Below are 57,671 nucleotides of genomic sequence, written 5' to 3'. Positions count from 1 at the left end.
AGTTTTTTGGTAGGATGATGCGTCGATTCGTAGGAACTGATTTTTTGTTATTTGATCCACATACTCAAGACGTCCGTGCACTCGAACGTCCGATGTTCCGACGTCTCATCGAACATCAAGACGCGCTCCAGCATACGCTCGCCCATTCCTATGAAGAAGGAATGCCGTCAGTAGAATTAAATAAAGAGGCGGCACATCTGTTTTATCATGACGGCACGCGTGAGTTGCTCACAAAAATTGATGGGGTGTATACGACCAAACGTGGACATCGATTCACGGAGACAGAGTTGCTCAGTGAAATAGAAGCGCACCCGGAACGTTTTTCAAACAATGTGGTCTCACGCCCGCTCATGCAAGAATATTTGTTTCCGACACTTGGGTACGTCGGTGGTCCCGGCGAAATCGCTTACTGGTTGCAACTACGTCCGTTATTCCATGAACTCGGATGGAAGATGCCGCTTCTCCTCCCACGTCTTGGTGGCGTGATCGTGTCGAGAAATGATGAAAAAAAATTACGACAAGAAAGCGTGACCTTAGAGGAATATATGAAACAGCCACTACCGGACTATCCATTTGATGATGAATCGTTCGAAGCGAAGTTGTATGCATTTCGGACGCTCACGGAAGCGGTCAGTCAGGAAGCAAGTAAGCACGGAAGACGATTCGAATCGAAGTCGAAACATGTTCTCGAGCAGTTGGCAGATGAGATGCGTGCTGAAGCGAAACGGAATCAATATCGATTGAACGCCCGGCGGATTCATCTTTCGACCCGACTGTTCCCGATGGATACTCCTCAAGAGCGTATTTTATCGATGGTTCCGATTTTAAACCGTCACGGTCTAGACGTTTTTCATCGGTTGAAACCAGTTTATGAAGACTCAGAAGCGGAGCGTTGTTTATTCCTTGTATAACATTTTCATAAGGGCTCTTGACATTTGTCAGGAGTTTTTTTTTGTTGTTACCTTTTTGTTTCCTCTTTTCGCTAAAAACCTGTACGGACCTTGACATTTTTATGATAAAGTAAGTGTAATAATACAGTTGAAATATGTAGGTTGAGAGGGTTTTTTGAATGTTTGAGCATGAAACGGTTTTAAAAATGGAGTCCATCGAGGGATTGAACATCAAACCTGATGGGGTATATGTGGATTGTACGTTAGGTGGAGCGGGTCATAGTGAAGAAATCGCAAAGCGTCTAACGACGGGTCAACTATATGCATTCGACCAAGATGACGTCGCACTCGCACATGCGAAAGAGCGATTGGCTCCTTATGAAGGCCGTGTGACGTTTATAAAGAGCAACTTCGTTCACTTGAAAGAAGAACTTCAGCAACATGGTGTCATGAATGTGGACGGTGTACTATTCGACCTAGGCGTTTCCTCGCCACAGCTAGATGAGGCAGAACGTGGATTTAGTTACAATTATGACGCACCACTCGATATGAGAATGGACCGGTCACGGGAGTTTTCAGCCTATCATATTGTGAATGAATGGTCGTTTGGGGAACTTGCTCGTATTTTCTTTACATACGGGGAGGAAAAGTTTTCAAAACAAATCGCACGAAAAATTGAGCAAGCTCGTGCTGATAAACCGATTGAGACGACGTTCGAGCTTGTCGACTTGATTAAAGAAGCGATTCCTGCACCAGCACGACGCAAGGGCGGTCATCCGGCGAAGCGGACGTTCCAAGCCATTCGAATTGCCGTCAATGACGAATTGAACGTATTCGACCGTGCCGTTCAAGATGCAATCGATTTACTCGCAGTGAACGGACGGATCTGTGTCATTACGTTCCACTCATTAGAAGACCGAATTTGTAAGCAAGTGTTTAAAGAACGGAGCCAATATCCACCGTTACCACCAGGATTGCCGGTCATTCCAGAAGAATTCGAACCCGAGCTCAAACTCATCACGCGTAAACCGATCGTGGCGAGTGAAGGAGAACTCGAAGATAATCGTCGTTCACGCTCAGCTAAACTGAGAGTGGCCGAAAAACAAAAATAATTTAGCTAGTAGGAGGGATACCTGATGCCAGAAGCTGCCCGTAAGGCGTTGCAGCCTCAAGTTACACCGAATCGAAATCCGATTCCGCAAGAACGACCAATACCTGTTCCAAAACGACGCACGTTGACCTTGTTTGAATCGATCCTGTATCCAGTAATGATTGGTTCAGTGGTCATGTTCGGTGGCATCACGGTGTCGAAACACAACGAAGCATATAACATTATGCGTGATACAGCAGCCGTTAATCAGCAGGTCGACGGGGTTGCAAAAGAAAATGAAGAACTAAAGTATGAAATCGCCCAATTAAGCTCGCCAGAAAGAATTTACGCGATTGCCGAGAAACTCGGAATGAAATTCAATGAGAAGAATGTCAAGGTGATTGATTGATGAATTCTCTACAACAGAGTAAAAAAAGAGTGGCGTGGGTAGCGATTGTCTGCTTCACCCCGCTCTTTTTATTTTTTGTCGGATGGTTTCTTTACTTATCGCTCACGCATACGTATAAAGGTGAGAACATGCTGGCGTTCGCAGAAGAACAACGGTGGAAAGCAGTCAGTACGTTGGAGGCAGAGCGGGGCGAGGTGTATGACCGATTCGGCCAACCGATCGCAATCAATATCCCTTCCTATCGACTTGTCGCGGTAATGAAGCTTGGTGGCGAGCGAGTCGAAGGGAAAACGCTCATGCCAGATAAGATTGACGAGGCCGCAAAAAAACTTTCGACGGTCCTGCCGATGACAGAGGCAGATTTATTGAAACGGCTCGAGCAAAATATCGACCGTGGGCAAATCGAGTTCGGTGTTCCCGGCCGTGATTTGACCGTTGAGCAAAAAGAAGAAATCGAAGCGTTTGAGCTTCCAGGGATTACCTTCGTCGAAGAACCGAAGCGCTATTACCCGAATAAAGTATTCGCTTCATCTGTCATCGGATACGCGCAAAAGATTGACCAAAATGGTCGGATCGAACTCGTTGGTGAACTTGGGATTGAAAAATCACTTAACGATATTTTAAGTGAGTCATACGGATTATATCGATTCGAGAAAGATTTAGCCGGACGTGAACTCGTGTCGAGTGATGAACAGCTGAAGATTGAACCGGAAGACGGAGCCGATGTCCAATTGACGATCGACCACCGTATTCAACAGTTGCTTGAGACGAAGATGAACGAATTGTATGAGGAATACGAACCAAAACACGCAACGGCCATCATCATGGACCCAAAAACAGGCGAGATTGTCGCCCTGTCTGACCGTCCGTCTTTTGATCCGAACACGCGTGAGATTTCTTCGTACAGCAACTTTTCGGTCTCGTCTCGATTTGAACCAGGATCGACGATGAAAATCTTTACGCTAGCGGCTGCAATCAATGAAGGAGTATACAACCCAAACGAACTGTATGAATCAGGGTCGTACAAATACGGGAAGACGGTCTTCAATGATTACAACATTACCGGATGGGGTACCATTCCTATGGAAGAAGGTGTGTGGCACTCATCAAACGTCGCGTTCTCGATTTTAGCGAACGAACGACTCGGTCTTGGCCGTTATGAGGATTACTTCAAAGCATTCAAGTTTGATCAACGAACTGGAATCGATTTGCCTGGAGAGGTCAATAGTCAATTCGACTTTGAAAGTCCGATGAACGTTTTAATTACGGCCTGGGGTCAATCCACCGCGGTGACACCGATGCAAATTTTGCAGGCGACATCAGCGATTGCGACTGATGGAACGATGAAACAACCGCACGTCATTAAAAAAATCGTCAATAGTGAGACCGGAGAGACGATTCGGACGACGAACCCGAAAGAGGTTGGTCAGCCAATCACTGCAGAGACTGCAAAAAAAACGCGTGAAGCACTGGACGGTGTCGTGAACAGCGATGTAGGTACTGGACAATTGTATGCGTTAGACAATTATCGCGTCGTCGGGAAGACAGGGACCGCCCAAATTGCAGAGAACGGGAAGTATTTGAGTGGACAGTATATTCACTCGTTTGTCGGGATGGCGCCAGAAGACGATCCGGAACTCGTCATGTACATCGCTGTCGATAGACCAAACAGTGATTCGTCGACGACTGGACCGCGCATCATGGCCCCGCTCTTCAAAGACGTGATGGATGTCGCGTTACGTTATCGGAGTGTCGAACCTGAAAAGCAAGAAAAAGCGGTCGAAGCGTCGACGAAGACGACTTCTTCTTATATCGGTAATAACCGCGAAGATGCGGTGAAAGAGTCGACAGATCACTCATTTAATCCAATCGTGTTAGGTGACGGGGACGAAGTGACAGCACAAAGTCCTGTTAAAGGGCAGTCATATGTTGTCGGAGAAAGATTGTTGCTAAAAACGAGTAATTCGTTTAGGATGCCAACATTAAAAGGTTGGTCGCTACGTGATGTGAAACGCTTAGCGACCCTCTATCAACTAAATTTAGAAATCGATGGGACCGGTTTTGTCACATCACAATCGATTAGCAAAGGAAAGCCGGTTAAAACTGGTGCCTCCTTGAAAGTGAAATTGGAGACACCGTCGAATTAACGCACGAGATCAAGAGGGCTGCGGCTCTCTTTTCCTATGTATGAGGAGGAAGTATGAATGGAACAATTGACAGTTCAGAAGTTAGCGTCTTGGTTTGGGATTGAGGTAGACGACGAGCGTCTTGTCAAACGCGTCGCTACGGATTCGAGAGATGAAAATGAATCGGGGCTATTCGTCCCAATCGTCGGCGCGCGTGTCGATGGACATGATTACATCGATGCAGCAATCGAAAAAGGAGCAATCGTTACGTTTTGGGAAGAAGGACGTCCGCAACCTGACAACCTTTTCGTCATCCCTGTCAAATCGACGGTCGAGGCACTTCAAACGGCAGCATCCCGTTATTTAGAAGAAATCAATCCGCTCGTGGTCGCGATTACGGGATCGAACGGAAAAACCTCCACGAAAGATATGATTGCCGTCGTCTTAGAAGAAAAGTATAAAACACATAAGACGGCTGGGAACTTCAACTCGGACGTCGGCTTACCGCTCACCGTGCTCAGAATGCCGTGGGACACGGAAGTCGCTGTATTAGAGATGGGCATGAACGGATTCGGTCAAATCGAACAATTGTCGAAACTCGCTAAACCGAACGTGGCCTTTGTTACGAATATCGGGGAGTCTCACGGTGAGCAAGTCGGAGGTCGTTCGGGTATCGCAAAAGCGAAGCTTGAAATCAAGGCGGGTCTCAAACCGGACGGTCGACTGATTGTCGATGCGGATGAACCACTTCTCGCAAATCAAGGGTATAGGGTCGGATATGCTGAAACGGCCGATGGGAAAATCGACGTGGTCGAGACGACGTTCGATGCATCCATCTTTAAATACAACGGTGATTTATATGAACTGAAGGTGTTAGGTGCTCATCAGATTCGAAATGCAGCCTATGCGATTGCATGTGGATTGGAATTCGGTCTTAGTCATGTAATGATTCAACGCGGGCTAGACCGAATCAAGTTGACATCGATGCGGATGGAAAAACAGATGTTCGGGGAAACACATCTTATTAACGACGCTTACAATGCGAGTCCGACGTCGATAATCGCAGCGATTGAAACGGTCAAGTCACTCGAAGGATTCTCAAAACGTGTGCTCGTCCTTGGTGACATGTACGAGCTAGGTGCCGATGAGCGAGAACAACACAAACAAGTGGGCATCGTCGTAACGTCTCCAGTGACAGATTGCATTCTCGTTGGCGAAAAAGCAAAATGGATTGCGGATGGGATTCAAGATTCACGTGTGAACGTCCACGTGGTCCCGACTGTTGAAGAGGCAAAGACACTTCTTCATCATTATCAGCGACCAGATACTGTGGTATTGTTAAAGGCATCTCGAGGACTGGCGCTTGAGCGTCTCGTTCAATAAATAGAGTAGTGAGGTAGCAACATGTTAATTAGTTTAATCGTATTAATCAGTTCATTATTAAGTGTCTTAATCGTTATGCCACGAGCGATTCCGGCATTGCGTCAGTTAAAGTTTGGACAGGAAATTCGTGACGAAGGTCCAGGTTGGCACCAAAAGAAGTCAGGCACACCAACGATGGGTGGAATTGTCATCTTGCTCGCCATTCTCGTCGGGTTCATCGTGTCCGTCATCTTTGGAGAAGCGGTCGCCGGATTCGGAACACTTTTATTCGTGACGATGGCGTTCGGGGTAATCGGGTTTTTAGATGATTACATCAAGGTCGTCAATAAGCGCAACCTCGGATTGACGTCCCTTCAGAAGTTGATTGGTCAAATCGGAGTATCGGTCTTGTTCGCATGGTTCTTATCACTCGGAGGAGAACTTGATACGTCGATTTCAATCCCGTTCACTTCGATCTCGTTTGATACAGGGTGGTTTTATATCGCCATCGTAATCTTTTGGCTCGTCGGATTCTCAAATGCCGTCAATTTGACGGATGGGCTAGACGGACTGGTTTCGTTCTCAGCTATCCCGACATTTACGTTCTTTGGAATCTATGCCCTTACACAAGATGAGCTTGGCATTGCCTGGTTCGCTTTTGCGGTCGTTGGCGCATTGATTGGATTCCTCGTCTTCAATAAGTATCCGGCGAAGATTTTCATGGGTGACACAGGGTCGCTCGCTTTAGGTGGGGCTGTGGCCGGACTCGCGCTTATGTTAAAACTTGAGTTGCTTCTTGTCTTTGTCGGCATCATCTTCGTTATCGAAACGTTGAGTGTGATTCTGCAAGTCATCTCGTTTAAAACGACAGGCAAACGACTCTTTAAAATGAGTCCAATTCACCATCATTTCGAAATGGTCGGTTGGTCAGAATGGCGCATCGTGCTAACGTTCAGTGGAATCAGTTTAATTACGGCAGGTTTATCATTATTACTCATGTAAAAGGGTGAGACAGATGGAAAAGCAATGGCACAGTAAAAAAGTTCTCGTCCTCGGCGCCGCTAAGAGCGGAATTGCAGCGGCAACATATCTGCATCATGCGGGAGCAGATGTGACGATCAACACGGGGAACGTCCCACCCGAAGACGAACAAGATAAAATTCAAGCTCTTGGAATCCGCTCGGTGTTCAATGAACATCCCGTCGGTTTATTGAATGAGACAGAAGTGATTGTTAAAAATCCAGGTATTCCTTATCAGATTCCACTGCTCCAAGAAGCAATTTCTCGTGAAATCCCGATTTATACCGAAGTGGAGCTCGCTTATTTGGCAACTGAAGCAGACTTCGTCGCCATCACCGGCTCAAATGGGAAAACAACAACGACGACACTCGTCTATGAGCTACTCAAAGGAGGGAAACGTCCGGTACATCTTGCAGGTAATATCGGATTCCCCGCGATTGAAGTTGCGGCTGATGCAAAGACGGACGATTTGATTGTCATTGAATTGTCGAGCTTTCAGTTGATGGGGGTCGAGTCCTTCCATCCGCGTTCGGCAGCATTGCTGAATCTATCAGAAGCCCATCTCGATTATCACGGCGACTTCGACTCGTATGCAGATGCAAAAGGAAACTTGTTCCTTCAGATGACACGTGACGACCAAATCGTCGTCAAGTTGACAGACTCCGAAGTGATGAAACGTGTCCCTGCTCATCTTGCACCAAACACATTTAGTTTTGAGCGAGGAGATGCTTCCGTCGTGGACGGTTGGGTCACGGTACGCGGGGAGCGAGTCATTCGCGTGAACGAATTGGCATTAGGCGGTGCCCATAATGTCGAGAACGTACTAGCGGCTCTCCTGTTGGTCGAACCGTTTGATATTCCAAAAGCACACATTGAGCGTGTATTACGAAACTTTGGTGGTGTCGCGCATCGGACTGAAAGTTTAGGTGACGTTCTCGGACGTGCCGTCTACAATGATTCGAAGGCGACGAACAACGTCGCGGCGGAAGCGGCGCTACGAGGATTTGATGCTCCGATCGTATGGCTCTGTGGAGGACTTGAGCGGGGTGCAGATTTATCTTCGCTCGTCGCTGCCCTTTCCAACGTCAAAGCTGTCGTCGCGTACGGTGAGACGAAAGAGCGTTTCAAAGAACTTGGGGAGTCCCAAGAAATCCCATCTTTCACGGTCGAAACGTTAGCAGACGCCGTCACACTCGCGTTTGAGCAATCTGAAACAGGAGATATCATCTTGTTATCTCCTGCTTGTGCGAGTTGGGATCAATTTAAAACGTTTGAAGAACGAGGTGAACACTTCATTCATCTCGTTCGCGCATATGAGGAGGCGAACCGATGAAAATCATGATTTCTGGTGGAGGTACCGGTGGTCATATTTACCCGGCCCTCGCATTGATTGAGACGTTACAAAAACGTCACCCTAATTTACAGGTACAATACGTCGGAACGGAGAATGGGTTAGAAGCCGATCTTGTTCCTAGAGCTGGTGTCCCGTTCAAATCAATTCAAATCGCTGGATTGAAGCGCTCCCTCTCCCTCGAGAACTTGAAGACGGCGTACTGGTTCTTGAAGGCTGTACGCTCTCTAAAAAAAGATATGGCAGCATTCAAACCAGACGTCGTCATCGGAACAGGCGGATTCGTGTCAGGACCGGTCGTCTATACGGCGCAACAACTAGGTATCCCGACCATCCTGCATGAACAAAACAGCATCCCAGGGTTGACGAATAAGTTTTTATCCAAAAAAGCTGATCGGGTCGCTCTTTCGTTTAAAGGATCGGATGTCCATTTCCCAGGTGCGAACGTCCGCTTAATCGGAAATCCGCGTGGTAGCGAAGTATTGCAGACGGAAGTCGATGCGGCTGCCGTACGAGAACATTACCAGTTAGATGCACGTCCAATCGTCTTGATATACGGTGGAAGCCGAGGTGCGGAAGCAATCAACCGTGCAGTTATAGAGGCTGTTCCGGCGCTCTCAGACTTGCCAATCAATGTACTCTACGTAACGGGTAAAGTACATTACGAAGCCGTGTTAAAACAAGCGCCAAAGTCTGAAAATGTTCATATTCATCCATATGTGTATGATATGCCATCACTGCTCGCTTGTACGTCACTCGTCATCTCTCGAGCAGGGGCATCGACGATTTCAGAATTGACCGCACTCGGATTACCGAGCGTGTTGATTCCGAGCCCTTACGTGACGGCAGACCATCAGACAAAAAATGCTTCTGCCCTTGTCGAGAACGGGGCGGCGCTCCTCGTAAAAGAAGAAGTTTTGACGGGAGAAACGCTCATTCAAGCGATTCGAAAAGTCCTTGAATGTCAGAAAGAGATGGCGAAAGCCTCCCGTGCACTCGGATTCCCGGATGCATCAAATGCCTTGGCCAATTTAGTAGAAGAAGTCATTCGATAAAGGAGAAGAATCCGATGGAACCAAGTCAACAAACGGTACGCAGTTTAGAAGACCGTATTCCGTACATGAAGAAACAACGACGAAAAAAAGCGAATCGTCGGATGTTCTCTGTGCTCTCACTGTTTGGGATCCTTATCTTACTTGTGGTCTATATGCAAACCTCGATGTCGAACGTGAAAGAAGTGACTGTATCCGGACTCTATTGGTTAGAAGAGTCTTATGTGTTTCAAGATATGGAACTCGACACATCGACAAAGTTCATCGGTTTGTCCCCAAAAAAGATGAGTGCGCAAATGGAAAAGTTGCCTGGTGTAAAACGGGTAGAAATTGATCGTTCTTGGTATAATTTGGTATACGTCAACGTAACGGAAGAGAAGATGATCGCATATGCGAGAGCGGACAAAGGCGACGTCGTCGTCTTAGCCGATGGTTCACTCCATCCGACAGGTACCATCACCGACCCGAGGAAATTAAAAGATGGTCCATTGCTTAGGGAATTTAATTCGGAGCAAGAGCTTGAAAAAATTGCGAGTGAACTTGAACAAGTGGATGATGCGACGCGTGCCCGTATGTCGGAAATCATCTTGTCAAAACAAAAAGGAGAACCGACGCGCTACGAGATCTTTATGAATGACGGAAATACGTTGCTCACACCGCCTTTGAAGTTAAGCGAAACCGTATCAAAGTATGGAGAAATATATGAAAACATCCCTAAAGGCGAGCGTGGAACAATCGTCATGGATGGTGGTTTTTATTTTGTTCCATACAAGAAAACGAATGAATAATCAGTTATATTACAGTCCTTAGACAGATAAGGACTGTTTTTTTGTCGTTTGTAAACGAATTGATAACGCGAAACCGCTTAAATTGTAGGATTCTACCTTTTCTCACTATCTTATTTGTTGTAAACTTAGATGTGAGATATCTTGTCGAAACCAACAACTTTATTGGATATCTGTCATATTTGTCATGTAATTTGTATAGGAAAATTATAGAGCGGAGGTGTTTCCCTTTTGGAAGCGAATGGTTATGTGGCCGCATTAGATATTGGAACGTCAGAGATTAAGCTCGTCGTCGGTGAATTGCTCGGCGGAACGCTTAATATTTTGGCGGAAGGGTGTGCACCGTCTGCGGGTGTAAAACGTGGCGCTGTCGTAGACATCGATAAAACAGTCCAAGCGATTAAACAAGCCGTTGAACATGCTGAAACATCGTTAGGCGATCAAATTCAATCTGTATACGTTGCCATTGAAGGAGAACATATCCAAATTGCCCCATGTCATGGGATCGCATCCGTGAAGCGAGAAGATCAGGAAATTACAGATGAAGACGTGATGGAAGTCATTAATTCAGCTCAAGTGATGCGACTACCAGATGAAATGAGTGTCATTGATGTGATTCCATCTTCATTCACGGTCGATCAACAAACGGGTGTCGTGGACCCTCGTGGCATGCTTGGTTATCGACTAGAGATGCATGGGAAAATGGTTACCGGATCGAAGACAATTTTACATAGTATTCGTCGTTCGATTGAACGCGCCGGACTACGTCTCGAAGGATTTATTTTGGGGAACCTCGCGCTCGGCATGAGTGCGGCCTCTGTTGACGAAATCGATTTAGGGATTGGACTTGTCGATGTCGGACATGAAAAGACAACGGTCTCAGTATTTTATCGTGGAGACCTCGTCTATTCGTATATCCTTCCAGTCGGTGGCGATCATATGACGAGAGATTTAGTCTATAAATTAAATTGTAAGTATCAAGATGCCAAAGTGGCGAAAGAAGAGTACGGTCTCGCACTCGAAGAAATGGCTGATGAGACAGAAGGTTTCTCCTACACGAATATCAATGGGGAAGTAGCATTTGAACCACAATCAGAAATTAGCTATGTTTTAGAAGCAAGAATAGAGGAAATGTTTACCCTTATGTTGAATATGGTTCAAAAAGTAGGTGTTCCGACGCTGAATGGTGGATATTTACTTTGTGGTGGAGCAGCTGCTCTACCTGGTATTCAAGAATTGGCAACGCGTATTATGGGCCAAAAGACGAGATTATATCAACCTTCGTCGATTGGGGTGAGACACCCAAAATATGCGACGGCAGTCGGCGTATTGAAATATGTCTTAATGAGTGATCATCACGTTTCAAAATCTCAACTTGAAAAACCGGAAGTTCGCTATGAATCGCTTAATAATAAGCAGGAAGCGACCGATACTCATGTTGGAGAGAACGAATACGAGACCGATCAAGAGTCGAAAAAAGGTTTTAGTCGTTTTATGGAAAAATTATTTGGCGTTTAAGCTGACGTTGTAATACAACTTGGAAAATATGTAGGGGGATACCTGAAATGATGTACTTTGATGAGGCGATTGACGCCGTAGCAAAAATTAAAGTAATTGGAGTCGGTGGTGGCGGGTCGAACGCTGTTAACCGGATGATTGAGCATGGGGTGCAAGGAGTCGAATTCATCGCTGTCAATACGGATGCACAAGCCTTGAACATGTCGAAAGCTGATGTGAAACTTCAACTTGGTGCTAAATTGACACGTGGTCTCGGTGCAGGTGCGAACCCTGACATCGGAAAAAAAGCGGCAGAAGAAAGTCGTGAACAGTTACTCGAAGCGCTTGACGGAGCGGATATGGTCTTCGTCACGGCGGGTATGGGGGGCGGAACCGGAACGGGTGCTGCTCCAGTTATCGCTGAGATTTCGAAAGAAATTGGCGCGCTAACAGTTGGTGTTGTTACAAAGCCGTTCATGTTCGAAGGACGGAAACGGATGCAACACGCCCAGCACGGGATACAGGCATTTAAAGAAAAAGTAGATACACTCATCGTGATTCCAAACGATAAGCTTCTTGAAATCGTTGAACGTAACACGCCGATGATTGAAGCGTTCCGTGAAGCGGATAACGTACTTCGTCAAGGTGTGCAAGGGATTACAGATTTGATTGCGATTCCAGGTCTCATCAACCTCGACTTCGCTGACGTGAAAACGATTATGACGGAAAAAGGATCTGCTCTTATGGGTGTCGGTGTCGCTACAGGTGAAAACCGAGCTATTGAAGCAGCAAAGAAAGCAATTTCGTCTCCACTTCTTGAATCTTCGATTGAAGGGGCAAAAGGTGTCTTGATGAACATTACGGGTGGACTTAGCCTCAGCTTGTATGAAGTGACAGAAGCGGCTCAAATCGTTCAAAGTGCAGCCGATGAAGAAGTGAACTTGATTTTCGGTTCGGTTATCAACGAAAACTTGAACGATGAAATCATCGTCACGGTGATTGCAACTGAATTCGCTGAGGAAGCGCAAGGGACGAATCCGTTCCCTCAGCAACCGAAAAAGCAGCCTGAAGTTGAGAACAAGGAACCTCAACCAAAAGCAAATGAAACGGCTCAACAAGATGAAGGGAACTTCCATCGCCCAGTGTATGGAGGAGACGTCCCAGATGAGACGATTAACATCCCTGCGTTCGTGAGACAACGTCGTAACTAAACAAGATAGGGATGCCGGTTCTCGGCATCCCTTTTTCTAAAAGGAGAGACTGATGCAACTGTTACATACATGGGAAACAAAGACGAATCGCTATCACGCCTATGTGACAACGCGAATGGATGGACACAATGCAGGGAATGTCGGACTTCACGTCGACGATGACATTGACCAGGTCGTTCTAAATCGTCAGTTTTTCTTTCAACAAGCTAACCTTTCTTTAGAAGGCTCGGTATGGGCCGATCAAGTACATGAAACGAGCGTTCGATATGTGAATGCCTCGGATCGTGGGAAGGGTGCATTTCGATACGATGAAGCGATTCCGCAAACAGATGGTCTCTTAACTACGGAAGAATCGTTGCCGTTAGCACTTGTCTTTGCAGATTGTGTGCCGCTCTTCTTCTGTGCAAAAGACTATGGAGTCATTGGGATCGCCCATGCCGGGTGGAAGGGAACTGTCGGTAATATTGTCGAGTCTATGATTCGCGCATTCGAAGACAATGGGATTGATGCTAAAGAAGTGGAAATGCTTGTCGGTCCGTCGATTTCAGGATACGACTATGAGGTCGACCGTCGTGTACTAGATGCGGTTCAATCCGTTTCGCCGATTGCCTATAACCAAGCGGTACGAGATGAGTCAGGCAATCATGCCCATTTATCACTTCAGACTGTTAATGAAGTATTGGCAAAAGAGCATGACACAACCGTCATCCAATCGAATTTAACGACTGGTGCAGACGCCCCGTTTTTCTCGTATCGTGATGGAGAGGTTAAACGTCGATTTGCAGCAGTCATCGTCAAGGAGCGTAAATTGTGAGTATTTCAGATAATGTAAAACAAGTTCAATCGATTATGTCAGCGCATGTTCAAGGAGTGGAACCAACGTTAATCGCCGTCACAAAGTCGGTTGGCGTGGATGTGACGAATGTCCTCTATGAAGAAGGGATTCGTGATTTTGGAGAAAATCGTCCGGAGTCATTGCTCGAAAAAGTCGAAAATTTGCCGAAAGATGCGAGATTTCATTTTATCGGTACGTTACAGACGCGCAAGGTGAGACAAATCATCGATCACGTCGCAGCCATTCATTCTCTAGATCGGTTGTCACTCGCATCAGAGATTGATAAACGAGCAAACAGAACAATTGATTGTTTCGTTCAAGTGAACACGTCAGGAGAAGATTCAAAACATGGGCTTGAAATAGAGGAAGTCATGCCATTCATCGAGAATTGTAAACAGTATCCTCATATTCGAATCATTGGGTTGATGACAATGGCGCCGTTCACGGAAGAAGAGACAATCCTTCGTGAGACGTTCCGTCGTTTACGCCATGTACGTGATGAAGTGACGGCAAAAGGATACGATCACGCTCCTTGCACGGAACTGTCGATGGGGATGTCAAACGATTATCCAATCGCAATTGAAGAAGGCGCATCGTTTGTTCGTATTGGTACCGTACTTATGCAATAATATATCTTAAGGAGGAATCCGTTATGTCAATCAAAAACAAAATGAAAGATTTCTTTGGACTCGAGGAAGATCCGAACAGCACATATGAGGAAGAAGAGTATGCCGTCGCAAATACAGCAACGCCTTCAACGACTGAAACATCGGTCATGAAACAAGAGGATCGTCCAAAATCAGCGAATAACCTCGTCGCGTTAAATACGAAAAAGAAAGAACGTTCAAAAGTCGTATTGGCTGAACCGCGTGTGTTCGCTGAGGCACAGGACATTAGTGATCAACTAAAAGAAAACCGTGCTGTCATCGTCAATCTTCAACGCATGTCAAAAGAACAATCGCGTCAAGTCGTCAACTTCCTTTCAGGTGTTGTCTATGCATTGGAAGGGTCGATGACTTCGATTGGACATAACACGATTCTGTGTACTCCGAACAACGTCGAATTGACTGGCTCAATCTCAAACTTGATCTCGGAGGATGAACTTCACAGTAAAGGGTGGTAACTGAATGGAAAATGTAATTCCTGCCTTAGGCAACACGTTGAGTGATCTACTTGGCATCTATAGTTGGATTCTCATCGGCTATATCTTATTATCATGGTTCCCGAACGCACGTGAATCAAAGTTTGGTCAAATTTTATCGGCTTTGTGTGAACCGTTCTTGGCACCGTTTCGTCGAATCATCCCACCAATTGGTGGCATGCTTGATATCTCTCCAATCGTCGCTTTATTCGTGCTTCGTATGGCACAAGTCGGAATTGCTGCGATTTTCGGGTGATGTATGAGCGTCTATGACCACTACAGACCAAGCGAACGGGCGTTCGTCGAACAAGTGCTCGACTGGGTGCAACAAGTCGAGAGTAGTTATGTGTTGAAATTGACGGACTTTTTGGACCCGCGTGAACAACAAATCGTCAAACAGATTGTCGGTAATCAACTTGTTATGCATAGCGATGGCGGATTCGAAGGCGCAGAAAGGTGTCGACTTATTTTGGCTCCGGATTACTATGAACTGAATCCTCATGATTTTGAAATTGAAATCCGACGTATCGAATACCCAACAAAGTTTGTGGATTTGACGCATCGACAAGTGACGGGAACCTTACTCAATGCAGGGCTGAAACGTCAAAAGTTTGGAGATGTCGTCCTTCAAGATGAGATTGTACAATTTGCGACGACGCGTGAATCAGTTGGATTCATCGAAATGAATTTGGATCGTGTCGGAAAAGCGAAAGTTCGCATTTCCTCCGTTGAGCAAGACGAGATTCTTGTCGTTCCGACAATTGAATGGATCGAAGGATTTGGTATCGTTTCTTCTTTACGATTTGATACGGTTGTGAGCGAGGTTTTAAACATGTCCCGTCAAAAAGCACAAGCACTCGTCAAACATGGCGACTGCAAAGTAAATCATAAAGTCATTGAAGATGCGAGCTTCATTCTCGAACCAGACGACCTTCTATCCGTTCGTGGACACGGTCGCATCAAATTGATGGAAATTCTAGGTTCGACCAAACGTGAAAAAATTAAAATACAGTATGGCACCATACGTTGAATTTTAGGAGGAAAGTCGAATGGCGTTGACACCGATTGATATTCATAATAAAGAATTCTCTTCCCGTTTTCGTGGGTACGATATCGATGAGGTCAATGAATTTTTAGATCAAATCATTAAAGAGTTTGAACTATTGATACGTGAGAATCGACGGTATGAAGAACTTGTCAACGATATGCAAGCTCGCATTGACTACTTTTCCTCGATGGAAGATACATTGAACAAGTCGATTATCGTTGCACAGGAAGCTGCGGAAGAAGTGAAGAACAACGCTCAAAAAGAAGCGAGCCTCATTTTGAAACAAGCAGAGCGTGAGGCGTACGCCCGTGAAGAAGAAGCAGCCCGAAAAGAGAAGCTTGCTGAACGAGAAGTCGTTCAAATGCTCAAAAAGGTTGAGTTATACCGTACACGTTTCCGTGTCCTCGTAGATGCCCAAATGGAGCTCCTCAATAGTACGGAGTGGGAAACGATTGTCGGCGAGCCGCCTGTACAGACGGTTCTTGACGATAGAACTGAACTTGCGTATAATGACGACGAAGTCACACAGAATGAAGAACAACATGGATAAATGATCAACACGTTGAGTAGGACGCGTCGATCGAGTCATACCTACGAAGCGACTTAGGGGCGGTGAGAGCCTAAGAGAAAGACTCGAATCGGTATCCCCTATGAGTTGTCACGCTGAACTTGAGTAAGCGTGTCCGCCTGACCTCGTTATCGGTTACCGAGAGCGGTCTCATTTGAGGTGAGACTAGTAGGGTGGTACCGCGAGTCAACCAACTCGTCCCTATCAGGGATGGGTTGGTTTTTTTTGTTTTCTAAAAAATGTTGATGGAGGAGTTTCGATGAACTACAAAGATACGCTATTAATGCCAAACACTGAATTCGCGATGCGTGGGAATTTACCAAAACGCGAACCAGCGATGCAAACGGAATGGGAAGACATGGACCTTTATAACAAGGTGCAAGAAAAAAATGCTAGGAAACCACAATACATCTTGCATGATGGACCTCCATACGCGAATGGCGACATCCACATGGGACACGCGATGAATAAAGTATTAAAAGATATCATCGTTCGTTTCAAAGGGATGAACGGATATCAGTCTCCAATGATTCCAGGTTGGGATACACACGGACTTCCAATCGAGAATGCCCTTCAAAAAGCAGGCGTCAACCGTAAAGAGATGACGGTCGCTGAATTCCGAGAGAAGTGTGCGGAGTATGCAATGGAGCAAGTGAATTCGCAACGTGAACAATTCAAACGTCTCGGTCTTCTCGCAGACTTTGAAAATCCATACATCACCCTCCTTCCTGAGTATGAGGCTGCACAGATTCGCTTGTTCGGAACGATGGCTGAAAAAGGTTATATCTATAAAGGGAAAAAACCTGTCTATTGGTCACCATCTTCTGAATCGGCACTCGCTGAGGCAGAGATTGAATACTATGATAAAAAGTCACCAGCAATCTACGTGGCATTCCGTGTCGTAGATGGGAAAGATACGTTGACGTCAAACGATCACTTTGTCATCTGGACGACGACACCTTGGACAATCCCGGCGAACCTTGGTATCGCGGTGAGTGATGAGTTGACGTATACGCGCATCGAACATGAAGGAAAAGGTTATATTGTCGCTGAGACGCTTGTCGGCGAAGTGACGACAGCGCTCGGATGGTCAGATTACACAGTGAGCGGTTCTTGGAATGGACGTGACTTCGAGTACATGACGGCACAACACCCGTTGTATGAACGCACGTCACTCGTCGTCCTTGGCGATCACGTCACAGCGGATGCGACAGGACTCGTTCACACAGCTCCTGGGCACGGGGAAGACGACTACCGCGTCGGACAAGCGTACGGATTAGATGTCCTTTGTCCGGTAGATGACCGTGGATATATGACGGATGAAGCACCTGGATACGAAGGGCTATTCTACGAGGATGCAAATAAGCAAATCGGGATGAAACTTGAGGAGAATGGATATTTGCTCAACTTAAAGTTCATCAAACACTCGTATCCACATGACTGGCGTACAAAGAAACCGGTCATCTTCCGTGCGACACCGCAATGGTTCGCTTCAATTAAAGATTTCCGAGAGGATATGCTCCGTGAAGTCGAAGAAGTGAACTGGGTCCCGGAATGGGGAATGACTCGTCTTTACAACATGGTTCGTGACCGTGGAGACTGGGTCATCAGCCGTCAGCGTGCGTGGGGTGTTCCGATCCCAATCTTCTATGCGGAAGATGGAACGGAAATCATCACGAACGAGACGATTGATCACATCGCAAACTTGTTCCGTGAACACGGTTCAAACGTTTGGTATGAGCGAGAAGCAAAAGATCTTCTTCCGGAAGGATTCACACATCCGAACAGCCCGAACGGAGAATTCCGTAAAGAACTCGACATCATGGACGTCTGGTTTGATTCAGGGTCATCCCATGCCGGTGTGTTAGAAGAACGTGAAAATCTTCGTCGTCCGGCAGATCTTTACCTTGAAGGATCTGACCAATACCGCGGATGGTTCAACTCATCACTCTCAACGGCTGTTGCGACGACAGGCAAAGCACCGTACCGTAACGTCTTAAGCCATGGTTTCGTTCTTGATGGGGACGGACGCAAAATGTCGAAATCTCTTGGTAACACCATTGCACCGAACGATCTCGTGAAGCAGTACGGTGCTGAAATCGTACGTCTTTGGGTCGCATCTGTCGACTATCAGTCTGATGTACGTGCGTCACATGACAACTTTAAACAAGTATCAGAAGTTTACCGGAAGATGCGTAACACAATCCGTTTCCTTCTTGGAAACTTGAACGGCTTTGAACCATCGATGCGTGTCGCGTTTGAAGATATGCCGGAAGCGGACCGTTTCATGGCAACGAAGCTCAAGCAATTGCAGGCGAAAGTTGTTAAAGCCTATGATGAATTTGACTTCATGGCCGTGTACCATCTCGTTCATAACTTCTGCGTCAACGAGTTGTCATCGTTCTACCTTGACTTCACAAAAGATATTTTGTATATCGAGCGTGAAGACGATCTCCGTCGTTGTGCTGTTCAGACGGTCATGTACGATGCCGTCGTCCTCTTGACGAAACTATTGACTCCAATTCTTCCACACACTGCCGACGAGGCGTGGAAAGAGGTTCCTGGGAAGTCAGAAGCAAGCATCTTCTTGACTGATCTTGAAGAAGTCGATGCGTTGACTACTGACGAGAAAACGTTGTTAGAGAAATGGTCGAAATTCCTCGTCTTCCGTGACGATGTCCTCAAAGCGATCGAAATCGCACGTGGCGAGAAACTGATCGGGAAACCGCTTGAGGCGAAGTTGATTCTTGCACCGAAAGCCGAGACTGCCGGCTTGTTGAATACAATCGACAACGTAAGCCAACTGCTTCAAGTATCACAAGTGGAGTGGGCTGAGACGGCAGACGTTGATTATGCGACGACGAAAATCACAGTCATGAAAGCAGATGGTGCCGCTTGTGCACGTTGTTGGACTTACTCGACAGAGGTTGGACAAAACGAAGAGTATCCTGAGCTTTGCCCACGCTGTGCATCAGTAATCGGTTAAGACGAACCGGAGTGGCGTCCCCACTCCGGTTTCTTAACGGCTTGAAAGGAGACGTATATGAAACGATATTATGGATTGGCCTTCATCTTAATTTTGCTCGACCAACTAACGAAATGGGTCGTTGTACAGACGATGACGATTGGTCAATCAATTGAGGTCATCCCGAATTTGTTGTATTGGACTTCTTATCGCAATAAGGGAGCGGCTTGGGGGATGTTAGAAGGACAGATGGTGTTTTTCTTCATCATCACGATTCTCGTCGTCGCCGGTTTGGTATACTTCTTACACAAAGAGGTGAACGGGTATCAACTTCTTGGATATAGCGTCGGATTATTGTTGGCCGGTGCCATCGGTAACTTTATCGATCGCTTGTTTCGTGGCGAAGTCGTCGATTTTGTCGACACGTATCCGTTCGGCTACAACTTCCCGATTTTTAACGTGGCTGATATGGCGCTCACGTTCGGTGTCATTTTGATGGTTATTGGTATTTTATTTGAAGAAAAATTACACAAAGAAAGGGGACAATCGTAATGGAATCCTATACTTTTGTCGCCGATGGAAAGGCAAGGATTGATAAGTGGGTAAGTGACCGTGGAGAATGGTCACGCTCGCAAGTACAAGAATGGATAAAGACAGGGGTATTACTCGTTAATGGTACTGCCGTCAAACCGAACTATAAGCTCCAATTGGGCGATGAGATTGAAGTGAACATACCGGAAGCGGTAGAACTAGAAGTGTTGCCTGAACAAATTTCACTTGATATCGTATATGAAGACGAAGACGTCATCGTCGTCAATAAGCCACGAGGGATGGTCGTTCACCCTGCAGCCGGTCACACGTCCGGAACGCTCGTCAACGCCCTTCTTGGACATTGTGATGACCTATCAGGTATCAATGGTGTGAAGCGTCCGGGAATCGTACACCGAATTGATAAGGATACGACAGGACTCCTCATGGTCGCCAAAAATGACTTGGCTCACGAGTCACTTGCGAGTCAATTGAAAGACAAGACGATCAAACGTGAATATATCGCGCTCGTCCATGGTGAACTCGTCCATGAACTTGGGACAATTGAAGCGCCGATTGGACGCGATACGAATGATCGTCAGCGTATGACGGTGACGGACCGGAACGCAAAAGAAGCCGTTACACATTTCCGTTTGCTCGAACGCTATAAAGACTTTACCCTCGTCGAATGTAAGCTTGAGACAGGTCGTACGCACCAAATTCGTGTGCATATGCGCTATATCGGTCATTCGCTCGCGGGAGACCCGAAGTATGGACCGCGTCGTACAATCGATTTAGGGGGTCAAGCATTGCATGCGGCGACACTCGGTTTTTACCATCCTCGAACAAAACAATGGATGGAATTTGAGGCGCCACTCCCTGAAGACTTTAAAGCGGAACTCGCAAAGTTAGATAAAATCGAGAAAACTCGTTGACTTCTATCCCGTTCCGATTTATAGTCTAGGAAGCATAACACCTTTAAACCCAGTCCAGAGAGGCTGTGAAAGGATTGTGACCGAGGTCATATTTACGTCAATTCAAGCCTGGCATCAGACTGCCGTTTTTGATGAAGACTCCCTTTCCAGCCGGACAAGGGAGTCTTCTTTTTTGAATGAAGCATGAAAGGAGGAATCACGTGAAACAATCAGTTATTTTAGATGAGTCAGCCATCCGTCGCGCCTTGACGCGAATCGCCCATGAAATCATCGAGCGTAACAAAGGAATCGATGATATCGTTCTCGTTGGGATTAAGACGAGAGGGGAGACACTCGCCGATCGGCTTGCCCGTCGCATCGAGGAGATTGAAGGTAAACCGGTCGCACTAGGGAATCTCGACATCACTCTTTATCGCGATGACTTATCGAAAAAGTCGTTAGATCCGGAAGTGAAAGCAACAGAACTGCCACATGACATCAATGGAAAGACTGTCGTCCTCGTCGACGATGTGCTTTATACCGGTCGTACGGTTCGTGCCGCAATGGACGCGCTCGTCGACCACGGTCGCCCGGATTATATCCAGCTCGCGGTTTTGATTGACCGGGGACATCGGGAACTTCCGATTCGACCTGATTTTATTGGGAAGAACGTTCCTACATCCAAATCCGAGCAAGTCGTCGTCCGGCTCAGTGAAGTCGACACGGCAGATGAAGTCACAATCAACCAGCAATAAATCATACCTTTAAGGTGGTCCAGAGAGGCCAGGAAGGAGAAATTCAATATGAAACAACCCGTTCTACACATCCACGAGCGTCCAGCTCACTTTCCGCAATGGCTGTTATTCAGCCTTCAACACGTCTTCGCCATGTTCGGAGCGACGATTTTAGTCCCAATCCTCACGGGATTAAATACATCGGTCGCCCTCGTCGCTTCCGGAGTGGCCACGCTCTCATTCTTAGCGATTACTCGCTTCAAAGTCCCGACATATCTCGGTTCGAGTTTTGCCTACATCGCGCCAATCATTGCGGTCAGTCAGCAATGGGGTGTCGAAGCCGCACTGTTCGGCGGCATCGTTGCCGGTTCCGTATACGGTGTTGTTTCGTTGATCATCTATAAAACAGGTGTCAATTGGTTGCTTCGATTGCTTCCACCGGTCGTTGTCGGACCGGTCATCATGGTCATCGGGCTCTCGCTCGCACCAGTCGCCATCGACATGTCGATGAATCAAAATGATGCATACAATGGCACATTCATGATGATTGCACTACTTACACTTGGGATCACGATGCTCGCCATGACGAAATTGAAAGGTGTTTGGGGAGCGGTTCCGATTCTATTCGGAATCGTTGGAGGGTATGCCATCGCCGCTGCGTTCGGAATCATCGACTACTCACCAATCCAACAAGCTAGCTTGTTCCAACTTCCTGACTTCACAATGGTGTTCGTCGACTATATGCCGATGTGGCAAGTCGGTGCACTCCTCGCCATTGTACCCGTCGCACTCGTCACGATGACGGAGCATATCGGAGATCAAATGGTCACCTCAAAAATCATTGGACGAGAGACGATGAAAGATCCGGGTCTCCACCGGACATTACTAGGTGATGGGGTAGGGAAGGCAGTCGCTTCTGCGCTTGGTGGTCCACCGTGTACGACGTATGGGGAAAACAACGGTGTCATGGCGATCACACGGGTGTACAGTGTGTATGTCATCGCAGGAGCGGCGCTCATGGCCATCAGCTTCGGATTCCTCGGTCACGTTGAAGCGTTCATCTCGACCATCCCGAATCCGGTAAAAGGGGGCATCTCGATCCTCTTGTTCGGAGTTATCGCCTCAAACGGACTGCGCACGATGGTGGAAAGTAAAGTTGACTTGGCGGAGAAACGCAACTTGATTATCTCATCGGTCATCCTCGTCATCGGTCTAGGCGGGGCAATGGTACAACTTGGCAGCTTCCCTGTACAAGGAATGGCGCTCGCGACAGTCGTCGGGATTCTCTTAAACGTCATTTTACCGAAAGAAGGAGACGATTCGATTGTCGAAGTCAACACAACTGAAGAAACGAAACAAGCAAGTAACTTTTAAATCGATCCCGTGAGGTCGGCAAAGTGAAGGCTCGTTTATTTGGGCGTACTCTGCTCAAGTAAAGGCGTCCCTTCACTCGGTGAAGAGACGCCTTTTCTCTTTGCCTCTACAAAAGGAGGAGACGAACATGAATACGATGCAAACCAATGTCAAACCAGTCAAACATTTCGTTAGCTTAGACACACTTTCTCTCGATGAAATCATGGGCATGATTGAAGAGTCGTTGCGCTACAAGCAAGGTGATCTTCCGCCACTATTTGACGGAAAGACGGTCGCAAACTTGTTCTTTGAAAACTCGACCCGGACGAAAAACTCGTTTCAAATGGCCGAGCGACATTTGAACATGCAAGAGATTCCGTTCGATGTGACGACGTCATCTGTCACAAAAGGTGAAACATTGTATGACACATGCAAGACGCTTGAAGCAATCGGAGTAGACGCGCTCGTCATCAGACACCCGGAAGCGGGGTACTATCATGAACTCGTTGAGAAATTGAACATCCCGGTACTGAATGGGGGTGATGGCAGTGGCGAACACCCATCCCAATCGTTACTCGATCTCGTCACCATCTTTGAAGAGTTCAGAACGTTTCAAGGATTGAACGTCGCCATCTGTGGAGACCTCGTTCACAGTCGTGTCGCTCGCTCGAATGCAAGTGTTCTGAATCGCCTCGGGGCAAATGTGGTCGGATGTAGTCCGGCTTCCTGGTGGGACGATTCGATGGGTTTGGAGCGAAAAGAGCTTGATGATGTCTTAGGTGAAAGTGATGTCATCATGCTGCTCCGTGTCCAGCACGAGCGCCACATTATGGGTGACATCTTTTCAAAAGAAGAGTACCACACGCGTTACGGCTTGACAGTCGAACGAATCGAACGAATGAAAGAAGGTGCCATCATCATGCATCCGGCACCGTTCAATCGGGATGTCGAGATTGCGGGCAGTCTGATCGAACATGAACGGTCACGCATCTTCCCGCAAATGAAGAATGGGGTATACGCCCGTATGAGCATCTTAAATCGAGCATTAGGAGGACAACAATGATACTTCAACACGCGACATGGTATGACAAGGGAACGAAGCGTACGACAGCCATTCAAGTGAAAGACGGAAAGATTAAATCACTTGACTATAAAGGGGAGACGACGGGACAAGAAATCGTCGATGCATCGGGCTATTTGCTCGCTCCAGGACTTGTCGATGTGCATGTTCATTTAAGAGAACCAGGAGGCGAAGCGAAAGAGACGATCAAGACAGGGACGCTGGCTGCTGCGGCAGGTGGTTTCACGACCATCTGCTCGATGCCGAATACGCGACCGGTTCCAGACAATCGCGAGACGATGGATGTTCTCCTTCAAAAGATTGAACAGGATGCGGTCGTCCGTGTCCTTCCATACGCCGCCATCACGAAACGACAGCTCGGTGAAGAACAAGTCGACATGGAATCGCTCGCAGATGCGTTTGCTTTCACAGATGACGGGGTCGGCGTCCAATCAGCAGCGATGATGCGTGAAGCGATGCGTGAAGCGAAACGATTGAACAAAGCAATTGTCGCTCACTGTGAGGACAATACGCTTAAAGCGGGCGCGGTCCACGAAGGAAAATTCAGTGAGGTGCATGGCATTCAAGGGATTCCGAGCCTCGCCGAAAGCATTCATATCGCTCGCGACGTTTTGATTGCTGAAGAGACAGGGTGTCACTATCACGTCTGTCACGTCTCATCGCGGCAATCGGTCCGTGTCATCCGGGATGCGAAACGGGCAGGCATCAAAGTGACCGCCGAAGTGACGCCCCATCATCTCGTCTTGAGCGAAGACGATATCCCAGGTCTCGATGCAAACTTCAAGATGAATCCACCGCTCCGAAGCGAGGATGATCGACAAGCCCTCATCGAAGGATTATTCGACGGGACGATTGACATGATCGCAACGGACCATGCTCCCCATACAGCTGAAGAAAAAACACAAGGGATGGAGCGGGCTCCGTTTGGCATTACCGGTTTCGAAACAGCACTTCCACTTCTTTACACGACGTTTGTAAAAACCGGGGTCATGGAAGAGCATCAGTTGCTCGACTGGATGACGAAACGTCCGAGTGACGTATTCGGCTTATCGAGTGGGGAACTTCAGGTGGGGGCGGACGCGGACATGGTTCTCATCGACACGGAAACGACGCGTGTGGTCGATCCCACTACTTTTTATTCAAAAGGAAAGAATACACCGTTCGCGGGGAGAGAGCTTGTCGGGTGGCCAGTCATGACGATGGTCGGCGGCGAAATTGTATATAAGGGGCGATTTGATGAAACGAACATTATGGCTTGAGGATGGCATGGCATTTGTCGGTAAAGGATTCGGGGCACCGGCGGATACGATGGGGGAAGTCGTCTTCCAGACAGGGATGACAGGTTACCAAGAAATCTTATCGGACCCATCGTACTGCGACCAAATGATTGTTCTTACGAACCCACTGATCGGGAACTATGGCGTCAATCGTGAGGATTTTGAAACGACGGTACCGATGGCAAAAGCACTAATCGTGAAAGAGGCGTGCGATACGCCATCGAACTTTCGTTCAACGGCGACACTCGAAGCGACACTTACCCGCTTCGGCATTCCAGGACTATCGGATATCGATACACGGATGTTGACACGTCATTTACGTGCAAAAGGGGTCATGCGCGGCGTCCTCATCGATGGAGAGTTGACTTGGGACGAGGTACGGGCTCGATTTGATGAAGTTTCTCCAACAGATCAGGTGGCACGCGTATCGACGAAACGGACGTATGTGAGTACGGGAACTGGTCCTCGCATCGCCTTGATCGACTTCGGGGCGAAACTCGGTATCATGCGTGAACTGATGAAGCGAGAGTGTGAGGTCATCGTCTTCCCGCACGACGTGACGGCAGAAGACGTATTGCGGTATGAGCCGGACGGTATCATGTTGTCGAACGGACCTGGAAATCCAAAAGATGTTCCGACGGCACTACCACTCATCGAACAACTCATGCCGACGACTCCGATGTTCGGGATTTGTCTCGGTCACCAGCTGATCGCTCTCGCAAACGGGGCGGACACGTTCAAGCTTCCGTTCGGACACCGTGGCGCGAACCATCCGGTACTTGAGCTCGAGACAGGTGCCGTGACCATCACGTCACAAAATCATGGATATGCGGTAGAGGAAACGTCACTACTCGATACACCGCTCATCGTGACACATCGTGCGGTCAACGATGGAACGATTGAAGGGGTGAGACACCTCCACCATCCGACGTTCTCGGTACAGTACCATCCCGAGGCAGCACCGGGACCGTACGACGCCAACGACTTGTTTGACCGTTTCATGCAACTCGTACAAGAAAACAAACAGAAAGTGGGAATTTGACATGCCAAAACGACCAGATATTCAGAAAATCCTCGTAATCGGATCAGGACCGATTGTAATCGGACAAGCAGCGGAGTTTGATTATGCTGGTACACAGGCATGTCTTGCCTTGAAAGAAGAAGGCTATGAAGTCATTCTCGTCAACTCGAATCCTGCAACAATCATGACGGATCCGACGACAGCGGACCGTGTCTACATCGAACCGCTCGAACCAGAATTCGTCGAGCGGATTATCCGGCAAGAACGTCCCGATGCACTTCTGGCGACGCTAGGAGGACAAACAGGTTTGAACTTGGCATTTGAACTCGACAAACGGGGTGTCTTACGTGATTGTGGCGTGGAACTTCTCGGGACGAAACTGTCTGCGATCGTTCAGGCGGAGGACCGGGAACAGTTCCGTAACTTGATGTTTGAACTCGGTCACGGTGTACCTGAAAGTGAGATCGTCCATACGCTCGAGTCTGCTTGGGGATTTGCGGAACGGATTGGGTATCCGATCATCATCCGACCTGCGTACACGCTCGGGGGAACCGGTGGAGGGATTGCCCATGACCGGGAATCGTTCGAGCAAATCGTCGAATCTGGACTAAAAGCGAGTCCTGTGACGCAAGTCTTGTTAGAGAAATCGATTGCCGGGATGAAAGAAGTCGAGTTCGAGGTGATGCGTGACTCGAGTGACCAAGCCATCATCGTCTGTGCGATGGAAAACTTTGACCCGGTCGGAATCCACACCGGTGACTCGATTGTGTTCGCCCCGACTCAGACGCTGTCAGATCGGGATTACCAGATGCTACGTAGCGTCTCGCTCGACATCATTCGGGCACTTGGGATTGAGGGAGGATGCAACATCCAATTCGCCCTCGACCCAGACAGCTTCACGTACTACGTCATCGAGGTGAATCCACGTGTTTCCCGAAGTTCGGCGCTCGCTTCAAAAGCGACAGGCTATCCGATTGCCAAACTCGCTGCAAAGGTCGCTGTCGGCTACAAGTTATCAGAATTGAAAAACCCGGTCACAGAGACGAGCTACGCCTCGTTCGAACCGGCGCTCGATTACGTCGTCGCCAAAATCCCACGTTTCGCTTTCGATAAGTTTGAGTCCGCGGATCGCCGCTTAGGCACACAAATGAAGGCGACGGGTGAGGTCATGGCCATCGGTCGAAATTTAGAAGAGGCACTGTTAAAAGCGGTACGTTCGCTCGAACTGGGCACGGAAGAACTCTATGTTCCACAACTTCAAGCATTAGACACAGAACAGCTCGAGAATGGACTCATCCATCCGACAGACGAGCGTTTGTTCATCGTATATGAGGCCCTTCGTCGCGGATACACGGTAGAAGCGCTACACCAACTGACAAAAATCGATCGATTCTACTTACACAAACTGAGTCGGATTTGGCAAGTTGAGCAACAACTCGTCGCGGAGCCGTTAACGTCAGAACGTTTATTCGATGTGAAACGCCTCGGATTCAGTGATGTGGCAATCGCCCGCATGCTCTCGATGGATACAGAAGCGGTTCGCACGAAACGGAAAGAATGGAACATACGTCCCGTCTATAAGATGGTCGATACGTGCGCGGCCGAGTTCGCTTCTGAGACGCCATACTTCTATGGAACGTATGAAGTGGAGAATGAAGCGGTCAAGACAGACCGGGAGTCCATCCTCGTCCTCGGGTCGGGACCGATTCGAATCGGTCAAGGTGTCGAATTCGACTATGCGACCGTTCACTCGATCCAAACAATTCGAGATGCGGGTTACGAAGCAATCATCATCAACAACAATCCAGAAACGGTCTCGACGGACTTCTCCATCTCCGATCGATTGTATTTCGAGCCGTTGACGACAGAAGATGTATTAGAGGTCATCGAGAACGAGAATCCTCTTGGTGTCATCGTCCAATTCGGTGGGCAGACTGCCATCAATTTGGCGGCATCGCTAGAAGCGAACGGCGTAAAGATTCTTGGGACGGCTCTGGAAGATATCGACCGTGCCGAAGACCGGAAGGCGTTTGAAGCCACATTGTCCGCTGAGCGATTGGCTCAACCACCAGGGAAGACAGCGACAAATGTGGAAGAGGCCGTCGTTTGTGCGAATGAACTCGGCTATCCGGTACTCGTCCGACCATCGTATGTCCTCGGTGGACGGGCGATGGAAATCGTTTATGAACAGTCTGAGCTTGAGCGGTACATGCGACATGCGGTCATCGCCTCGAAAGATCGACCGGTACTCATCGATCGCTATTTGACAGGAATTGAGATTGAAGTCGATGCGATCTGTGACGGGACGGACGTCTACATCCCGGGGATCATGGAGCATATCGAACGTGCCGGCGTACACTCGGGCGATTCGATTGCCGTCTATCCGCCACAACGTCTCAGTGGCGAATTGAAGCAAAAAGTCGTCGACTATACGATCAAATTGGCGAAAGCATTCCGAATCAAAGGGCTTCTCAATATCCAGTTCGTCTATGCGGACGACCTATACGTCATCGAGGTGAACCCACGTGCGAGTCGTACCGTGCCGTTCATCTCGAAAGTGACAGGTTTACCGGTCGCACGAATCGCGACTCAGACGATTCTTGGGACGAGCTTGAAAGAACTCGGTCTCGGGACGGGCATTCATCCAGAGTCAGACGGTATCTCGGTCAAAGTACCAGTCTTCTCGTTTGCGAAATTGAAAGAGGTAGACCCATCGCTCGGACCAGAGATGAAGTCGACAGGGGAAGTTATGGCGACAGACCGGACGCTCGAAAAAGCGCTCTACAAAGGGCTCGTCGCAGCAGGGATGAACATCGCCTTGAAAGGGAACGTCCTCATGACGATTGCCGATCATGATAAGGATGAGGCCATCGCCTTGGCGAAACGTTTCGACCGTCTCGGTTTCCGCCTCATGGCAACGAGTGGGACGGCAGACGGTCTCGAAGCGGAACAGATGCGTGTTCGTCGAGTCGGCAAAATTCAAGAAGATGGTGAGACGATGCTCAGCGTGATCGAGCGAGGAGACGTCGACTTGATTATCAATACGACGAGTCGTGATGCCTTCGTCACAAAAGATGGCTTCTTGATTCGGCGTATGGCTGCAGAACAAGGCACGCTCTGCCTCACATCGCTCGATACAGCCGAAGCCTTGTTACAAGTCATTGAAAGTCTATCGTTCCAAACGGTCAGCATTCCGGCGTTCACAAAGTTCGGGGTGATGGTATGAAACGTGACGTGACAATTGTCAGCAACCGTCAAATCGCCAGAGCGACGATGGAGATGAAAGTACATTGCCCCGGGGTGGAGATCGCCCCTGGGACGTTCTTTCATATCAAGACGTCCGGCTTGTTACGTCGGCCGTTGTCAGTGGCGAACGTCGAAGGAGACGAAATCACCTTCATATATAAAGTGATTGGGGAAGGAACATCTGAATTAGCTGCTAAGCGTGTTGGGGACACGTTGGACGTTCTTGGTCCACTCGGAAACGGATTTCCACTTGCACAACATGGAAAGCGGGTCGTCCTCGTCGGTGGTGGCATTGGGGTCCCACCCCTATACTACGTCAGACGTCGACTACATGATATGGGGATCGAGACGATTGCGATTCTCGGGTTTGATTCACAAGAAAGTGTCTTTTATGAAGACGCATTTCGTGAACTTGGTGAGACCATCATCACGACAGTAGACGGCAGTCACGGGGAGCCTGGATTCGTCACGAGACCACTTGCACGCGTCGAAGCGGACGTGTTGTTTAGTTGTGGGCCGGAAGCCATGTTAAAGGCAGTCGCCGTTTCACCCATTCCTGAACGATTTATCTCGATTGAGAATCGGATGGGCTGCGGGATTGGCGCCTGTTTTGCCTGCGTCTGTCAGGCACCGGAGGGTTATGTGAAAGTCTGTAGTGACGGTCCGGTATTCAATGCGGAAGAGGTGCTGTTATGAGATTGAATGTCGAGTTACCAGGTCTTCATTTAAAAAACCCGATCATTCCGGCTTCGGGATGTTTCGGATTCGGTGAAGAGTTTGCAAAACTGTATGATCTCTCCATCTTAGGAGGCATCATGATTAAGGCAGCGACGGAGGAATCGAGGTTCGGAAATCCGACCCCACGTGTCGCCGAGACTGCACAAGGCATGCTCAATGCGATCGGTCTTCAAAATCCAGGCGTCGATGCAATCATCGAAGAGAAATTGCCATTCCTCTCGACGTTCGATACGGAAATCATCGCCAATGTCGCCGGTTCGACGCCGGGTGAGTATGTAGAAGTCGCTCGTCGAATCAGTGCAGACCCGACCATTAAAGCGGTCGAATTGAACATCTCGTGTCCGAACGTGAAATGTGGGGGCATGCAGTTTGGGACGGACCCGGTGATGGCTGCAGAACTCACAAAACTCGTCAAAGCGGCTTCGAGTAAGCCGGTCTATGTCAAGCTGTCCCCGAACGTCACGTCGATTACCGACATGGCACGAGCGGTCGAGGCGGCCGGTGCGGACGGATTGACGATGATTAACACGCTCGTCGGGATGCGAATCGATATCGAAACGGGGCGACCGATTTTAGCGAACCGAATCGGCGGATTATCCGGTCCAGCCATCAAACCGGTAGCCGTCCGAATGGTATATGAGGTCGCGCAAGCGGTCAATATTCCGATTATCGCCATGGGTGGGGTTCGAACGGTCGACGATGTGCTTGAATTCATCTACGCTGGGGCGTCAGCCGTCGCGGTCGGAACGGCAAACTTTGAGAATCCATACGTCTGTCAGGAAATCATTGATGCGCTACCGGCACGACTTGATGCACTCGGAATCGAACATATTTTGGATGTGAGGGGGAAGGCTTATGCACAACTTGTATCTCGCCCTTGACGTGGAGACACGAGAAGAAGCATTTCACTTGTTACAACCGTTCCCGAACCGACCGGCTGTCAAAGTCGGGATGGAACTTTTCTATCGGGAAGGCGCACGATTTGTGGAAGAGTTGGTCGACCGCGGTTACCCGGTCTTTCTTGATGTGAAAGTACATGATATCCCGGAGACGGCACGTCGTACGATGTGTCAAATCGGAAAACTTGGGGTGGCTGTGACGAACGTCCACACACTAGGTGGCGAAAAGATGATGCGTTATGCGTTAGACGGGTTACGCCAGGCAAGTGATACGACTCGTTTGATTGGGGTGACACAATTGACGTCGACAGATGAACGAATGATGCAGACGGAACTAGGAATCGCAGGACGACTCGATCAAGCTGTCATCCGCCAAGCGACCCTCGCCAAACAGGCTGAACTCGACGGGGTAGTCGCGTCTGTCCAAGAAGCGAAGATGATTCATCAGGAACTCGGGGACGCGTTTATGACCGTCACGCCAGGTATCCGACTCGGTGAAACCGATGATGATCAAGTACGGGTCGCGACACCGAGTGAAGCTAGGCTGGCTGGTGTCCACTCGATTGTCGTCGGGCGACCGATTACACGTGCGACCGATCCGGTTACCATGTACGAACAATTCATGATGGAATGGGGACAAACGTATGAAACAAATTGCTGAAGCACTATTACAGATTGAAGCTGTCACACTTTCGCCGACCGAGCCATATACATGGTCGAGCGGGCTAAAGAGTCCGATTTATTGCGACAATCGGTTGACACTCAGTTATCCTGAAGTTCGTCAGGTGATCATCGATAAGTTGGTGAAGTCGATTACCCCTACACAGGTTGATGTCATCGCAGGCACAGCTACGGCCGGTATTCCTCACGGGGCATTGCTCGCTGACCGACTTGGTCTTCCTTTCATCTATGTTCGTTCGAGTGCGAAAGGACATGGAAAGGGAAATCAAATCGAGGGGAAACTCGATATAGGCGCACGCGTGCTCGTCATCGAGGACTTGTTGTCGACAGGGATGTCAAGTATCGATGCAGCGAAAGCGATTCTTGAAGCGGGTAGTAAGGTCGTTGGGATTCAAGCCATCTTCTCTTACGAATTGCCGATTCTCGAAAAAAATCTAGCCGCGGCAAACCTTTCTGCCGAGTCATTGACGACATTCTCAGAATTAATTGAAGTTGCAGAAACGAAAGGAATCCTCAACCGTTCGGAACTTAATTCTTTACGTGAGTGGCAGCAAGACCCCCGTGCTTGGAGCGATTTGGTCACCTCTTAAGAATCCACCCTCGGGCGGATTCTTTTTCGATTCGGCATATGTCATACTTCATGGTAAAATAACGGAAGTGATTCAAAAAGGAGAGGCATATGGCGTATTCAAGAAGCAAAGAGAAGACATGGAGCGCACGGTTTCGTGCGATTCCGAAACACCGTAAAATCGCCTTCGGTCTTGTCTTGACCATCATCCCAACGCTGTTTTTCGTGAATTTATTTGTATTCAGCCATTTATTAGCGTTAGGAGACCAATACGAAGACCGATATCAAATGAAAAAGTTGCGACTCGAAACGAATCATGGCAACGTCGAATTTGTGCGAAGTCCAAATGAAAAAGTTCAGATTGAAGTGATGCAAACGAACTCAAAAGAACGACGAATCAAAGTCAAATCAGTCGGAGATACCATTTACGTTGTCGAGAGATATGGATGGTTCAGTTATGTCGGTAGCCGTGCGAGTGATGAACCTTCACGCTACAAGATACGTGTCTCGTTACCGAGCTCTATGACATCTGTTCACCTTGAGGCTGAGCAAGTGACCGGACAAGGATTGAATGCGAAGACGATTGTGATGGATGCGAATGCGGTGAATTTGAAACAAATCGATAGCGACCGTCTGCGAATCGAATCAAAAAGTGATACGACGATCGAGTCGGCAAGGCTCGTGAGCGGGGTCATTCGTTCTTATCGCCATGCGACCGTCAGTGACGTCGTCGTCAATCAGGCGATGACCATTCAAACGGAAGCGGGAACGCTCAGTTATACGCCAAAACATGCGACCGGGCAAGTGAACGTGACGACAGCGGGGAAGGTTACAAGCAGCGACCGTTATGAGGAAGTCGAGCCGGGTGTCTATCAATTGTCTACCTCGAATCGACCAGTCGTGGAGTTGATTTCTGAAACAGGGAAGGTCGATTTGAAATGAATGGAAAACGATACATCCCGAAAGTCGGGCTTCGTACGTTAAAGACTGGTATTGCCGTTTCGATTACCGTCGCTATCTCATGGTATGTATTTGGAATTTATTCTGGAATGGGGGCCATCGCAGCCGTTGTTGCGATGCAACCGACGGTCAAACGTTCCTCAAATATTGTATTCAGCCGAATCTTTGGAACGGTAGTCGGTCTCATGTGCGGACTCTTTATCGTTTACTTATTCGGCGTCAATCCGCTATCAATCGGATTGGCCGTTATCGTGGCCCTCACGCTCAATACGACGTTTGATAAGACACATATGTCGACATATGCGGCATTTGCCATCGTCATGATGCTCGAAAGTCCGACTTCTGATTTCTTTCATTACGCATGGACGCGTTCGTTATTGACGGCAGTCGGAGTGTTCGTCTCACTTGGCGTCAACTATGCGTTTTTGCCGCCTCGTTATGAAGATCGGTTATTAAATGAGGTACGAAAGACTTCATCCTTCCTGTTTCATCATTGGCGCGAACTCGTCGGCTCACCGGCTGAACTATTGGAGACGCGAGCCCGTATTCTAGGGCATCAAGAGTTGCATATGATGCTTCAAGAGGATATGAAAGTGACGAACGTTAAATTGAAATATATGACGATTAAACAGTACCGATTATTGATTCACCTTGAAGACAAACTCGTATTGTTACTAGAAAGTTTAGCCGAACATCGAGAAGCGCTTTTAATGATGAGTGAGGAAGAACGACAAGCGTTCGAATCCGAATTTTTATATTTACTGGCACACCATCACGATATTCTATATACATGTGACAAGCCCTATTCGCTCTTCAAACTTCCACATGAAGATTTATCCGTTTCAGAAATTTTACATGGGCATTTGCTCGATTATCATGAACAGCTCGAGGCGTTTAAGCATGATCCGAAAATCTGAACTCTATACGTAGAAGACCCGCCATGATGATGACGGGTCCAGCTTGTTGACAAATAACATGTTCGAACTCGTCCTTCCGGCGCCCACGCTTACTGTAGGAGTCGGGGCTCCGTCGGGCGAGCAACGCAAACGGTCGTCATCTGGCGGCCGTTTGTCTTTTCTAAGGCCACGACGGCAGAAGAAAAAGCTCGATACTTACTTCGAATCGATGTATCAGGGGGAAGGGAAGCTAGACGTCGAGCCCGCCCGTCATCGACCCCGAGATCATCCGCCTCGGGCCGCTATTCAACATCCGTTCCGTTCGTCAGACCGCGAAGGATGGATCGTGTCGACTTGTTGATCATTTGATCCGCCCCTGTGTGTTCTTATCACACCATTATATGGGACGAAGGATAAAAGGTGACCAAGAACGGGCAGGCGAGACTCCTGAGGGAATAGCAAGCAAAGGGAGACCAGCAGTGACGCAGTCGCGATGCGGCTCCCTGCTTGCCCCTAGGAAAGCGAGCCGTGTTCGGATTGGGCATAACACCTATACTTTGTTTATAGTCTGGGCCCGCCATCATCATGGCGGGTTTTCTTGTTTACGACTGTTTCAGTGACTTCATCACTTGTTCATCTGGTGTCACGTAGACGGTCTGTTGATCCGTATAGATGACGAATCCTGGTTTTGCACCGCTCGGTTTTTTCACGAAGCGGGCGCGCGTATAATCGACAGGGACGCCGCTTGACGCACGAGCTTTCGAGAAATAAGCGGCGACTGATGCGGCTTCAAGAAGCGTCGTCTCATCCGGTTCCATCGAACGGATGATGACGTGTGAGCCCGGGATATCTTTAACGTGTAGCCAAATTTCATCACGTCGTGCGAACTTGAACGTCAAATGGTCGTTTTGCGTATTGTTCTTCCCGACATAAAATTCCGTGCCGGTCGATGACGTGTACGCTTCAAGCGAAATTTTCGGATTCGCTTTTTTCTTTTGACGTTTTTGACGAATGTATCCTTCTTCAGTGAGCTCTTCACGAATCTCAAGAATGTCGGAAGGGGAGGCGACGTCGAGTTGTGCGATGAGCGTCTCTAAATACTCGATTTCCGCATCGTTTAGTTCGAGTTGCTTCTGTACTTCCACCTTTGCGATTTTTAGCTTGTTGTACTTTTTATAGTACTGCTGAGCATTCTCGTTCGGTGTTTTGAGCGGGTTGAGCGGAATCGAGAGGGTCGCACCATTCTCGTCATAATAATCAACGACTTCGGCAACACGCATCCCTTTCTCCAATTGGAACAGATATGTCGTCAACAACTCACCGTATTTTTGTAACTCATCCGCTCGCTCCGTCGCTTTCAAATCATCCAAGAGGCGGCGGCGTTTCAATTGATTCTTTTCGAGTTCTGATTTTAAGAGACGTTCGACATCGTGCGCTTGTTGTCTGACGCGGTCCCGGTTCGCCTTTTCATAGTAGAAACGGTCGAGCACTTCTTTACTCGATTCATACGTTTCCTCGGTTTCGATGTCTCCAGCTGTCAACGCAATCGGAGCGAATCGTTCTTTTCCACTCACGAGTTGTTGAAAGACGTATGGTCCGTCGAGTTGACGTAGAACGTTCTCGAACGCTTGCTGCAAGGAATCACGGTTCGGCATCTTCGTGAGATGGACGACTTCTTGAGCGATTTGAGGGCTGACGCCTGCGAACGTGGCGACAATTTGTTTATCCAACTTACCGGCATTCCAATCGATGCGCTTCAATCCTTCCGTCATTTCTGTCAACGGATCAAACTTGTTTTGTTCAGGCGGGAGTAGATAGTCACTTCCTGGCATGATTGTCCGGTACGTATTTTGTGAAGGGGGAAGATGTTTGATTGCATCTAAAATCTTGCCCTCTTCCGTCGTCAAGACGACGTTCGAGTGGCGCCCCATCAGTTCGATGTATATTTTCTTCGATTCTTCATCGCCGAGCTCATTACGAGAGTGAACCGAAATGACGATGACGCGGTCCCGTCCGATTTGTTCGACCGCCGTGATGAATCCGCCTTCTATATGCTTACGAAGCATCATGCAAAACATCGGTGGTTCTTGCGGATTTTTAATCGGTGTATCCGTCAATTGGAGACGGGCATACATTGCGTTTGCTGATATGAGTAGTTGCGCGTTCTGTCGATTCGAGCGAATCTGTAGCATCAAGTCGAGTGAATACGGTTGATGTACTTTGTTGACTCGTCCTCCGACGAGCGATTGTAATTCTTTTACGACACGATATGTCATTAATCCATCATAAGCCAATGATCTCATCACCTTTGTTCATTTTCTGTCTCTACGTTATCAGAAAAACAGAAAATATGGTACGATGGAGTAGGAAATCCGAACTTCTTCTTGCCGGAACAATTGATTGACTGCTATTATAATTAAATGTGATGTTAGAAGATGGAGGGCTTGCAGTGAATTTTAAAGAACGAGGATTATTAATCGTTTTGTCTGGACCAAGCGGTGTCGGTAAAGGAACCGTTTGTCGTGCTCTTCGTGAGGAAGAGGACAACAACCTTAAATATTCGGTGTCGGCTACGACTCGAAAGCCACGTGAAGGGGAAGTTGAGGGAATACATTACTTTTTTAAATCGAGAGAAGAGTTCGAACGGATGATCGAACAAAAAGAACTGCTTGAACATGCCGAATTTGTCGGCAACTATTACGGGACGCCTGTAGAGTGGGTGCGTGAAACGCTCGAAAACGGCCAAGATGTCATTCTTGAAATTGAGGTGCAAGGGGCGTTCCAAGTGAAGGAACTTCTCCCGGAAGCCGTCTTTTTATTCTTGGCACCACCTAGCCTTCAAGAGCTCCGTAATCGTCTCATCGGACGGGGAACAGAGTCAGAAGAAGTCATCAAGCAACGCCTGCTCGTCGCGCGTGAGGAAATCGAGTTGATGGATGCCTATGACTACGTCGTCACGAACGACGAGGTCGACAAAGCCATCGATCGAATTAAAGCGATCGTGACAGCTGAGCATTGTAAACGTGAACGTGTTGCGTCACTCTATAAAAAAGCTATGATGGAGGTCATTTAATGTTATACCCTTCGATTGATGCCTTACAACGTGTTATCCCGTCAAAATACACGATCGTTACGGTCGCTGCAAAACGGGCGCGTCAGATTCAAGATGGAAAAGCACCGAAAGTCGCCGAGCCAAAATCATATAAGCCGGTCGGTCAAGCGTTAGAAGAACTATTTTCGGGTGATACGACAATCATCGTGAACGAAAAAAACAACGGATGAAGTGTGACCCAAGTCGTTTGCGACTTGGGTCTCATTGTCTATAAGGGGGAGTTTGGGAATGGTGAAGGATCGTACTATTTTGTTATGTGTGAGTGGTGGCATCGCGGCTTATAAAGCGTGTTCGCTCACATCGAAATTGGTTCAAGCCGGAGCGAATGTTCACGTCGCGATGACAAAGTCAGCAGAACAATTCGTGGGTCAGGCGACCTTCCAGGCACTCAGTCGAAACCCGGTCTATACGGACGTATTCGAAGAACATGACCCGACAAAAATTGCCCATATCGATGTGGTCGACTCGAGCGACTTGATCGTCGTGGCTCCAGCAACGGCAAACACCATTGCGAAATTAGCGAACGGGATTGCCGACGACTTCATCACGACGTCGATTTTGGCGGCGAAGTGTCCAGTTATCGTCTCACCGGCGATGAATGTGAATATGCTCGAACATCCTGCGACGCAGCGAAACATCGAGACGTTGAAATCATACGGCTATCAGTTGATTGAGCCCGGCGTCGGCAATTTGGCATGTGGTTGGATTGGCGGTGGACGTCTACCTGAACCTGAAGATTTGGTTCGCATCATCGAGAGTCAGTTCGTTCCGAAACTATATATGGGGAAAGAAGTATTGATCACGGCTGGTCCAACTGTCGAACGCATCGATCCGGTCCGTTACTTATCAAACGACTCATCTGGAAAAATGGGTGTAGCGCTCGCTGAAGTGGCACGTGACATGGGCGCCCGCGTCACACTCGTCCACGGTCCTCTTCAAGTCCCGGTCCCAGACGGTGTGAAGGCCATTCCGGTCGAGTCGAGTGAAGAGATGCTTCGAGAAGTGACGAGCCGCTTCGAGTTGCTCGACCTCGTTGTGAAGTCGGCAGCGGTCGCGGACTATCGCCCGAAAAATGTTTATTCAGAAAAACATAAAAAGGTTCACGGTCCGCTCACAATCGAACTTGAAGAAACGACAGACATTTTAAAGACACTTGGTGAACAGAAGACCCATCAAGTGTTGGTCGGCTTTGCGGCAGAGACGGAACGACTTGAGGAGCATGCGGCAGCCAAACTGAAGCGAAAGAATGTCGATTTCCTCGTTGCTAACGATGTATCTGGCAGTGACATCGGATTCGGTGCGGACGACAATGAGGTCGTCTTGTTTAGCGGGGACGGATCGATTCTTAAGTTGCCGAAACAATCGAAAAAAGAGTTGGCCTTCGAGTTGCTCACATATTTTAAGGAAGCGGTCCGATGATTGCACATGTTCATGTCGATGCGCCGGTGATCACGATTGATCGCCCGTTTGATTATGAAGTACCCGAACAGTTTGAGACGTTGATTGAACCAGGTATGCGTGTATCGGTTCCGTTCGGGTCACGACGTTTACTCGGAATCGTCGTCGGAATGTCAGACGGGACGAGAGAAGGATTGAAACCGTTAGAAGCCTTGTTAGATGAGGAATCCTCACTCACGGAAGAATTACTCGACCTGTCAATCCATGTGAAAGAGACGACGCTTTGCTTTCGGTCATCCGCTCTTCTTGCGATGCTCCCGGCTGCGCTCAAGGTCAGCTATGACAAAGAAATCAAAGAAGGTCAGGTCCCAGACGGTGTCCGTTTAGGAACGCATCTGTCTGAATATCCGAAAGACGTACAATCGCTCATCCTCGGGCTAGCTAAAAAGGGGAAATTGACTCTTGCACCTGTCTTGAAAGAAAAGAAAACGGTCAAAACCGATGTCCTTGTCGAGCTACTCGATTCGACTGTCGTCTCGAAACGTGCGAAAAAGCAACTCGAGGCAATCCGTCAGCTTGAAGAGACTCCTCGTATGTATTGGTCCGCGCTTCGACAAATCGGATTGACCCGTCCGCAGCTACAAAAGCTCGCGGACTTAGGTGCAGTTCGATTGACCGAGGTAGAATTGAATCGTGATCCGTACGCGACGATTGAACAAGTCAAAGAAACGGTCCAATTAAATGACAGTCAGGCGAGAGCGGTCCAGGCCATCCATGAGGCGGACGCGGGCGAGACACTTCTCGTCCATGGTGTGACGGGGAGTGGGAAGACTGAGGTCTATTTAGAATCAATCGGACAAGTCATCGATGAAGGGAAACAGGCGATCTTACTCGTCCCTGAGATCAGCTTGACCCCGATGATGGTGAAACGGTTTAAGCGACGGTTCGGTGACCGGGTCGCAGTGTTACACAGTGCACTTTCAAAAGGTGAGAAGTATGATGAGTGGCGAAAAATCAAACGTCGTGAAGTCGACGTCGTCGTCGGCGCACGTTCTGCCATCTTTGCCCCGCTCGACCGACTTGGTCTGATCATATTAGATGAAGAGCACGAGACGACGTACAAGCAAGAAGAGAATCCGCGCTATCATGCGCGTGATGTCGCCATTTGGCGGGCGCGGTATCATGGGTGTCCGGTCGTATTAGGCAGTGCGACCCCATCACTTGAATCGTATGCTAGAGCACAAAAAGGTGTCTACCGCTATTTACATTTGAAAGAGCGGTATGGTGGCGAGATGCCGCCGGTCCACATCATCGATATGCGTCGTGAGCTGGCCAAGGGCAATACGACAATGTTCTCGGAAGAATTGTTTAACGGCATCCTCGACCGAATCGAGAAAAAAGAGCAGTGCGTTATTTTGCTAAATCGTCGCGGGTTTACTACATTCGTCATGTGCCGTGATTGTGGAGAAGGGATGACATGTCCGCATTGCGCCGTCAATTTAACGTATCATCAACATGGAGACCGGTTGAAGTGTCATTATTGCGGCTACGAGGTAGGTATGCCATCGACGTGTCCGTCATGTAGCAGTAAGAAAATCAAACAGTTCGGGTCAGGCACTCAAAAAATCGAGACAGAATTACTGAACCGAATTCCAGAGGCGCGCATCATTCGTATGGATCAAGATACGACGTCACGAAAAGGTTCACATGAGCAATTGTTGCGCCGTTTCGAAGAAGGAGAGGCTGATATTTTACTCGGCACGCAGATGATCGCAAAAGGACTCGACTTCCCGAACGTCACACTCGTCGGGGTGCTCGCAGCGGATGCGACGCTCGGAATGCCTGATTTTCGGGCGACCGAACGTACCTTCCAGCTCGTCACACAAGTGGCAGGACGTGCGGGACGGGGAAAACTTCCAGGTGAAGCATTCGTCCAAACGTATAATCCTGACCATTATGTTATTGAAACAGCGAGTGAACATGATTATGAGTCGTTTTTTGCCAAAGAGATGGGTCTAAGGCAAGTCGGAAATCATCCTCCGTATTGGTTTTTGACGCTCGTCACGTTTTCGGCGGAAAATCCGCTTGTCGCCAAGAATGAGGCGGAATTGTTCGCATCCGACTTTTTACAAGCGCAAGTGGAAAACAGCCGCTTGAACGGTCCAATGCCTGCGCCTTTGTCAAAGCTGAAGAACGCGTATCGCTATCAAGTGTTTATAAAAACGAAGCAACCCGAAGCGCTCTATGTGGAGCTGGCACGATTACAGCAAGCGAGAGCAAAAGCGATCAGTAAGAAAGAATATCAAATGAGTATCGATGTGAACCCATACGTATTCATGTGAGGTGGAGAGACATGTATAAAGTAGTAGAAGTACCAAATGAAATTTTACGCGTGACGTGCGAACCAGTGACAAAGTTCGATAAAAAGTTACGTCAAACGGTCGACCGTTTATTCGATACAATGTATGAGTATGATGGAGTCGGTGTCGCGGCACCGCAAGTCAATTTGAATCAGCGACTTGCGGTCGTCCATACAGACGATGAGACGGGACCGCTCGTCTTGATCAATCCGGAAATCATTGAGACGTCAGGTCGAGAAGTCGGACTTGAAGGATGTTTAAGTATCCCGGGTGAATTCGGATTCGTGGAACGACATGAATCGATTGTCGTCAAAAATCAGGACTTGAAAGGACGTACTTATACGGTTAAAGCGAATGGCTTTTTTGCCCGTGCGATTCAACATGAGATGGACCATCTGGACGGCGTCTTGTTCACAGACAAGCTCGCGGTGCCTAATTCCGGGAAGGACAAACGCATCGTCTTCATGGGAACACCGACCTTTGCTGTATCTGTACTTGAGCGACTGCTTGAAGAAGGATACAATGTCGTAGGTGTCGTTTCTCAGCCCGACAAACCGGTCGGACGAAAACGTGAGCTGAAGCCGACGCCTGTAAAAGAATGTGCCCTTCGTCATGGGATTCCGGTTCTACAGCCCGAGAAAGTTCGAACAGATTATGCAGAGATTTTAGAGTTACGCCCAGACCTCATCGTCACAGCGGCGTACGGACAAATCGTTCCGACTGGATTACTCGAGGCACCGCCAAACGGAGCCATCAATGTCCATGCCTCTCTTCTTCCAAAATACCGCGGAGGTGCACCGATTCATCAAGCGATCCTCGATGGTGAGTCTGAGACGGGTGTGACGATCATGTATATGGTCGACAAGTTGGACGCAGGTGATATGATTGCCAATACGATTGTACCGATTAAAGAAACGGATACAGTCGGATCATTGTTTGATAAACTAGCTGTAGCAGGCAGTGACCTGCTCATTCGCACCCTTCCGGCCTTCTTGGAAGGATGGATTGAAGCAGTCCCTCAAGATGAACGTGAGGTAACATTTGCGCCAAATATCAGCCGTGAGCGGGAACAGATTGACTGGACGATGGACGGGGAAGCCATATACAACCATATTCGAGGTATGAATCCCTTCCCGACTGCCTATTCTACGCTGGACGGAGAACGGGTGAAGTTGTTCATGGGAGAAAAAACGACCGGCACAGGACAACCTGGAGAAGTTATTCGTCTCGAAGAAGACGGATTTGTCGTGGCGACCGGAAACGATGTTGCAATCAAAGTGACGGATTTGCAACCGGCCGGTAAAAAACGAATGGATGGTGCGACCTTTATGCGTGGCGCCGGACAGAAGCTACGTGTTGGCGACCGATTAGGAGGAAATCATGAACGTACGTGAAGCAGCGCTTGATACGCTGATGAAAATTGAACAGGGCGGCGCGTACTCTACGATTGCCGTCAATGACACATTGAAACAAAAAAAGGTGACCCCTAAAGATGTCGGCCTTTATACAGAACTCGTTTACGGGACACTAAGCCGTAAGGGAACACTCGATTACATTTTAAAAGATCGCATTCGTTCCCCGAAGAAGCTCGATAAGTTCGTCATCCCGCTACTTCGAATGAGTGTGTATCAACTCTTTTATCTCGATAAAGTACCGGACCGAGCCGTCCTACATGAAGCGGTCGAAATCGCGAAGAAACGGGGGCATCATCTCGGAACGAGTAAGTTTGTGAACGGGGTGTTACGTAACGTGCTCCGTGAAGGGTTTCCGGACTTCAGTGGCTTGACCGACGCGGAAAGGATTTCAATCGAGCATAGTCACCCGGAATGGCTCGTCGCAGACTGGATTGACTTGTATGGAGTCGAGACGGCAGAGGCGATTTGTCAATTGAACAACGAACCTGCTCCTGTAACGGTTCGGGTCAACCGCAAACGTATTACGGTAGATGAGATGATGAACAAATTGGCTGACGCAGGTGTTCTGACGTCGCGGTCTGAACTATCCATCGATGGATTAGTAGTAGAGTCCGGAAACGTCCATTCGACCTCATTCATCGAGGAAGGCCTTTTGTCGATTCAAGATGAGAGTTCGATGATTGTCGCAGATGCTCTCGGTGTTTCGACAAATGATCATATTTTGGACGCGTGTGCCGCCCCTGGTGGGAAGGCGATGCATACGGCCGAGCGAATGGAAAATGGGTCGCTCACCGCACTAGATTTACATCCACATAAAGCAAAGTTGATCGACCAGCAAGCCAAACGTTTACACATCAATGGAGTGACCGCACTTGCCCTTGATGCTCGTTTAGCAGGTGAACGGTTTGAACGAGAGAGCTTTGATCGGATTCTTTTAGACGTTCCGTGTTCAGGACTCGGCGTCATTCGCAGGAAGCCGGATATTAAATGGACGAAGGATAAGACCCAGCTTGAAAACTTACCAAAGATCCAACGACAAATCATCGATGCCGTATTGCCACTGCTCAAACCAGGTGGTACGCTAGTTTACTCGACATGTACGATCGACCCGTCTGAAAATGAGATACAGGCTGACTACATTCTGTCGAAAGGATTGGCGTGGGACGAAACGCTCAAAGGACGTCTCCCGCAATCTGTTCGTCCGATCATGGAATCGGACCGTGCTGAACTAAAATTATTACCGACGACATTCGGTACCGACGGCTTCTATATTGCCGCATTTAAGAAAGAGGTATAAAACAATGAATCCAAAAGCAGTTGAAAAGAATCCACTCGTAGGCGCAAAGCCGTCACTCTATTCGTTGACGTTTCCTGAACTCGAGGCATGGGTTATCGAAGCAGGAGAAAAGTCATTCCGAGCGAAACAGTTATATGACTGGATGTACGTCAAACGTGTCATAACTTTCGACGATATGACGAACGTCCCGAAAGCGCTTCGCGACAAACTTGAAGCATCCTTCCAATTGACGACATTAAAAGAATTGGTCAAACAAGAATCACAGGACGGTACAATCAAGTTCCTATTTGAATTACAAGACGGTTATTCGATTGAAACGGTTCTCATGCGTCACGAATACGGAAACTCAGTTTGTGTCACGACACAAGTCGGATGTCGCATCGGATGTACGTTCTGTGCGTCCACACTCGGTGGATTGAAACGAAATTTAGAAGCCGGTGAAATCACGGCGCAGGTTCTCGACGTGCAGCGTGCATTAGACGCAACAGGAGAGCGTGTCGACTCGGTCGTCGTCATGGGAATCGGCGAGCCGTTCGACAACTACGATGAGTTGATGCGTTTCTTACGTACGGTCAACCATGACAACGGGCTCAACATCGGAGCGCGTCATATCACGGTATCAACAAGTGGGATCGTTCCTAAAATTTATAAGTTTGCCGATGAAGGAATGCGAATCAACTTCGCCATCTCGCTTCACGCGCCAACGACTGAATTGCGCACCAAGCTCATGCCAATCAACCGTGCCTTTGACTTAGACAAGTTGATGGATTCTGTCCGTTATTACACGGAAAAGAGCGGTCGTCGGATCACGTTTGAATATGGACTCTTCGGTGGCGTAAATGATACGGAAGAGTATGCCCATCTTTTAGCGGACCTATTGAAAGGAATCAAATGTCACGTCAACTTGATCCCCGTCAACCATGTACTCGAACGTGATTACGTACGGACACCACGAGCTCAAATCTTCGCCTTTGAAAAAGTGCTCAAAGACCGCAACGTGAACGTAACGATTCGCCGCGAGCAAGGATCGGATATCGATGCCGCTTGTGGACAGCTTCGAGCGAAGGAGCGCGAACAAGAAACGAGGTAATCAGATAGATGGAATTAGCATTTCGAACAGATCGCGGACAAGTACGCACACAAAATGAAGATGCAGTTTTAATCTTAGGCGATACCTTATCAGGAATTGCGCTAGTTGCAGACGGGATGGGTGGACATGCAGCGGGAGAGGTCGCGAGTCAAATCGTGATTGAAGAGTTTCGACGTGCTTTCCCGTCGCTCCCTCAAACTCCTGTCGAAATCGAACGATGGTTCCGCCATCACATCGACCTGGCGAATGAACAAGTACTACAATTTGCGAAGCAATCCGATCTCGTCATGATGGGAACGACTGTAGCGGCCGTTTGTTGGAGCAGGGAGACGGTTGTGATTGTCCATATTGGAGATAGTCGTGTCTATGCGCTCCAAGCGAACGAATTGAGACGTCTTACGGAAGACCATTCTTACGTCAACGTGCTCAAACAGCTCGGTGAATTGACGGAAGAAGAGATGCGGATTCATCCGAAACGAAATGTCATCACTCGGGCGATCGGTTCAAGCGAACAGGTCAAACCTGACGTGCAAGTGCTCGCTGACCCTGAGTTTGATGTGATTTTAATTTGTACGGATGGATTGACGACACATATGACCGATGGGGCGATTCAACACGTTTTACAACAAGCTGTATCGGCTGAACAAAAAGCTGAACAACTCATTGCGGAAGCCAATCAATTGGGAGGGAGCGACAACATCACGGTCGCCCTCATTCAATTTACAGATAGAAAGAGAGGATGAATCCGATGCGAAGCGGAGAACGAATCAACGATCGTTATCGGATCGAACAACAAATCGGCAGCGGAGGCATGGCAAATGTCTACCGAGCTCATGACGAGATCTTAAACCGAACCGTCGCCATCAAGGTGTTGCGATCTGAATTCTCACATAACGAACAATTTATACGCCGGTTCGAGCGAGAAGCCCATGCGGCTACGAGTCTGAACCATCCGAATATCGTCGCCATCTATGACGTCGGCGATGAAGAAGATTTGTACTATATCGTCATGGAGCATGTCGATGGGGTGACATTGAAACAATATTTGCAAGAGGAGTACATATCTGTCGATGAGGCACTGCGTATCATGGGACAGATTTGTGATGCTATAGATCATGCCCATGCGAACCGAATCATTCATCGTGATATCAAACCACAAAATATGATGATTGATCAACTTGGAAACGTGAAGGTGACCGATTTCGGGATTGCGGTTGCGATGTCGAATGCGACGTTGACGCATACGATGTCGGTACTTGGATCTGTCCACTATTTCTCGCCTGAACAGGCACGTGGTAAATTTGCTGATGAGAAGTCAGATATTTATTCGCTCGGTGCCGTCCTTTATGAGCTGTTGACAGGTCGTGTGCCGTTCATAGGAGAGACACCGGTTGCCGTTGCGCTTCAACATCTGCAGGATGATCCAATTCGACCGATGGACTTGAATCCGAATATTCCCCAAGCACTTGAAAACTGTGTCATGCAAGCGTTGGCGAAGTCACCGGGTGCCCGTCATACTTCGGTTGCAGCCTTCAAGAAAGATTGTATGACCGCATTGAGTCGTGAACGTGCCGATGAACCGAGACGTCTCCCAACCAATCAGGATGAGTTCGACAAAACGCTCGTCATGACACCAATCATGACTGAAGAAAAAATGGAAACACCTGGATCAACATCTTCAATTTCTGCATCAAAAGAACAGGAAGCTGAAGAACAGCCACTGGTCAAAAAGAAGAAGCGTAAATGGTGGATTTGGATTTTGCTCGTCGTGTCATTAATTGGTGGTGGTATCGCAGCATACGTGGTCGCTGATGAGGTGTCACGTGCCGTCGTACCTGATGTTGTCGGAATGAGCATCGGTGATGCCACGTCTGAACTTGAAAACGCAGGCTTTGTCGTCGAAGTGACAGAGCGGGCGAGTGATGACGTCAAAGAAGGTGAGGTCATTTCGCAAAACCCTCAAGAAGGACGTAAACCGAAACGAGGCACGACGGTGTCAATTGTCGTTTCTGCCGGTAAAGAGACGGTCGAGATGCCGAATGTGGAAGGACTGTCGCAAACTGCGGCTGAACGAATGCTAAAAGACTTGGCGTTCAGTGACCTTGAAATTAAAACAGAGGCTTCAGAAACGGTCGACAATGGAGATGTTATTTCCCAATCGCTCGAACCAGGTGAAGAGGTCGTGCCGTCCGAAGTAACGGTCACGCTCGTCGTATCGACAGGAAGCAACAAAGTGGAACTGTCGAATCTTGCCGGGTACACGTTCGAGGAAGCATCGACCTATGCTGAGCAAAACAAACTGAAAATTGTGAGACGTGATGAATTTTCGACAAGTGTTCCAAAAGGTCAAATCATCCGCCAACTTCCGACGGCAGGGACTGCAGTTGACCCTGGTACAGAACTCACAGTCATCGTCTCAGAGGGCGTTGAACCGACCGATGTTTCGATTGAACGAGAAGTCAGTGTCGAAGTCGAGCAACCGGATAAAGACAAAAAACCGAAAGCGGTCGAAGTCGTCATTCGTACGGTCGATGCACGTGGTGAAATTGAAGTATTACGAGATGAAATCACAGAAACAACAACGTATTCGTATACGCTCGTCATTGCCCCCAACGAAGTCGGGACAGCAACGATTGAAGTTGATGGTGAGATCGTCCGAACCGATTCAGTCACATATGCGCAAGCCAAAGAGGCACAATAAAGAGGTGACGGTAGCGTCACCTCTTTTTAAAGGAGGTAGTCATATTGAAAGGAACGATTATTCGCTTACAGGGTGGATTTTATGATGTCATGACCGAATCGAATCAAGAGATTCGGTGTCGCGCCAGAGGAAACTTTCGGAAACGTAACATCTCGCCTGTAGTTGGTGACGATGTAGTGATTCAAGACCAAGAGGATGGGACCGGCTATATTCTTGAAGTAGAGGAGCGTCAGAACCATCTCGTCCGACCGCCGATTGCCAACATCGATCAAGCATTTCTCCTCTTTTCAGTAAAAGAGCCAGCATTTTCCTATCATTTACTTGATCGATTCCTCATTCTGATTGAGTCAAAACAGATCCATCCGATCATCGTCTTGACGAAGATGGACTTGCTGAGTGAAACAGAAACCGGACCGATTCAAGAGGCTGCGGATTGCTATCGTGCAATCGGATATGATGTGATTGAGACGTCAACGGAGCTTTCGGATGGAGTCGAGCAAGTACGGAGACTCTTTAAAGGGAAGACGAGTGTCTTCGCCGGGCAGACGGGCGTCGGAAAAAGTTCGCTACTGAATGCAGTCGCACCAGAACTCGAGTTAGCAACCGGTAAAATCTCCAAGTCGCTCGGTCGGGGGAAGCATACGACGCGTCATGTGACGTTGATTCAATTGGCGGACGGACTAGTAGCAGATACACCGGGATTTTCGAGTTTGGAGTTTCCACAGGAACTCGAGACTGATGAGCTCAGATGGTGTTTCCCGGAGTTTGTCGAACGACACGACGATTGCAAGTTCCGAGGATGTGTTCACATCAACGAACCAGGCTGCGCCATTAAACAAGCCGTTCAAGATGGTAAAATTGCTTCAACTCGCTACAATAATTATGTTACCTTTATGGAAGAGTTAAATGATCGAAAACGGAGGTATTGACAGATGATTAAAATTGCACCATCCATTTTAGCTGCCGATTTTGCCAATTTGGAGGCAGAAGTGAAAGCTGTTCAAGAAGCGGGAGCAGACTATATCCATTTCGATGTGATGGACGGTCAGTTCGTGCCAAACATTTCGATTGGTCTACCTGTGCTCGCGAGCTTACGTAAAAAATCAGATATGGTCCTCGATGTGCACTTGATGATTGACCAACCGGAGCGATACGTGGAAGATTTTGTGAAGGCAGGCGCGGATATCGTGACCGTTCATGTGGAAGCAACGAACCATTTGCATCGTGTCTTGCAACAAATCAAAGTGGCTGGTGCGAAATGTGGAGTCGTCTTGAATCCGCATACACCATTGTCGACAATCGAACATGTGCTCCCAGATGTTGATATGGTATTGCTCATGACCGTCAACCCAGGGTTTGGTGGACAAGCGTTCATTGAATCGGTCGTACCGAAAATTTCAGCGCTCAACCAACTGCGTCAGGATCGCCAACTTGATTTTGAAATTGAAATCGATGGTGGGGTCAACGAAGAGACGGCGAAACATTGCATCGATGCGGGTGCCGATGTACTAGTTGCCGGTTCGGCCATCTACAATCAACCGGATTATAAAGCAGCCATCGATAGCATTCGTGGCGCATCTCGTGTATAATCAACTATAGAACAACAAGATATTGTCGCAAGGGGTGTCACATGATGTGGCTGAGAGGCATACGCTAACCCTTTGAACCTGTTCCGTTCACACGGACGTAGGGATGTGGCGAAAATGCACGTTGCGAATCTAAGCAGCATGGCGTTTACGTCATGCTGCTTTTTGTCGTTCAAACAGTTAAAGGAGGAAGAAAGATGAAATCACGTTTTAAATTACAAGCGCTCATCGAAATTTCATTGTTTGCGGCGCTCGGGCTAATCTTTGATTTACTCATCCCATACCGCTTGCCACAAGGGGGCTCGATTAGTCTAGCGATGCTCCCGATCTTTGTGATGGCATTCCGTCACGGATTGAAAGGGGGACTTGCGACAGGTGCACTCGTCGGGACGCTTCAACTGTTGTTCGGTGCCTACATCTTCACGCCTGTACAGTTCTTGCTCGACTATACGGTCGCTTATGGCCTCGTCGGTATGGCGGGTGTGTTTGCTGGTCGTGTGAAACAGGCGGCCGGTCAAGGTGCAACAAAGACACTCGCGACATATTTGGTGCTCGGTGCCTTGATCGGGTCGGTGTTGCGTTACGCGGCACATGTCATCTCGGGTATCGTCTTTTTCGCCGAGTATGCGGAAGGCCCGGTCGTAGCGTATTCACTCGGTTATAACGCGACGTACATGGCCCCATCCTTTATTATTTCAGCCATCGTATTAGTATTACTCTTTACAACAGCTCCACGTTTCACACGTGTAGCTACACGGGACATTCGTCAATGAATGTCTTGATCGTCGCGGCAAGTCCGGAAGTTATTCCTTTACCGCGTCGTGCCGATTATGTCATCGGTGTTGATGGAGGTTATCAGAGACTGTTAGATGAAGGGATTGAACCGGACGTTGTGGTCGGAGATTTTGACTCGTTTGTGGGAAAACCACCGAAAGAAGCGTTACGCTATCCGTCCGAGAAAGATGTGACGGACCTTGAGATTGCGCTTCAGTTGGCAAGAGAGCGAGGGGCAACGAGGATGCACGTATACGGGGCGCTCGGTGGGCGAGTCGATATGACGTTCGCGAACGTCGGTTTGCTCGAGAAGTATCCTGAGATGGTTTTGCATGGGAATGGTCAAACAGTCTATCTCGTTAAAGCCGGTGATTATAGCTTTTCAAAAAAAGAAGGCTACTATTTGTCTTTCATACCTTGGAAGACAGCGACTATTTCTATTGATGGTGTCAAGTACCCGCTCGAACATCATGACATCAAGAGTGAAGAAGCGCTGACGATTTCCAATGAATGGACTGAAGCATTTGCCCGATTGACGGTTCATCGGGGGATCGTTCTCGTCATGGTCGTCAAAAAATAAGCAAAAAAAATCCCATCGGCGAATGCCGCTGGGATTTATTCGTTCGTGTATAAGTATTATACGCGTTCAACGAGACCAGATTTAAGTGCGCGAGCTGAAACCCAAACGCGTTTCGGTTTACCGTCAACGAGAATACGAACTTTTTGTACGTTCACACCCCAAGTACGTTTTGTCTTGTTGAGTGCGTGCGAACGGTTGTTACCTGATTTAGGTGATTTACCTGTTACGTAGCATTTACGTGCCATGCGTTTCCCCTCCTTTTTTATGTGGGTTCGTCCTAATAGACACTCGTTTATATTAGCACGGCTTTTTTCCCGATGCAACTAGAAAATCATACCATGACAAGAAAAAAACTTGACATTACTCGCAAGGATTTGAATAATGAATGAGGTTATCGCGCTAATTGACCGAGTTTCTGGAGCAGGTTCTTTTAATAACTAGGTACTTATTGTAGAATGTACATTAGGAATCATTCCGAATAAAGGAGGCTACTCCATATGGCAATTGAAATGAAGACAACATATGGCAATATTGACATCACAAGTGACGTCATCGCAACACTCGCAGGTGGTGCAGCGATGGAATGCTTCGGTGTGGTCGGCATGGCTTCACAAGCACAATTGAAAGACGGCATTGCTGAATTGTTAAAACGTGAAAATTATGCACGTGGTGTCGTCGTACGTCAAGAAGATGAAGACGTACATATCGACATGCACATCATTGTAAGCTACGGAACGAAAGTATCTGAAGTCGCATACAACGTGCAAAGCCGAGTGAAGTACACGCTCGGAGAAACTTTAGGATTAAACGTTTCGTCGGTAAATATATTCGTTCAAGGCGTTCGTCTGACGAATGACTGACGAAAACGGAGGAGGATTTGGTGTGGGTTTAAAACGTTTAGATGGATTGGCGCTCTCAAACATGATTGCGAACGGAGCGACCAACTTGAGCCAAAACGCAGATTATGTAGATTCGCTTAACGTCTTCCCGGTTCCAGACGGAGACACGGGAACGAACATGAATTTGACGATGACGTCAGGTGCGAAAGAAGTAGCGGCCATGAACTCATCAAATATTGCAGAGGTGTCATCAAAGTTCGCTCGCGGACTGCTCATGGGGGCACGTGGGAACTCGGGCGTTATTTTAAGTCAGTTGTTCCGCGGATTCGGTAAAGCCGTTGAAGGAAAGACAGAACTCACGACAGTTGATTTTGCGGAAGCTCTCAAGCGAGGTGTCGACACGGCATACAAGGCGGTTATGAAACCGGTTGAAGGAACGATTTTGACGGTTGCTCGTGAAGCGGCCGACGAAGCGCTCCTTGCATCAGAGTCGACAAGTGATTTTACTGAATTTATGAAACGTGTCATCGTTGAAGCGAAAGCATCGTTAGATCGTACGCCGGACTTGTTACCGGTATTAAAAGAAGTCGGTGTTGTCGACTCTGGCGGTCAAGGACTTCTCGTCATCTATGAAGGATTCCTCGCGAGCCTAGAAGGCAAAGAACTCGAAAAACCTCATGCTCCAGTGATGGATGCGTTGATTGAGGCAGAGCATCACGCGCATGCGGCGCAAGGATTCATGTCAACAGAAGACATTGAATTCGGCTACTGCACGGAAATTATGGTTCGTTTCCAAGATGATAAGTTGAAAGATACACCATTCAACGAAGACACGTTCCGTAACGAATTGTCTGAACTAGGGGACTCACTTCTTGTCGTCGCCGACGAAGAATTATTAAAAGTTCACGTTCACGTCGAGACACCAGGTGAGGTCATTACGAAAGGGCAGCGCTTCGGTGAACTCGTCGCAGTCAAGATCGAGAACATGCGTCAACAGCACTCGACCATTCTCGAAGAAGAACACGGCATAAATCTACAAGGCGTTCAACAAGATGAGAAACCAAAAGCACCATTTGCAATCGTGACGGTGGCAATGGGTGAAGGTGTCAGTGAGTTGTTCCGTTCCCTCGGATCGGCACACGTCATCGAAGGCGGACAGACGATGAACCCATCAACAGAAGATATCGTCAAGGCGATTGAATCTGCACATGCGGAACATGTCTTCATCTTCCCGAATAACTCAAATATCATCATGGCTGCTGAACAAGCAGCGTCTGTCGCACCTTGTGGCGTGTCGGTCATTCCAACGAAGACGGTCCCGCAAGGCCTTGCAGCAGCAATCGCCTTTAATCCTGAGGCAGATGTCGAGATGAACGAACAAGCGATGAAGTCGGCTGCTGAGACAGTGAAATCCGGCCAGGTGACGTACGCTGTTCGTGATACGAGCATCGATGGCGTTGAGATTAAAAAGGACGAGCATATGGCGATTGCAGAGAAGAAAATCGTCTCGTCGTCTTCATCAAGCCTTGAAGCGGCTAAGCGACTAGTCGATGCTCTCATCGATGCGGATGACGAAATCATCACAATTCTAACGGGTGAAGGTTCATCTGAATCAGATGTAGAAGCGTTGACGTCATATATCGAATCAGTGAATGACGAGATAGAAATTGAAGTTCACGACGGCAAACAACCGCTTTACTCTTATATTTTTAGTGTGGAATAAGCTGTTTCAAGTCCCTACCTTCTGTATAATGAAGGTAGGGATTTTTGAAAGGGGGAAAATTGATGAAATATCGTAGTGTGTTTGACATTATCGGTCCAGTCATGGTCGGTCCGTCGAGTTCACATACAGCAGGAGCCGCTCGAATTGGGTTGATGGCAGGGAAGTTGTTCGGGAGAACACCACGTACCGCGCATATCACATTTTACGGGTCATTCGCTGACACATATCGAGGTCACGGGACAGATGTTGCCATCGTCGGTGGAATCATGGGGTTTGAAACGTTCGACTTGAGAATCCCGCAGGCGTTAGACATCGCTAGTGAGAAAGGCATCGAAGTCATCTTTGAAACGAGTGATTTGTTGACAGATCATCCGAATACGGCACGCGTCCTGCTCGAAGATGAACTTGGGACATTTGAAATCGTCGGTGTCTCAATCGGTGGGGGAACGATTGAAATTACCGAATTGAACGGGTTCCCGTTAAAATTGACAGGAGGGGGACCTGCACTCGTCGTCTTACACCATGATCGATTCGGTGCAATCGCAGCAGTTACGGGAGTTTTGGCGAATCACCAATTGAACATCGGTCATATGGAAGTGAGCCGTCACGAAAAAGGAATGCAGGCCTTGATGGCCATTGAGATTGATGAGACCATCCCTGCTGACGTGCTAGCAGAACTCGAGCGGTTGCCACAAATTGAACGGATAGCTATTTTTGGGGAATAAGGAGAATGTGTGATGTTTAAATCAGTAGAAGAGTTAGTGAAGATTGCCACTGAACGAGGCATTCCGATTTCTGAAGTGATGATCGAACAAGAGATGCACGTCAGACGCTCAAGTCGGGAGGACATCATCGGTATGATGAACCGGAATCTCGAGGTGATGGAAGAAGCGGTCGAACGTGCGCTCCAAGGTGTTACGTCTGTTACGGGATTGACGGGGAACGATGCCGTACTCATGCAAGACTATATTCGTTCAGGCAAATCGCTTGCCGGAGACCTCATTTTAGATGCGGTGTCAAAAGCAATCGGGACGAACGAAGTGAATGCCGCGATGGGACGAATCTGTGCGACACCAACTGCGGGGAGCGCGGGCGTCGTGCCAGGAACGTTGTTTGCTGTGAAGGATCGTCTCGAGATGGACCGTGATGCGATGATTCGTTACTTGTTCACATCAGGTGCATTCGGATTCGTCGTGGCGAACAACGCCTCCATATCGGGAGCGGCGGGCGGATGCCAGGCCGAGGTCGGATCGGCGACCGCAATGGCTGCAGCTGCAATCGTCGAAGCGGCCGGCGGAACACCGGACCAATCGGCTACAGCATTTGCAATCGCACTTAAAAACATGCTTGGTCTCGTCTGTGATCCTGTGGCGGGTCTCGTAGAAGTCCCATGCGTGAAACGTAACGCTATGGGTGGTGCCAACGCAATTGTCGCCGCAGACATGGCGCTCGCGGGTATCACCTCGCGTATTCCATGTGATGAAGTCATCTCGGCGATGCATGAAGTCGGTCAAATGATGCCGACCGCATTAAAAGAGACGGCAAAAGGTGGACTTGCCAATACACCAACGGCTCATCGTCTCGAACGAAATATATTTGGAGCGAAAGAAGATGCGAAACAATGAACGACTAACGACTTTGAAAGGAGTCGGGCCAGAAATGGCCAAAAAATTAGAAGTGATGGGACTTGTTCGAATCGAGGACGTGCTAGAGCACGTCCCGTTTCGTTATGAGAATTATAATAGCGGAACTGTGACCACGGCTATACATGGGGACCTTGTCAAATGGAGTGGGACAGTCCAAGGCGAACCGCTCGTTCGTTATTATAGTAAAGGTAAAAATCGCCTTCAGTTTAGACTATTACTAGAAGAACGGTATGCAGTCCAAGTGACGATGTTCAATCGCGCGTTTTACAAGGACAAGCTAGTGATTGGCGAAACGGTGACGGTCAAAGGAAAATGGGACATGAATCGGATGACGATCAGCGCGACCGACCTCGAATTTGGTGCCCCGTCAGGCGGACTACAGCCGATTTATTCACTTCGAGCCGGGCTGACGCAAAAGAATTTCAGTCGAATCGTGAAACTGGCTTTTGAACAGGTGAGCGATCTCCCGGAACAGGTGCCGGAAGTCATTCGCGACCGGTATCGACTAGAAGATCGGATGACGATGCTTCGTGGGATGCACTTTCCAGATACTGTTGACACTTATAAACGAGCGAGACGAAGTTATGTATATGAAGAATGTCTCATGTATCAATTGAAATTGCAGGCGTTTCGGAAAATGGAGCGGTCAGGAAACGGTCGGGCCCTTCAACTCGACAAACATCAATTGAATGAATTCGTCAAACGACTCGCATTTCCGTTAACGGGAGCTCAGACACGGGTCATCCGTGAAATTGTATCTGACCTTGAAAAACCAGAACGGATGAACCGACTATTACAAGGGGATGTCGGGAGCGGGAAGACCGTCGTTGCCGCGATTGCCTTGTATGCGACCGTCATGGCAGGGTATCAGGGTGCATTGATGGTGCCGACAGAGATTTTAGCAGAACAACATGCGACGTCTTTACAGGAATTGTTTGAACCGTTTGGCATCACGATCGCCCTGTTGACGAGCTCGGTAAAAGGAAAGGCGCGAGAAGCGCTCCTTACAGCAATCCAATCAAGAGACGTCGACATCATCGTAGGGACACATGCGCTCATTCAAGGGCCGGTCGAGTTTTCGAATTTACATTTGGCGATCACGGACGAACAGCACCGTTTTGGTGTCGAGCAGCGGAAGAAGCTACGAGACAAGGCTGAATTTGCGGACGTGTTATATATGACCGCGACTCCGATTCCAAGAACACTTGCCATTAGCGCGTTCGGAGAGATGGACGTCTCGACAATCGATGAGATGCCAAAAGGACGAAAACCGATTGAAACGTATTGGGCGAAACATGACCAAATCGATCGTGTTCATTCGATGGTCGATCGGGAACTGTCGCTCGGTCGCCAAGCATACGTGATTGCGCCACTTATTGAAGAGTCGGATACGCTCGAAGTGGAGAGTGCGACGGCTTTGTATGAAATTTTGAAAGACCGCTTCCCGAATCATGAAGTCGGACTGATGCACGGAAAGTTATCGAGTGCTGAAAAGGATGACGTGATGAAGTCGTTCGCCGATAATGCGACACAAATTCTTGTGTCGACGACTGTCGTCGAGGTAGGCGTGAACGTTCCGAACGCTTCTCTCATTATCATTCATGATGCCGAACGTTTTGGGCTCGCCCAGTTGCATCAGCTGAGAGGCCGGGTTGGTCGTGGCGCCCATCAATCATTCTGTGTCCTTGTCGGAGACCCTAAGTCCGACGTCGGAAAAGTTCGACTGAAAACGATGACTGAAACGAACGACGGCTTCGTATTAGCGGAAAAAGATTTGGAGTTACGTGGTGCCGGTGATTTCTTCGGTACCGCGCAGAGTGGTCTACCAAGCTTCCGGGTCGCCGATCCCGTTCTCGATTTGAAAGTGATGGAAGTGGCGAGACAAGATGCTGTGGCGATGCTCGAAAGTGACGCATTTTGGCATGAAGACCAGTTTAAGGTGCTACGTAGCTATTTAAAACAACTCGACCTTCTCGTAGGGGAAAGGTTAGAATAATACTTGAAAATGACGACTAAAGAATATATACTGCTATTAGTACCAGGTGTTAAGTTCTTTAGTGATTAGTTTAGGAGGGAACTGAATGCGGGTACCTAAGAAAGAGCGGCAACGCTTGTTACAAGAGACGATTGAACACAACCCGTTCATCAAAGACGAAGAACTATCAAAACAGTTTTCCGTCAGCATCCAGACGATTCGGCTCGACCGGATGGAATTAAAAATTCCAGAAGTAAGGGAACGAATCAAACATGTGGCTTCCGAACATCTCGATGAAGTCAAATCGCTTTCAATGAGCGAGGTCATCGGTGATATGATTGACTTAAAACTAGATGACTCTGCCATCTCAGTCCTCGATATAGAAAAAGAACACGTCTTTAGCCGCAATGAGATTGCCCGTGGACACGTCTTGTTCGCGCAAGCCAACTCGTTAGCGGTGGCGCTCATCAATGATGAATTGGCGTTGACCACTAAAGCGGACATCCGCTTCAGTCGCCAAGTCCATCTTGGAGAGCGAGTCGTTGCCAAGGCTCGTGTGATGAAGCTACGTGGGGACGGGAGAACAGATGTCACGGTCGAAAGTTATGTCGGCGAGGAGTGCGTCTTTGACGGCGACTTCACGATTTACCGACGTGGTGAGGAGGAACAAGCATGAAGTTAGCGATTGATGCAATGGGTGGCGATCACGCACCGAAGGCGATTGTGGAAGGTGTGAAACGGTTCGTCGATCAATATCCGAACGAATCGATGGAACTCTTTTTAGTCGGTGATGAGGTAAAAATTGCCTCATACGGTCTTGACGACCCGCGTGTGACGGTCGTTCCAGCAAGTGAGATCATCACAAGTGAGGATGAACCGGTTCGAGCGGTTCGCCGTAAGAAAGACAGTTCGCTCGTTGTAGCGGCAAA

Annotated in this window: 55 protein-coding genes, 1 riboswitch and 1 other annotated feature (2 of these 57 running past the window's edge); of the genes, 53 read left to right on the top strand and 2 right to left on the bottom strand. The window is 48.3% G+C overall.

From position 1 onward, the window contains the following. From bshC to KNO76_RS01305, 33 genes are all read left to right on the top strand, one after another. On the top strand, positions 1 to 911 hold the 3' portion of the coding sequence (gene bshC, locus KNO76_RS01465; RefSeq protein WP_353047851.1) for a bacillithiol biosynthesis cysteine-adding enzyme BshC. The gene continues 646 nt to the left of window position 1, outside the view; 911 of the gene's 1,557 nt are visible here — the last part of the coding sequence; the start codon falls outside the window, past its left edge; its stop codon occupies positions 909 to 911. A 158-nt stretch (positions 912 to 1,069) separates the two neighbouring features. Then, positions 1,070 to 2,002: a 16S rRNA (cytosine(1402)-N(4))-methyltransferase RsmH gene (rsmH, locus tag KNO76_RS01460; protein ID WP_214881713.1), complete on the top strand. Its 933-nt coding sequence runs from the start codon at positions 1,070 to 1,072 to the stop codon at positions 2,000 to 2,002. Positions 2,003 to 2,026: 24 nt separating this feature from the next. After that, positions 2,027 to 2,389, top strand: coding sequence for a cell division protein FtsL (gene ftsL / locus KNO76_RS01455; protein ID WP_026826327.1), 363 nt, complete (start codon positions 2,027 to 2,029; stop codon positions 2,387 to 2,389). Beyond that, entirely contained in the window at positions 2,389 to 4,536 is a 2,148-nt protein-coding gene (locus tag KNO76_RS01450) for a penicillin-binding protein (protein ID WP_214881710.1), read from the top strand. Before ftsL ends, KNO76_RS01450 begins: the two co-directional genes overlap by 1 nt. 57 nt (positions 4,537 to 4,593) lie before the next feature. After that, a complete protein-coding gene (locus KNO76_RS01445) occupies positions 4,594 to 5,898 on the top strand; it encodes a UDP-N-acetylmuramoyl-tripeptide--D-alanyl-D-alanine ligase (RefSeq protein ID WP_214881707.1) in 1,305 nt (434 codons plus the stop codon). Positions 5,899 to 5,919: 21 nt separating this feature from the next. Next, on the top strand, positions 5,920 to 6,879 hold the full coding sequence (gene mraY / locus KNO76_RS01440) for a phospho-N-acetylmuramoyl-pentapeptide-transferase (RefSeq protein ID WP_026826324.1): 960 nt from the start codon (positions 5,920 to 5,922) through the stop codon (positions 6,877 to 6,879). Between the two features lie 13 nt (positions 6,880 to 6,892). Continuing rightward, the gene (gene murD / locus KNO76_RS01435) at positions 6,893 to 8,230 is read left to right on the top strand and encodes a UDP-N-acetylmuramoyl-L-alanine--D-glutamate ligase (RefSeq protein ID WP_214881705.1); all 1,338 of its coding nucleotides are present in this window, start codon (positions 6,893 to 6,895) and stop codon (positions 8,228 to 8,230) included. Next, positions 8,227 to 9,303, top strand: coding sequence for an undecaprenyldiphospho-muramoylpentapeptide beta-N-acetylglucosaminyltransferase (gene murG / locus KNO76_RS01430; protein WP_214881702.1), 1,077 nt, complete (start codon positions 8,227 to 8,229; stop codon positions 9,301 to 9,303). Before murD ends, murG begins: the two co-directional genes overlap by 4 nt. Before the next feature lie 14 nt (positions 9,304 to 9,317). Continuing rightward, the gene (locus KNO76_RS01425; RefSeq protein WP_214881699.1) at positions 9,318 to 10,088 is read left to right on the top strand and encodes a cell division protein FtsQ/DivIB; all 771 of its coding nucleotides are present in this window, start codon (positions 9,318 to 9,320) and stop codon (positions 10,086 to 10,088) included. A gap of 228 nt (positions 10,089 to 10,316) precedes the next feature. Beyond that, complete coding sequence (gene ftsA / locus KNO76_RS01420) at positions 10,317 to 11,603, top strand: cell division protein FtsA (RefSeq protein WP_026826320.1); 1,287 nt, start codon at positions 10,317 to 10,319, stop codon at positions 11,601 to 11,603. A 47-nt stretch (positions 11,604 to 11,650) separates the two neighbouring features. Beyond that, positions 11,651 to 12,793, top strand: a complete 1,143-nt coding sequence (gene ftsZ / locus KNO76_RS01415) for a cell division protein FtsZ (protein WP_026826319.1) — start codon at positions 11,651 to 11,653, stop codon at positions 12,791 to 12,793. Positions 12,794 to 12,845: 52 nt separating this feature from the next. Next, positions 12,846 to 13,607, top strand: a complete 762-nt coding sequence (locus KNO76_RS01410; RefSeq protein WP_214881696.1) for a purine nucleoside phosphorylase YfiH/LACC1 family protein — start codon at positions 12,846 to 12,848, stop codon at positions 13,605 to 13,607. Further along, the gene (locus KNO76_RS01405; RefSeq protein WP_214881693.1) at positions 13,604 to 14,257 is read left to right on the top strand and encodes a YggS family pyridoxal phosphate-dependent enzyme; all 654 of its coding nucleotides are present in this window, start codon (positions 13,604 to 13,606) and stop codon (positions 14,255 to 14,257) included. Before KNO76_RS01410 ends, KNO76_RS01405 begins: the two co-directional genes overlap by 4 nt. Before the next feature lie 23 nt (positions 14,258 to 14,280). Then, complete coding sequence (locus KNO76_RS01400; RefSeq protein WP_026826316.1) at positions 14,281 to 14,751, top strand: cell division protein SepF; 471 nt, start codon at positions 14,281 to 14,283, stop codon at positions 14,749 to 14,751. A gap of 4 nt (positions 14,752 to 14,755) precedes the next feature. Then, positions 14,756 to 15,025: a YggT family protein gene (locus KNO76_RS01395; RefSeq protein ID WP_214881690.1), complete on the top strand. Its 270-nt coding sequence runs from the start codon at positions 14,756 to 14,758 to the stop codon at positions 15,023 to 15,025. Between the two features lie 3 nt (positions 15,026 to 15,028). After that, positions 15,029 to 15,799 carry a YlmH family RNA-binding protein gene (locus KNO76_RS01390; RefSeq protein WP_214698150.1) on the top strand — a complete coding sequence of 257 codons (771 nt, stop codon included), beginning with the start codon at positions 15,029 to 15,031 and terminating at the stop codon, positions 15,797 to 15,799. A gap of 19 nt (positions 15,800 to 15,818) precedes the next feature. Next, on the top strand, positions 15,819 to 16,367 hold the full coding sequence (locus KNO76_RS01385; RefSeq protein WP_026826313.1) for a DivIVA domain-containing protein: 549 nt from the start codon (positions 15,819 to 15,821) through the stop codon (positions 16,365 to 16,367). 3 nt (positions 16,368 to 16,370) lie between these two features. Further along, positions 16,371 to 16,591, top strand: a binding site (T-box leader). Between the two features lie 53 nt (positions 16,592 to 16,644). After that, positions 16,645 to 19,371 carry an isoleucine--tRNA ligase gene (gene ileS / locus KNO76_RS01380; RefSeq protein WP_214881688.1) on the top strand — a complete coding sequence of 909 codons (2,727 nt, stop codon included), beginning with the start codon at positions 16,645 to 16,647 and terminating at the stop codon, positions 19,369 to 19,371. Positions 19,372 to 19,428: 57 nt separating this feature from the next. Then, positions 19,429 to 19,902: a signal peptidase II gene (gene lspA, locus KNO76_RS01375; protein ID WP_026826311.1), complete on the top strand. Its 474-nt coding sequence runs from the start codon at positions 19,429 to 19,431 to the stop codon at positions 19,900 to 19,902. After that, positions 19,902 to 20,813 carry an RluA family pseudouridine synthase gene (locus tag KNO76_RS01370; RefSeq protein WP_214881686.1) on the top strand — a complete coding sequence of 304 codons (912 nt, stop codon included), beginning with the start codon at positions 19,902 to 19,904 and terminating at the stop codon, positions 20,811 to 20,813. The genes lspA and KNO76_RS01370 overlap by 1 nt, the downstream gene beginning before the upstream one ends. 200 nt (positions 20,814 to 21,013) lie before the next feature. Next, positions 21,014 to 21,547: a bifunctional pyr operon transcriptional regulator/uracil phosphoribosyltransferase PyrR gene (gene pyrR, locus KNO76_RS01365; RefSeq protein ID WP_026826309.1), complete on the top strand. Its 534-nt coding sequence runs from the start codon at positions 21,014 to 21,016 to the stop codon at positions 21,545 to 21,547. A 48-nt stretch (positions 21,548 to 21,595) separates the two neighbouring features. Further along, on the top strand, positions 21,596 to 22,900 hold the full coding sequence (locus tag KNO76_RS01360; RefSeq protein WP_214881683.1) for a uracil-xanthine permease family protein: 1,305 nt from the start codon (positions 21,596 to 21,598) through the stop codon (positions 22,898 to 22,900). 127 nt (positions 22,901 to 23,027) lie between these two features. Next, positions 23,028 to 23,942 carry an aspartate carbamoyltransferase catalytic subunit gene (locus KNO76_RS01355; RefSeq protein ID WP_214881680.1) on the top strand — a complete coding sequence of 305 codons (915 nt, stop codon included), beginning with the start codon at positions 23,028 to 23,030 and terminating at the stop codon, positions 23,940 to 23,942. Further along, positions 23,939 to 25,219: a dihydroorotase gene (locus KNO76_RS01350; protein WP_214881677.1), complete on the top strand. Its 1,281-nt coding sequence runs from the start codon at positions 23,939 to 23,941 to the stop codon at positions 25,217 to 25,219. Before KNO76_RS01355 ends, KNO76_RS01350 begins: the two co-directional genes overlap by 4 nt. Next, complete coding sequence (locus KNO76_RS01345) at positions 25,197 to 26,279, top strand: carbamoyl phosphate synthase small subunit (RefSeq protein WP_214881674.1); 1,083 nt, start codon at positions 25,197 to 25,199, stop codon at positions 26,277 to 26,279. The genes KNO76_RS01350 and KNO76_RS01345 overlap by 23 nt, the downstream gene beginning before the upstream one ends. A gap of 1 nt (position 26,280) precedes the next feature. Next, positions 26,281 to 29,484, top strand: a complete 3,204-nt coding sequence (gene carB / locus KNO76_RS01340; RefSeq protein WP_214881671.1) for a carbamoyl-phosphate synthase large subunit — start codon at positions 26,281 to 26,283, stop codon at positions 29,482 to 29,484. Next, positions 29,481 to 30,200: a dihydroorotate dehydrogenase electron transfer subunit gene (locus KNO76_RS01335; RefSeq protein ID WP_214881655.1), complete on the top strand. Its 720-nt coding sequence runs from the start codon at positions 29,481 to 29,483 to the stop codon at positions 30,198 to 30,200. Before carB ends, KNO76_RS01335 begins: the two co-directional genes overlap by 4 nt. Further along, positions 30,197 to 31,123 (top strand): dihydroorotate dehydrogenase, encoded by a 927-nt coding sequence (locus tag KNO76_RS01330; RefSeq protein ID WP_214881652.1) that lies wholly within the window; start codon positions 30,197 to 30,199, stop codon positions 31,121 to 31,123. Before KNO76_RS01335 ends, KNO76_RS01330 begins: the two co-directional genes overlap by 4 nt. Continuing rightward, the gene (pyrF, locus tag KNO76_RS01325) at positions 31,098 to 31,802 is read left to right on the top strand and encodes an orotidine-5'-phosphate decarboxylase (protein ID WP_214881649.1); all 705 of its coding nucleotides are present in this window, start codon (positions 31,098 to 31,100) and stop codon (positions 31,800 to 31,802) included. The genes KNO76_RS01330 and pyrF overlap by 26 nt, the downstream gene beginning before the upstream one ends. After that, a complete protein-coding gene (gene pyrE, locus KNO76_RS01320; protein WP_026826300.1) occupies positions 31,786 to 32,412 on the top strand; it encodes an orotate phosphoribosyltransferase in 627 nt (208 codons plus the stop codon). The genes pyrF and pyrE overlap by 17 nt, the downstream gene beginning before the upstream one ends. Positions 32,413 to 32,501: 89 nt before the next feature. Next, positions 32,502 to 33,332 (top strand): hypothetical protein, encoded by an 831-nt coding sequence (locus KNO76_RS01315; protein WP_214797870.1) that lies wholly within the window; start codon positions 32,502 to 32,504, stop codon positions 33,330 to 33,332. Beyond that, positions 33,329 to 34,267: an FUSC family protein gene (locus KNO76_RS01310; RefSeq protein WP_214881646.1), complete on the top strand. Its 939-nt coding sequence runs from the start codon at positions 33,329 to 33,331 to the stop codon at positions 34,265 to 34,267. Before KNO76_RS01315 ends, KNO76_RS01310 begins: the two co-directional genes overlap by 4 nt. A gap of 43 nt (positions 34,268 to 34,310) precedes the next feature. Beyond that, entirely contained in the window at positions 34,311 to 34,607 is a 297-nt protein-coding gene (locus KNO76_RS01305; protein WP_214881643.1) for a hypothetical protein, read from the top strand. Between the two features lie 241 nt (positions 34,608 to 34,848). On the opposite strand, the gene KNO76_RS01300 is transcribed toward KNO76_RS01305, so the two are convergent. Further along, on the bottom strand, positions 34,849 to 36,540 hold the full coding sequence (locus tag KNO76_RS01300; RefSeq protein ID WP_214881640.1) for an Rqc2 family fibronectin-binding protein: 1,692 nt from the start codon (positions 36,538 to 36,540) through the stop codon (positions 34,849 to 34,851). Positions 36,541 to 36,671: 131 nt separating this feature from the next. On the opposite strand from KNO76_RS01300, the gene gmk reads away from it, so the two are divergent. The 13 genes from gmk (at position 36,672) to KNO76_RS01235 (ending at position 50,559) form a co-directional block, all read left to right on the top strand. After that, positions 36,672 to 37,319 (top strand): guanylate kinase, encoded by a 648-nt coding sequence (gene gmk / locus KNO76_RS01295; protein ID WP_214702267.1) that lies wholly within the window; start codon positions 36,672 to 36,674, stop codon positions 37,317 to 37,319. Then, positions 37,319 to 37,528 (top strand): DNA-directed RNA polymerase subunit omega, encoded by a 210-nt coding sequence (rpoZ, locus tag KNO76_RS01290; RefSeq protein ID WP_026826295.1) that lies wholly within the window; start codon positions 37,319 to 37,321, stop codon positions 37,526 to 37,528. The genes gmk and rpoZ overlap by 1 nt, the downstream gene beginning before the upstream one ends. 58 nt (positions 37,529 to 37,586) lie before the next feature. After that, the gene (gene coaBC / locus KNO76_RS01285; RefSeq protein WP_214702266.1) at positions 37,587 to 38,777 is read left to right on the top strand and encodes a bifunctional phosphopantothenoylcysteine decarboxylase/phosphopantothenate--cysteine ligase CoaBC; all 1,191 of its coding nucleotides are present in this window, start codon (positions 37,587 to 37,589) and stop codon (positions 38,775 to 38,777) included. Beyond that, positions 38,774 to 41,098 (top strand): primosomal protein N', encoded by a 2,325-nt coding sequence (gene priA, locus KNO76_RS01280; protein ID WP_214881637.1) that lies wholly within the window; start codon positions 38,774 to 38,776, stop codon positions 41,096 to 41,098. Before coaBC ends, priA begins: the two co-directional genes overlap by 4 nt. Before the next feature lie 11 nt (positions 41,099 to 41,109). Next, positions 41,110 to 42,510, top strand: a complete 1,401-nt coding sequence (gene fmt / locus KNO76_RS01275) for a methionyl-tRNA formyltransferase (protein ID WP_214881634.1) — start codon at positions 41,110 to 41,112, stop codon at positions 42,508 to 42,510. After that, positions 42,497 to 43,828 (top strand): 16S rRNA (cytosine(967)-C(5))-methyltransferase RsmB, encoded by a 1,332-nt coding sequence (gene rsmB, locus KNO76_RS01270; protein WP_214881631.1) that lies wholly within the window; start codon positions 42,497 to 42,499, stop codon positions 43,826 to 43,828. Before fmt ends, rsmB begins: the two co-directional genes overlap by 14 nt. Before the next feature lie 4 nt (positions 43,829 to 43,832). After that, a complete protein-coding gene (rlmN, locus tag KNO76_RS01265) occupies positions 43,833 to 44,918 on the top strand; it encodes a dual-specificity RNA methyltransferase RlmN (protein WP_026826291.1) in 1,086 nt (361 codons plus the stop codon). A gap of 8 nt (positions 44,919 to 44,926) precedes the next feature. Further along, complete coding sequence (locus tag KNO76_RS01260; RefSeq protein WP_026826290.1) at positions 44,927 to 45,661, top strand: Stp1/IreP family PP2C-type Ser/Thr phosphatase; 735 nt, start codon at positions 44,927 to 44,929, stop codon at positions 45,659 to 45,661. 5 nt (positions 45,662 to 45,666) lie between these two features. Further along, positions 45,667 to 47,619: a Stk1 family PASTA domain-containing Ser/Thr kinase gene (gene pknB, locus KNO76_RS01255; protein ID WP_214881628.1), complete on the top strand. Its 1,953-nt coding sequence runs from the start codon at positions 45,667 to 45,669 to the stop codon at positions 47,617 to 47,619. Positions 47,620 to 47,660: 41 nt separating this feature from the next. Then, positions 47,661 to 48,548 (top strand): ribosome small subunit-dependent GTPase A, encoded by an 888-nt coding sequence (gene rsgA / locus KNO76_RS01250; protein WP_214882006.1) that lies wholly within the window; start codon positions 47,661 to 47,663, stop codon positions 48,546 to 48,548. 3 nt (positions 48,549 to 48,551) lie between these two features. Further along, positions 48,552 to 49,208, top strand: a complete 657-nt coding sequence (gene rpe / locus KNO76_RS01245) for a ribulose-phosphate 3-epimerase (RefSeq protein WP_026826287.1) — start codon at positions 48,552 to 48,554, stop codon at positions 49,206 to 49,208. Between the two features lie 20 nt (positions 49,209 to 49,228). Further along, positions 49,229 to 49,329, top strand: a riboswitch (TPP riboswitch). Between the two features lie 73 nt (positions 49,330 to 49,402). Then, positions 49,403 to 49,978 (top strand): energy-coupled thiamine transporter ThiT, encoded by a 576-nt coding sequence (gene thiT, locus KNO76_RS01240; RefSeq protein ID WP_214698184.1) that lies wholly within the window; start codon positions 49,403 to 49,405, stop codon positions 49,976 to 49,978. Further along, a complete protein-coding gene (locus KNO76_RS01235; RefSeq protein WP_214881625.1) occupies positions 49,975 to 50,559 on the top strand; it encodes a thiamine diphosphokinase in 585 nt (194 codons plus the stop codon). Before thiT ends, KNO76_RS01235 begins: the two co-directional genes overlap by 4 nt. Positions 50,560 to 50,615: 56 nt before the next feature. Here the strand turns inward: KNO76_RS01235 and rpmB are convergent, their stop codons facing one another. Then, on the bottom strand, positions 50,616 to 50,804 hold the full coding sequence (gene rpmB / locus KNO76_RS01230; RefSeq protein WP_015881349.1) for a 50S ribosomal protein L28: 189 nt from the start codon (positions 50,802 to 50,804) through the stop codon (positions 50,616 to 50,618). Positions 50,805 to 51,056: 252 nt separating this feature from the next. On the opposite strand from rpmB, the gene KNO76_RS01225 reads away from it, so the two are divergent. The 7 genes from KNO76_RS01225 to plsX form a co-directional block, all read left to right on the top strand. Next, positions 51,057 to 51,419 carry an Asp23/Gls24 family envelope stress response protein gene (locus KNO76_RS01225; protein WP_015881350.1) on the top strand — a complete coding sequence of 121 codons (363 nt, stop codon included), beginning with the start codon at positions 51,057 to 51,059 and terminating at the stop codon, positions 51,417 to 51,419. Between the two features lie 22 nt (positions 51,420 to 51,441). Beyond that, positions 51,442 to 53,121 carry a DAK2 domain-containing protein gene (locus KNO76_RS01220; RefSeq protein WP_026826284.1) on the top strand — a complete coding sequence of 560 codons (1,680 nt, stop codon included), beginning with the start codon at positions 51,442 to 51,444 and terminating at the stop codon, positions 53,119 to 53,121. A 62-nt stretch (positions 53,122 to 53,183) separates the two neighbouring features. Then, positions 53,184 to 53,846 (top strand): L-serine ammonia-lyase, iron-sulfur-dependent subunit beta, encoded by a 663-nt coding sequence (gene sdaAB / locus KNO76_RS01215; protein WP_214881621.1) that lies wholly within the window; start codon positions 53,184 to 53,186, stop codon positions 53,844 to 53,846. Positions 53,847 to 53,858: 12 nt separating this feature from the next. Beyond that, complete coding sequence (gene sdaAA, locus KNO76_RS01210; RefSeq protein WP_214881618.1) at positions 53,859 to 54,746, top strand: L-serine ammonia-lyase, iron-sulfur-dependent, subunit alpha; 888 nt, start codon at positions 53,859 to 53,861, stop codon at positions 54,744 to 54,746. Then, the gene (recG, locus tag KNO76_RS01205) at positions 54,733 to 56,763 is read left to right on the top strand and encodes an ATP-dependent DNA helicase RecG (RefSeq protein ID WP_214881615.1); all 2,031 of its coding nucleotides are present in this window, start codon (positions 54,733 to 54,735) and stop codon (positions 56,761 to 56,763) included. Before sdaAA ends, recG begins: the two co-directional genes overlap by 14 nt. Positions 56,764 to 56,848: 85 nt before the next feature. After that, on the top strand, positions 56,849 to 57,418 hold the full coding sequence (fapR, locus tag KNO76_RS01200) for a transcription factor FapR (RefSeq protein WP_015881355.1): 570 nt from the start codon (positions 56,849 to 56,851) through the stop codon (positions 57,416 to 57,418). Next, a protein-coding gene (gene plsX / locus KNO76_RS01195; protein WP_214881612.1) for a phosphate acyltransferase PlsX crosses the window boundary here: on the top strand, positions 57,415 to 57,671 show its 5' end (the start). 733 nt of this gene lie beyond the right edge of the window; only the first 257 of its 990 coding nucleotides appear in the window; the start codon lies at positions 57,415 to 57,417; the stop codon falls past the right edge of the window. Before fapR ends, plsX begins: the two co-directional genes overlap by 4 nt.

It is taken from the genome of Exiguobacterium sp. s101 (assembly GCF_018617835.1).
GTDB lineage: Bacteria > Bacillota > Bacilli > Exiguobacteriales > Exiguobacteriaceae > Exiguobacterium > Exiguobacterium marinum.
The sequence above is the reverse complement of the archived record's forward strand: the minus strand, read 5'-3'. Positions and strand labels throughout refer to the sequence as shown.

Coding starts and splice junctions, on each gene's coding strand:
- rsmH (WP_214881713.1), top strand. CDS start 1,070: ATGTTTGAGCATGAAACGGTTTTAAAAATGGAGTCCATCGAGGGATTG.
- ftsL (WP_026826327.1), top strand. CDS start 2,027: ATGCCAGAAGCTGCCCGTAAGGCGTTGCAGCCTCAAGTTACACCGAAT.
- KNO76_RS01450 (WP_214881710.1), top strand. CDS start 2,389: ATGAATTCTCTACAACAGAGTAAAAAAAGAGTGGCGTGGGTAGCGATT.
- KNO76_RS01445 (WP_214881707.1), top strand. CDS start 4,594: ATGGAACAATTGACAGTTCAGAAGTTAGCGTCTTGGTTTGGGATTGAG.
- mraY (WP_026826324.1), top strand. CDS start 5,920: ATGTTAATTAGTTTAATCGTATTAATCAGTTCATTATTAAGTGTCTTA.
- murD (WP_214881705.1), top strand. CDS start 6,893: ATGGAAAAGCAATGGCACAGTAAAAAAGTTCTCGTCCTCGGCGCCGCT.
- murG (WP_214881702.1), top strand. CDS start 8,227: ATGAAAATCATGATTTCTGGTGGAGGTACCGGTGGTCATATTTACCCG.
- KNO76_RS01425 (WP_214881699.1), top strand. CDS start 9,318: ATGGAACCAAGTCAACAAACGGTACGCAGTTTAGAAGACCGTATTCCG.
- ftsZ (WP_026826319.1), top strand. CDS start 11,651: ATGATGTACTTTGATGAGGCGATTGACGCCGTAGCAAAAATTAAAGTA.
- KNO76_RS01410 (WP_214881696.1), top strand. CDS start 12,846: ATGCAACTGTTACATACATGGGAAACAAAGACGAATCGCTATCACGCC.
- KNO76_RS01400 (WP_026826316.1), top strand. CDS start 14,281: ATGTCAATCAAAAACAAAATGAAAGATTTCTTTGGACTCGAGGAAGAT.
- KNO76_RS01395 (WP_214881690.1), top strand. CDS start 14,756: ATGGAAAATGTAATTCCTGCCTTAGGCAACACGTTGAGTGATCTACTT.
- KNO76_RS01390 (WP_214698150.1), top strand. CDS start 15,029: ATGAGCGTCTATGACCACTACAGACCAAGCGAACGGGCGTTCGTCGAA.
- KNO76_RS01385 (WP_026826313.1), top strand. CDS start 15,819: ATGGCGTTGACACCGATTGATATTCATAATAAAGAATTCTCTTCCCGT.
- ileS (WP_214881688.1), top strand. CDS start 16,645: ATGAACTACAAAGATACGCTATTAATGCCAAACACTGAATTCGCGATG.
- lspA (WP_026826311.1), top strand. CDS start 19,429: ATGAAACGATATTATGGATTGGCCTTCATCTTAATTTTGCTCGACCAA.
- KNO76_RS01370 (WP_214881686.1), top strand. CDS start 19,902: ATGGAATCCTATACTTTTGTCGCCGATGGAAAGGCAAGGATTGATAAG.
- KNO76_RS01360 (WP_214881683.1), top strand. CDS start 21,596: ATGAAACAACCCGTTCTACACATCCACGAGCGTCCAGCTCACTTTCCG.
- KNO76_RS01355 (WP_214881680.1), top strand. CDS start 23,028: ATGAATACGATGCAAACCAATGTCAAACCAGTCAAACATTTCGTTAGC.
- KNO76_RS01350 (WP_214881677.1), top strand. CDS start 23,939: ATGATACTTCAACACGCGACATGGTATGACAAGGGAACGAAGCGTACG.
- KNO76_RS01345 (WP_214881674.1), top strand. CDS start 25,197: ATGAAACGAACATTATGGCTTGAGGATGGCATGGCATTTGTCGGTAAA.
- carB (WP_214881671.1), top strand. CDS start 26,281: ATGCCAAAACGACCAGATATTCAGAAAATCCTCGTAATCGGATCAGGA.
- KNO76_RS01335 (WP_214881655.1), top strand. CDS start 29,481: ATGAAACGTGACGTGACAATTGTCAGCAACCGTCAAATCGCCAGAGCG.
- KNO76_RS01330 (WP_214881652.1), top strand. CDS start 30,197: ATGAGATTGAATGTCGAGTTACCAGGTCTTCATTTAAAAAACCCGATC.
- pyrF (WP_214881649.1), top strand. CDS start 31,098: ATGCACAACTTGTATCTCGCCCTTGACGTGGAGACACGAGAAGAAGCA.
- pyrE (WP_026826300.1), top strand. CDS start 31,786: ATGAAACAAATTGCTGAAGCACTATTACAGATTGAAGCTGTCACACTT.
- KNO76_RS01315 (WP_214797870.1), top strand. CDS start 32,502: ATGGCGTATTCAAGAAGCAAAGAGAAGACATGGAGCGCACGGTTTCGT.
- KNO76_RS01310 (WP_214881646.1), top strand. CDS start 33,329: ATGAATGGAAAACGATACATCCCGAAAGTCGGGCTTCGTACGTTAAAG.
- gmk (WP_214702267.1), top strand. CDS start 36,672: ATGTTAGAAGATGGAGGGCTTGCAGTGAATTTTAAAGAACGAGGATTA.
- rpoZ (WP_026826295.1), top strand. CDS start 37,319: ATGTTATACCCTTCGATTGATGCCTTACAACGTGTTATCCCGTCAAAA.
- coaBC (WP_214702266.1), top strand. CDS start 37,587: ATGGTGAAGGATCGTACTATTTTGTTATGTGTGAGTGGTGGCATCGCG.
- priA (WP_214881637.1), top strand. CDS start 38,774: ATGATTGCACATGTTCATGTCGATGCGCCGGTGATCACGATTGATCGC.
- fmt (WP_214881634.1), top strand. CDS start 41,110: ATGTATAAAGTAGTAGAAGTACCAAATGAAATTTTACGCGTGACGTGC.
- rsmB (WP_214881631.1), top strand. CDS start 42,497: ATGAACGTACGTGAAGCAGCGCTTGATACGCTGATGAAAATTGAACAG.
- rlmN (WP_026826291.1), top strand. CDS start 43,833: ATGAATCCAAAAGCAGTTGAAAAGAATCCACTCGTAGGCGCAAAGCCG.
- KNO76_RS01260 (WP_026826290.1), top strand. CDS start 44,927: ATGGAATTAGCATTTCGAACAGATCGCGGACAAGTACGCACACAAAAT.
- pknB (WP_214881628.1), top strand. CDS start 45,667: ATGCGAAGCGGAGAACGAATCAACGATCGTTATCGGATCGAACAACAA.
- rpe (WP_026826287.1), top strand. CDS start 48,552: ATGATTAAAATTGCACCATCCATTTTAGCTGCCGATTTTGCCAATTTG.
- thiT (WP_214698184.1), top strand. CDS start 49,403: ATGAAATCACGTTTTAAATTACAAGCGCTCATCGAAATTTCATTGTTT.
- KNO76_RS01235 (WP_214881625.1), top strand. CDS start 49,975: ATGAATGTCTTGATCGTCGCGGCAAGTCCGGAAGTTATTCCTTTACCG.
- rpmB (WP_015881349.1), bottom strand. CDS start 50,804: ATGGCACGTAAATGCTACGTAACAGGTAAATCACCTAAATCAGGTAAC.
- KNO76_RS01225 (WP_015881350.1), top strand. CDS start 51,057: ATGGCAATTGAAATGAAGACAACATATGGCAATATTGACATCACAAGT.
- sdaAB (WP_214881621.1), top strand. CDS start 53,184: ATGAAATATCGTAGTGTGTTTGACATTATCGGTCCAGTCATGGTCGGT.
- sdaAA (WP_214881618.1), top strand. CDS start 53,859: ATGTTTAAATCAGTAGAAGAGTTAGTGAAGATTGCCACTGAACGAGGC.
- recG (WP_214881615.1), top strand. CDS start 54,733: ATGCGAAACAATGAACGACTAACGACTTTGAAAGGAGTCGGGCCAGAA.
- fapR (WP_015881355.1), top strand. CDS start 56,849: ATGCGGGTACCTAAGAAAGAGCGGCAACGCTTGTTACAAGAGACGATT.